This window comes from Streptomyces sp. CB02959, assembly GCF_002803155.1.
GTDB lineage: Bacteria > Actinomycetota > Actinomycetes > Streptomycetales > Streptomycetaceae > Streptomyces.
Genome location: NZ_NNBP01000011.1, coordinates 1 through 57,032 on the forward strand (window position 1 = coordinate 1; position 57,032 = coordinate 57,032).

The 57,032-nt window shown below is 74.3% G+C and carries 51 protein-coding genes and 1 pseudogene (1 of these 52 running past the window's edge); 30 read left to right on the plus strand and 22 right to left on the minus strand.

Annotated features, from left to right (window positions below; translation table 11 throughout):
- Positions 1–340 precede the first annotated feature (340 nt).
- The 6 genes from CG747_RS18860 to CG747_RS18885 all read left to right on the plus strand — a co-directional run bounded on the left by CG747_RS18860 (position 341) and on the right by CG747_RS18885 (position 5,641).
- Positions 341–1,123 carry a 2-keto-4-pentenoate hydratase gene (locus CG747_RS18860; RefSeq protein ID WP_100602939.1) on the plus strand — a complete coding sequence of 261 codons (783 nt, stop codon included), beginning with the start codon at positions 341–343 and terminating at the stop codon, positions 1,121–1,123.
- An 84-nt stretch (positions 1,124–1,207) separates the two neighbouring features.
- Positions 1,208–2,110, plus strand: a complete 903-nt coding sequence (locus tag CG747_RS18865) for an acetaldehyde dehydrogenase (acetylating) (protein ID WP_100603133.1) — start codon at positions 1,208–1,210, stop codon at positions 2,108–2,110.
- Positions 2,107–3,132: a 4-hydroxy-2-oxovalerate aldolase gene (gene dmpG, locus CG747_RS18870; RefSeq protein ID WP_100602940.1), complete on the plus strand. Its 1,026-nt coding sequence runs from the start codon at positions 2,107–2,109 to the stop codon at positions 3,130–3,132. Before CG747_RS18865 ends, dmpG begins: the two co-directional genes overlap by 4 nt.
- A 13-nt stretch (positions 3,133–3,145) precedes the next feature.
- Positions 3,146–4,282, plus strand: a complete 1,137-nt coding sequence (locus CG747_RS18875) for a Rieske 2Fe-2S domain-containing protein (RefSeq protein ID WP_100602941.1) — start codon at positions 3,146–3,148, stop codon at positions 4,280–4,282.
- Positions 4,283–4,293: 11 nt separating this feature from the next.
- The gene (locus CG747_RS18880; protein ID WP_219621484.1) at positions 4,294–4,563 is read left to right on the plus strand and encodes a hypothetical protein; all 270 of its coding nucleotides are present in this window, start codon (positions 4,294–4,296) and stop codon (positions 4,561–4,563) included.
- Positions 4,556–5,641 carry a ferredoxin--NADP reductase gene (locus CG747_RS18885; protein WP_100602943.1) on the plus strand — a complete coding sequence of 362 codons (1,086 nt, stop codon included), beginning with the start codon at positions 4,556–4,558 and terminating at the stop codon, positions 5,639–5,641. The genes CG747_RS18880 and CG747_RS18885 overlap by 8 nt, the downstream gene beginning before the upstream one ends.
- Positions 5,642–5,761: 120 nt before the next feature.
- On the opposite strand, the gene CG747_RS18890 is transcribed toward CG747_RS18885, so the two are convergent.
- The gene (locus CG747_RS18890; protein WP_100602944.1) at positions 5,762–6,637 is read right to left on the minus strand and encodes an IclR family transcriptional regulator; all 876 of its coding nucleotides are present in this window, start codon (positions 6,635–6,637) and stop codon (positions 5,762–5,764) included.
- Positions 6,638–6,846: 209 nt separating this feature from the next.
- On the opposite strand from CG747_RS18890, the gene hsaA reads away from it, so the two are divergent.
- The 6 genes from hsaA to CG747_RS18920 are packed head-to-tail and all read left to right on the plus strand — an operon-like array spanning position 6,847 to position 12,881.
- Positions 6,847–8,022 carry a 3-hydroxy-9,10-secoandrosta-1,3,5(10)-triene-9,17-dione monooxygenase oxygenase subunit gene (gene hsaA, locus CG747_RS18895; RefSeq protein ID WP_100602945.1) on the plus strand — a complete coding sequence of 392 codons (1,176 nt, stop codon included), beginning with the start codon at positions 6,847–6,849 and terminating at the stop codon, positions 8,020–8,022.
- Entirely contained in the window at positions 8,019–8,882 is an 864-nt protein-coding gene (gene hsaD, locus CG747_RS18900) for a 4,5:9,10-diseco-3-hydroxy-5,9,17-trioxoandrosta-1(10),2-diene-4-oate hydrolase (RefSeq protein ID WP_100602946.1), read from the plus strand. The genes hsaA and hsaD overlap by 4 nt, the downstream gene beginning before the upstream one ends.
- A gap of 27 nt (positions 8,883–8,909) precedes the next feature.
- Positions 8,910–9,806 carry a VOC family protein gene (locus CG747_RS18905; protein ID WP_100602947.1) on the plus strand — a complete coding sequence of 299 codons (897 nt, stop codon included), beginning with the start codon at positions 8,910–8,912 and terminating at the stop codon, positions 9,804–9,806.
- Positions 9,794–10,285: a flavin reductase family protein gene (locus tag CG747_RS18910; protein WP_100602948.1), complete on the plus strand. Its 492-nt coding sequence runs from the start codon at positions 9,794–9,796 to the stop codon at positions 10,283–10,285. Before CG747_RS18905 ends, CG747_RS18910 begins: the two co-directional genes overlap by 13 nt.
- The gene (locus tag CG747_RS18915) at positions 10,282–11,190 is read left to right on the plus strand and encodes a MaoC/PaaZ C-terminal domain-containing protein (protein ID WP_100602949.1); all 909 of its coding nucleotides are present in this window, start codon (positions 10,282–10,284) and stop codon (positions 11,188–11,190) included. The genes CG747_RS18910 and CG747_RS18915 overlap by 4 nt, the downstream gene beginning before the upstream one ends.
- Before the next feature lie 26 nt (positions 11,191–11,216).
- Positions 11,217–12,881: an FAD-dependent oxidoreductase gene (locus CG747_RS18920; RefSeq protein ID WP_100602950.1), complete on the plus strand. Its 1,665-nt coding sequence runs from the start codon at positions 11,217–11,219 to the stop codon at positions 12,879–12,881.
- 568 nt (positions 12,882–13,449) lie between these two features.
- Here the strand turns inward: CG747_RS18920 and CG747_RS18925 are convergent.
- Positions 13,450–13,662: a hypothetical protein gene (locus CG747_RS18925; protein WP_100602951.1), complete on the minus strand. Its 213-nt coding sequence runs from the start codon at positions 13,660–13,662 to the stop codon at positions 13,450–13,452.
- Between the two features lie 160 nt (positions 13,663–13,822).
- Between CG747_RS18925 and CG747_RS18930 the strand changes: the two genes are divergently transcribed.
- Complete coding sequence (locus tag CG747_RS18930) at positions 13,823–14,743, plus strand: DMT family transporter (protein ID WP_100602952.1); 921 nt, start codon at positions 13,823–13,825, stop codon at positions 14,741–14,743.
- Between the two features lie 44 nt (positions 14,744–14,787).
- Here the strand turns inward: CG747_RS18930 and CG747_RS18935 are convergent, their stop codons facing one another.
- The 5 genes from CG747_RS18935 to CG747_RS18955 all read right to left on the minus strand — a co-directional run bounded on the left by CG747_RS18935 (position 14,788) and on the right by CG747_RS18955 (position 20,482).
- On the minus strand, positions 14,788–15,810 hold the full coding sequence (locus tag CG747_RS18935; RefSeq protein ID WP_100602953.1) for a TolB-like translocation protein: 1,023 nt from the start codon (positions 15,808–15,810) through the stop codon (positions 14,788–14,790).
- Positions 15,807–17,144 (minus strand): MFS transporter, encoded by a 1,338-nt coding sequence (locus CG747_RS18940; protein WP_100602954.1) that lies wholly within the window; start codon positions 17,142–17,144, stop codon positions 15,807–15,809. The genes CG747_RS18935 and CG747_RS18940 overlap by 4 nt, the downstream gene beginning before the upstream one ends.
- Positions 17,145–17,149: 5 nt before the next feature.
- Positions 17,150–18,043, minus strand: coding sequence for an alkaline phosphatase family protein (locus CG747_RS18945; RefSeq protein WP_100602955.1), 894 nt, complete (start codon positions 18,041–18,043; stop codon positions 17,150–17,152).
- 247 nt (positions 18,044–18,290) lie between these two features.
- Entirely contained in the window at positions 18,291–19,247 is a 957-nt protein-coding gene (locus CG747_RS18950; protein WP_100602956.1) for a serine protease, read from the minus strand.
- A 71-nt stretch (positions 19,248–19,318) separates the two neighbouring features.
- Positions 19,319–20,482, minus strand: coding sequence for a CaiB/BaiF CoA-transferase family protein (locus CG747_RS18955; RefSeq protein WP_100602957.1), 1,164 nt, complete (start codon positions 20,480–20,482; stop codon positions 19,319–19,321).
- 130 nt (positions 20,483–20,612) lie between these two features.
- On the opposite strand from CG747_RS18955, the gene CG747_RS18960 reads away from it, so the two are divergent.
- Positions 20,613–22,052, plus strand: coding sequence for a tetratricopeptide repeat protein (locus CG747_RS18960; RefSeq protein WP_100602958.1), 1,440 nt, complete (start codon positions 20,613–20,615; stop codon positions 22,050–22,052).
- Between the two features lie 126 nt (positions 22,053–22,178).
- On the opposite strand, the gene CG747_RS18965 is transcribed toward CG747_RS18960, so the two are convergent.
- A complete protein-coding gene (locus tag CG747_RS18965) occupies positions 22,179–23,153 on the minus strand; it encodes a DMT family transporter (protein ID WP_257980548.1) in 975 nt (324 codons plus the stop codon).
- Between the two features lie 52 nt (positions 23,154–23,205).
- Here CG747_RS18965 and CG747_RS18970 point away from each other — a divergent pair, with 52 nt between their 5' ends.
- Positions 23,206–23,730: a MarR family winged helix-turn-helix transcriptional regulator gene (locus tag CG747_RS18970; RefSeq protein ID WP_100603134.1), complete on the plus strand. Its 525-nt coding sequence runs from the start codon at positions 23,206–23,208 to the stop codon at positions 23,728–23,730.
- A 189-nt stretch (positions 23,731–23,919) separates the two neighbouring features.
- Complete coding sequence (locus CG747_RS18975) at positions 23,920–24,303, plus strand: hypothetical protein (protein WP_146022103.1); 384 nt, start codon at positions 23,920–23,922, stop codon at positions 24,301–24,303.
- 37 nt (positions 24,304–24,340) lie between these two features.
- On the opposite strand, the gene CG747_RS18980 is transcribed toward CG747_RS18975, so the two are convergent.
- The 5 genes from CG747_RS18980 to CG747_RS19000 form a co-directional block, all read right to left on the minus strand.
- The gene (locus tag CG747_RS18980; RefSeq protein WP_100602960.1) at positions 24,341–26,776 is read right to left on the minus strand and encodes a SpoIIE family protein phosphatase; all 2,436 of its coding nucleotides are present in this window, start codon (positions 26,774–26,776) and stop codon (positions 24,341–24,343) included.
- 121 nt (positions 26,777–26,897) lie between these two features.
- Positions 26,898–27,671, minus strand: a complete 774-nt coding sequence (locus CG747_RS18985; protein WP_100602961.1) for a uracil-DNA glycosylase — start codon at positions 27,669–27,671, stop codon at positions 26,898–26,900.
- A gap of 70 nt (positions 27,672–27,741) precedes the next feature.
- The gene (locus CG747_RS18990) at positions 27,742–29,841 is read right to left on the minus strand and encodes a PP2C family protein-serine/threonine phosphatase (protein WP_100602962.1); all 2,100 of its coding nucleotides are present in this window, start codon (positions 29,839–29,841) and stop codon (positions 27,742–27,744) included.
- A 112-nt stretch (positions 29,842–29,953) separates the two neighbouring features.
- A complete protein-coding gene (locus tag CG747_RS18995; protein ID WP_100602963.1) occupies positions 29,954–31,186 on the minus strand; it encodes an MFS transporter in 1,233 nt (410 codons plus the stop codon).
- Positions 31,183–31,461: a hypothetical protein gene (locus CG747_RS19000; RefSeq protein WP_146022104.1), complete on the minus strand. Its 279-nt coding sequence runs from the start codon at positions 31,459–31,461 to the stop codon at positions 31,183–31,185. The genes CG747_RS18995 and CG747_RS19000 overlap by 4 nt, the downstream gene beginning before the upstream one ends.
- A gap of 280 nt (positions 31,462–31,741) precedes the next feature.
- Here CG747_RS19000 and CG747_RS19005 point away from each other — a divergent pair, with 280 nt between their 5' ends.
- From CG747_RS19005 to CG747_RS19020, 4 genes are all read left to right on the plus strand, one after another.
- Positions 31,742–32,089 (plus strand): hypothetical protein, encoded by a 348-nt coding sequence (locus CG747_RS19005; protein ID WP_100602965.1) that lies wholly within the window; start codon positions 31,742–31,744, stop codon positions 32,087–32,089.
- Between the two features lie 29 nt (positions 32,090–32,118).
- On the plus strand, positions 32,119–33,255 hold the full coding sequence (locus CG747_RS50720) for an acyl carrier protein (protein WP_100602966.1): 1,137 nt from the start codon (positions 32,119–32,121) through the stop codon (positions 33,253–33,255).
- Positions 33,256–33,492: 237 nt separating this feature from the next.
- A complete protein-coding gene (locus CG747_RS19015; RefSeq protein ID WP_100602967.1) occupies positions 33,493–34,467 on the plus strand; it encodes a nucleoside hydrolase in 975 nt (324 codons plus the stop codon).
- Positions 34,468–34,672: 205 nt separating this feature from the next.
- Positions 34,673–36,121, plus strand: coding sequence for an oxygenase MpaB family protein (locus CG747_RS19020; protein ID WP_100602968.1), 1,449 nt, complete (start codon positions 34,673–34,675; stop codon positions 36,119–36,121).
- Between the two features lie 36 nt (positions 36,122–36,157).
- Here CG747_RS19020 and CG747_RS19025 read toward each other — a convergent pair whose 3' ends face one another.
- On the minus strand, positions 36,158–36,556 hold the full coding sequence (locus CG747_RS19025; protein WP_374701786.1) for a CU044_2847 family protein: 399 nt from the start codon (positions 36,554–36,556) through the stop codon (positions 36,158–36,160).
- 441 nt (positions 36,557–36,997) lie between these two features.
- On the opposite strand from CG747_RS19025, the gene CG747_RS19030 reads away from it, so the two are divergent.
- Together CG747_RS19030 and CG747_RS19035 are read left to right on the plus strand one after the other, a co-directional pair.
- Positions 36,998–38,458, plus strand: coding sequence for an SDR family NAD(P)-dependent oxidoreductase (locus CG747_RS19030; protein WP_100602969.1), 1,461 nt, complete (start codon positions 36,998–37,000; stop codon positions 38,456–38,458).
- An 81-nt stretch (positions 38,459–38,539) separates the two neighbouring features.
- Positions 38,540–38,914, plus strand: a complete 375-nt coding sequence (locus tag CG747_RS19035; RefSeq protein WP_374701787.1) for an MmcQ/YjbR family DNA-binding protein — start codon at positions 38,540–38,542, stop codon at positions 38,912–38,914.
- Here CG747_RS19035 and CG747_RS19040 read toward each other — a convergent pair.
- A complete protein-coding gene (locus CG747_RS19040; protein ID WP_100602970.1) occupies positions 38,901–39,947 on the minus strand; it encodes a zinc-binding alcohol dehydrogenase family protein in 1,047 nt (348 codons plus the stop codon). The two genes, CG747_RS19035 and CG747_RS19040, sit on opposite strands and share 14 nt — an antisense overlap.
- A gap of 136 nt (positions 39,948–40,083) precedes the next feature.
- Between CG747_RS19040 and CG747_RS19045 the strand changes: the two genes are divergently transcribed.
- Positions 40,084–40,350, plus strand: coding sequence for a GlsB/YeaQ/YmgE family stress response membrane protein (locus tag CG747_RS19045; RefSeq protein ID WP_100602971.1), 267 nt, complete (start codon positions 40,084–40,086; stop codon positions 40,348–40,350).
- A gap of 146 nt (positions 40,351–40,496) precedes the next feature.
- Entirely contained in the window at positions 40,497–41,078 is a 582-nt protein-coding gene (locus tag CG747_RS19050) for a TerD family protein (RefSeq protein ID WP_100602972.1), read from the plus strand.
- Between the two features lie 122 nt (positions 41,079–41,200).
- Here CG747_RS19050 and CG747_RS19055 read toward each other — a convergent pair whose 3' ends face one another.
- A complete protein-coding gene (locus CG747_RS19055) occupies positions 41,201–42,019 on the minus strand; it encodes a hypothetical protein (protein ID WP_100602973.1) in 819 nt (272 codons plus the stop codon).
- A gap of 156 nt (positions 42,020–42,175) precedes the next feature.
- Between CG747_RS19055 and CG747_RS19060 the strand changes: the two genes are divergently transcribed.
- Positions 42,176–42,430, plus strand: coding sequence for a hypothetical protein (locus tag CG747_RS19060; protein WP_100602974.1), 255 nt, complete (start codon positions 42,176–42,178; stop codon positions 42,428–42,430).
- Positions 42,431–42,551: 121 nt separating this feature from the next.
- On the opposite strand, the gene tatA is transcribed toward CG747_RS19060, so the two are convergent.
- The gene (tatA, locus tag CG747_RS19065; protein WP_100602975.1) at positions 42,552–42,911 is read right to left on the minus strand and encodes a Sec-independent protein translocase subunit TatA; all 360 of its coding nucleotides are present in this window, start codon (positions 42,909–42,911) and stop codon (positions 42,552–42,554) included.
- A 157-nt stretch (positions 42,912–43,068) separates the two neighbouring features.
- Between tatA and CG747_RS19070 the strand changes: the two genes are divergently transcribed.
- Positions 43,069–44,595, plus strand: coding sequence for an LCP family protein (locus CG747_RS19070; RefSeq protein ID WP_100602976.1), 1,527 nt, complete (start codon positions 43,069–43,071; stop codon positions 44,593–44,595).
- Positions 44,596–44,689: 94 nt separating this feature from the next.
- Positions 44,690–46,075: a hypothetical protein gene (locus CG747_RS19075; protein WP_100602977.1), complete on the plus strand. Its 1,386-nt coding sequence runs from the start codon at positions 44,690–44,692 to the stop codon at positions 46,073–46,075.
- 50 nt (positions 46,076–46,125) lie between these two features.
- On the opposite strand, the gene mgtA is transcribed toward CG747_RS19075, so the two are convergent.
- Together mgtA and CG747_RS19085 are read right to left on the minus strand one after the other, a co-directional pair.
- Positions 46,126–48,837 (minus strand): magnesium-translocating P-type ATPase, encoded by a 2,712-nt coding sequence (gene mgtA / locus CG747_RS19080; RefSeq protein ID WP_374701788.1) that lies wholly within the window; start codon positions 48,835–48,837, stop codon positions 46,126–46,128.
- A complete protein-coding gene (locus CG747_RS19085) occupies positions 48,830–49,195 on the minus strand; it encodes a metalloregulator ArsR/SmtB family transcription factor (RefSeq protein WP_100602978.1) in 366 nt (121 codons plus the stop codon). Before CG747_RS19085 ends, mgtA begins: the two co-directional genes overlap by 8 nt.
- Before the next feature lie 194 nt (positions 49,196–49,389).
- Here CG747_RS19085 and CG747_RS19090 point away from each other — a divergent pair, with 194 nt between their 5' ends.
- Positions 49,390–50,928: a hypothetical protein gene (locus CG747_RS19090; protein WP_100602979.1), complete on the plus strand. Its 1,539-nt coding sequence runs from the start codon at positions 49,390–49,392 to the stop codon at positions 50,926–50,928.
- A 168-nt stretch (positions 50,929–51,096) separates the two neighbouring features.
- On the plus strand, positions 51,097–52,269 hold the full coding sequence (locus CG747_RS19095) for a PP2C family protein-serine/threonine phosphatase (RefSeq protein ID WP_100602980.1): 1,173 nt from the start codon (positions 51,097–51,099) through the stop codon (positions 52,267–52,269).
- Positions 52,270–52,309: 40 nt separating this feature from the next.
- Here CG747_RS19095 and CG747_RS19100 read toward each other — a convergent pair whose 3' ends face one another.
- From CG747_RS19100 to CG747_RS19110, 3 genes are all read right to left on the minus strand, one after another.
- Positions 52,310–53,422: a PP2C family protein-serine/threonine phosphatase gene (locus CG747_RS19100; RefSeq protein WP_100602981.1), complete on the minus strand. Its 1,113-nt coding sequence runs from the start codon at positions 53,420–53,422 to the stop codon at positions 52,310–52,312.
- 90 nt (positions 53,423–53,512) lie between these two features.
- The gene (locus CG747_RS19105; protein ID WP_100602982.1) at positions 53,513–54,379 is read right to left on the minus strand and encodes a hypothetical protein; all 867 of its coding nucleotides are present in this window, start codon (positions 54,377–54,379) and stop codon (positions 53,513–53,515) included.
- Positions 54,379–55,689, minus strand: a complete 1,311-nt coding sequence (locus tag CG747_RS19110) for a VWA domain-containing protein (RefSeq protein WP_100602983.1) — start codon at positions 55,687–55,689, stop codon at positions 54,379–54,381. The genes CG747_RS19105 and CG747_RS19110 overlap by 1 nt, the downstream gene beginning before the upstream one ends.
- A gap of 905 nt (positions 55,690–56,594) precedes the next feature.
- On the opposite strand from CG747_RS19110, the pseudogene CG747_RS19115 reads away from it, so the two are divergent.
- A pseudogene (locus CG747_RS19115) lies at positions 56,595–57,032 on the plus strand (alpha-hydroxy-acid oxidizing protein); it runs 725 nt beyond the window's last position.

Below are 57,032 nucleotides of genomic sequence, written 5' to 3' on the forward strand. Positions count from 1 at the left end.
CCCACTACGGGCACTCCAACTCACCTGAATTCCACCCATCAACGGGAGGGGACGGGTCTGTGGGGTGGGGGTGTGCCGGACGTAAAGCGCAGCAGTCCGGCACACCCCCACCCCACAGACCCGGCACCGCGGCCGAACAGCCCCGCGCAGCGGCAACGCCCCGCGCCGCAGGCGCAAAACGCGAACCCCCACGGCGGGCCAGCCGGCAACGTGCGGGCAAAACCAACGGCCCCGTTATTTCGGATCGAAATAATCCCGCTCAGCGGGAACCCACCCTCCCCGGCCGCCCGCCGCCCCGCTTAGCCTCCCGGCACAGACCGACCGCCCCGTGGAGGACCATATGCTCACGGACCGCCAACGGCAGCTCGCGGCACGGCAGTTGCGTGATGCCGAGCGCACCGGCCGGCCCATCGCCCCGCTCACCGGGGAGTTCCCCGGCCTCGATGCCGACGACGCCTACGAGATCCAGCTGCTCAACATCCAGGAGCGGCGACGGGAGGGCGCCACCGTCACCGGGCACAAGGTCGGGCTCTCGTCCGAGGTCATGCAGCGGATGATGGGTGTCGACGAGCCCGACTACGGCCACCTGCTGGACGATATGGAGCTGCGCCCCGGCACGCCCGTCCCGCTCGCCCGCTACTGCGCGCCGCGCGTCGAGGTCGAGGTCGGCTTCGTGCTCGGTGACGATCTGCCGGGCGAGGGCTGCACCCCCGCCGACGTGCTCGCCGCGACCGAACGGGTCGTTCCCGCGCTGGAGTTGATCGACAGCCGGATCCGCGACTGGCGGATCACCCTGCCCGACACCGTCGCCGACAACGCCTCCTCCGCCGGATACGCCATCGGCGACGGCCGGGACCCGCGCGGGCTGGACCTCAAGGCCGTCGACGCGGTACTGCATCGCGGAGCCGAGCGGATCGCGGAGGGCCGCAGCGACGCCGTGCTCGGCGACCCCACCCTCGCCGTCGCCTGGCTCGCCCGGACCGTCGCCCGCTTCGGCGTGCCCCTGAAGAAGGGGCACCTGGTCCTGCCCGGCTCCTGCACCCGGGCCGTCGACGTCGCCCCCAGGGCGACCTTCACCGCCGACTTCACCGGGCTCGGCCCGGTCTCGCTCTCCTTCGTCTGAGGGCCCGTCGGCCGGGAGGCCCACGCGGGCCGCCCCGGCCACGGGTCCGCAGCTCCCCTCAGCCCGTTCACCCGAGAGGTGATGATGACCCGCACGACCAAGGCCACCGCGGCCATCGTCGGTTCCGGCAACATCGGCACCGACCTGCTGTACAAGCTCCAGCGCTCCCCGCTGATCGAACCCCGCTGGATGATCGGCGTCGACCCGGACAGCGAAGGACTCGCCCGGGCCCGCCGCGCCGGCATCGAGGCCAGTCACGAGGGCGTGGACTGGCTCCTCGCCCAGGACGAGACCCCGGACCTGGTCTTCGAGGCCACCTCCGCCGCCGTCCACCGTGCCAACGCCCCGCGCTACGCCGAACGCGGCATCAAGGCGATCGACCTGACCCCGGCCGCGGTCGGCCCCGCCGTCGTCCCGCCCGCCAACCTCACCGCGCACCTCGACGCCGACAACGTCAACATGATCACCTGCGGCGGACAGGCCACCATCCCGATGGTGTACGCGGTCTCCCGGGTGGTCCCGGTCCCCTACGCGGAGATCGTCGCCTCGGTCGCCTCCGTGTCGGCCGGGCCCGGAACCCGCGCCAACATCGACGAGTTCACCCGCACCACCGCCCGCGGCATCGAGCGGATCGGCGGCGCCGGGCGGGGCAAGGCGATCATCATCCTCAACCCCGCCGAGCCGCCGGTCATCATGCGCGACACGGTCTTCTGCTCGATCCCCGAGGACGCCGACCGGGACGCCATAGCCCAGTCCGTCAAGGAGGTCGCCGAGCAGGTCGCCACCTATGTCCCCGGTTACCGGCTGCGGGCCGAGCCGCAGTTCGACGACCCCTCGGTGGTCAACGGCGGGATGGCCCGGGTCGCCGTCTTCCTGGAGGTCGAGGGCGCCGGCGACTTCCTGCCGCCGTACGCCGGCAACCTCGACATCATGACCGCCGCCGCCACCAAGGTCGGCGAGGAGTTCGCGAAGGGCATGCAGGCATGAAGAGCTACTCCGACACTCTCGACATCCGCATCACCGACTCCTCACTGCGCGACGGTTCGCACGCCAAGCGGCACCAGTTCACCGTCGAGGACGTACGGTCCGTGGTCGCGGCGCTGGACGGCGCGGGCGTGCCGGTCATCGAGGTCACCCACGGCGACGGGCTCGGCGGCTCCTCGTTCACCTACGGCTTCTCCAAGACGCCCGAGCAGGAGCTCATCAGGACCGCGGTGGAGACCGCCCGGCAGGCGAAGATCGCCTTCCTGATGCTGCCCGGACTCGGCGTCAAGGACGACATCCGGGCCGCGCACGGCAACGGCGCCACCGTCTGCCGGATCGCCACCCACTGCACCGAGGCCGACATCTCCGTCCAACACTTCGGGCTGGCGCGGGAGATGGGCCTGGAGACCGTCGGCTTCCTGATGATGGCGCACTCCACCACCCCAGAGGCGCTCGCCCGCCAGGGCCGCATCATGGCGGACGCCGGCTGCCAGTGCGTCTACGTCGTCGACTCGGCCGGCGCGATGGTGATGGACGACGTCACCGCGCGGGTCCGGGCGCTGGTCGCCGAGCTGGGCGAGGACGCCCAGGTCGGATTCCACGGCCACGAGAACCTCGCGCTGGGCACCGGCAACTCCATCGCCGCGATCCAGGCCGGCGCCCGCCAGATCGACGGCTCCACCCGCCGGCTGGGCGCCGGCGCCGGCAACACCGCCGTCGAGGCGCTGGTCGCGGTCTGCGCCAAGATGGGCATCCGCACCGGCATCGACGTCCTGAAGATCATCGACGCGGCGGAGGACGCGGTCCGCCCGGTCATGGACGACGAGTGCCAACTCGACCGGCTGGCCCTGCTCATGGGCCACGCCGGCGTCTACTCCAGTTTCCTCAAGCACGCCTTCCGGCAGGGCGAGCGGTACGGCGTGTCCGCCGCGCAGATCCTGCTGCGCGCCGGCGAACGCCGGCTCGTCGGCGGCCAGGAGGACCAGCTCATCGACATCGCCGTCGAACTCGCGGCGCAGAAGTAGCAGGGAGAGAACGATGACCGCACTCAACGACGAGGCCCGTGTCATCGAGGCGGCCGCGCCGCCCACCCGGTTCGCCCGGGGTTGGCACTGCCTGGGCCTGGCCGACACCTTCAAGGACGGCCGGCCGCACGAGATCGAGGCGTTCGGCACCAAGCTCGTGGTCTTCCAGGGCGCGGACGACGGTGAACTGCACGTCCTCAACGCCTACTGTCCCCACATGGGCGGCAACCTCGCCCGGGGCAGCGTCAAGGGCGACACCGTGGCCTGTCCGTTCCACGACTGGCGCTGGTCCGGGAACGGCCGCTGCGCCGGCATCCCGTACGCCCGCCGGGTCCCGCCGCGCGCCCGCACCCGGGCCTGGACCGTCCTGGAGCGCAACCAGCAGCTCTACGTCTGGCACGACCCCGAGGGCAACCCGCCGCCGCCCGAGGCCGTCATCCCCGAGATCGCGGGCGCCGGCCACCCCGACTGGTCCGCCTGGTCCTGGAACACGCTGCGGGTCGACGGCTCCAACTGCCGGGAGATCGTCGACAACGTCGTGGACATGGCGCACTTCTACTACATCCACTACTCGTTCCCGACGTACTTCAAGAACGTCTTCGACGGGCACATCGCCACCCAGTACATGGAGTCCTCCCCGCGCGGCGACATCGAGGTGACCACCCCGTCCTCGATCGGCGACCTCCGCTCCGACGCCTCGTACTACGGCCCGTCCTACATGATCGACAAGCTGTGGACGGACGTCGGCGCCGAGGTCGAGATGGAGTCCGTCCTCATCAACTGCCACTACCCGGTCGACGCCGACAGCTTCGTGCTGATGTACGGCGCCATCGTCAAGAAGCTCCCCGGCATGACCGACGAGGAGGCCGCCGAGGCCGCCCGGCTGGCGTCCGAGGGACTGAAGGTCGGCTTCGAGCAGGACGTGGAGATCTGGCAGAACAAGACCCGCATCGACAACCCCCTGCTGACCGAGGAAGACGGCCCGGTCTACCAGCTCCGCCGCTGGTACGAGCAGTTCTACGTGGACGCCGCCGACGTCAAGGACGAGATGGTGCGCCGGTTCGAGTTCGAGATCGACACCGAACGGGCCAACACGGCCTGGCGCGCCGAGGTCGCCGACAACCTCGCCCGCCGCGCGGCCGGGGCCTGACGGTGCGGCCCGTGATCTGCGGGACCTGCGGGAACCAGGTCCTGTGCGAGAAGTTCAGCCCCGCCCACACCCAGGTGCAGTGGACCGGTGACGCCGCCGAGAGCTGCCCGCGGATCGGTGCGCGGGTGACGACCGGAGAGGCGAGCGCCCGGGTCCGCTCCTGCGACGCGCTGCGCGCCAGCATCGCCCGTGCGGTCGCCGACGGCAGCCTGGTGGTGGCCGACAAGGACGGCAACCCGGTGCCGGCCGCGGCCGCGGAACCGGCGGTGGCCGATGCCTGAACCGCGCATCCACCGGCTGCGGATCGCCGAGGTGATCGACGAGACCGCCGACGCCCGCTCGCTGGTCTTCGAGCCGCACCCTCAACTCCCTTACGTTCCAGGGCAGTTCCTCACGTTCAAACTGCCGGGCCGGGAGGGTGGGGCGGCGGCCCGCTGCTACTCCCTCGCCAGTTCCCCGCACACCGGCGAACCGATGAAGGTCACCGTCAAACGGGTCCCCGGCGGCCACGGCTCCAACTGGCTGTGCGACCACGCCCGCCCCGGCACGGAACTGGAGGTGCTGCCGCCGGCCGGCACCTTCACCCCCGCCGGCCTCGACACCGACCTGCTGCTGATCGCCGGCGGCAGCGGCATCACCCCCGTGATGTCGGTCCTGAAGTCGGCGCTCACCCAAGGCACCGCCCGGCACGTCCTGCTCTACGCCAACCGCTCCGAGTCCGCCGTCATCTTCCGTGGCGAACTGCGCGAACTGGCCGAGGACTACCCGGACCGGCTGGTGGTCCTGCACTGGCTGGAGAGCCTCCAGGGGATGCCCGACCCGGGGCGGTTGGCCGCCGTCCTCGCCCCGCACGTCGGGCGCGAGGCGTACCTGTGCGGACCGCAGCCGCTCATGGACGCCGCCGAACAGGCCCTGCGCGGCCTGGGCGCGCCCCGCGGGCGGCTGCACCGGGAGCGGTTCTTCTCGCTGAGCGGCGCCGCGGCGTTCGAGGCGGTCGGACCGGTCGAGCCGCCCGAGGCGGTCGAGGCGGTCGAGGCGAACGGTGCGGACCGGCCGGGCGGCCCGGCCCGGCCCGACGCGGGGGCCGCCACCACTCTCACCGTCGAGCTCGACGGTGAGACCCACCAGGTCCGCTGGCCGGTCGGCACCCCGCTGCTGGACGCCCTGCTGGCCGCCGGGGTCGACGCGCCGTACTCCTGCCGCGAGGGCGCCTGCGCGGCCTGCACCTGCCGGGTGGTCAGCGGCGAGGTGGCCATGGCGCACAACGAGGTGCTGGACGCGGAGGACCTGGCCGAGGGCTACGTCCTGGCCTGCCAGGCGGTCGCGACCGGCGGCGAGGTGGAGATCAGCTACAGCTGAGCGGCGGGGGCGGCGGGGGCGGCGGGGGCGGCGGGGGCGGCGGGGGCGGCGGGAGATCTTCGCGCCGCCCCCGCCGCATGTCCGTGCGCCGCCGCCCCCGCACCTCCCGTCACTGCCCCCTCACACCCATTCGCTGTCCCGCAGCCAGGCCAGGGTGTTCGCCATCGCCGCCGGTGACAGCACCGGCCCCGGCGGCGGCACCTCCGCGGTCCGGTGCGGCCGGACGGTGCGCCGCCCGGGCCCGAACAGCGACCGCCACACCGTCCGCGCGCAGTCCGCCACGGCCGGGGCGAGCCGGTCCAGTTCCCGGTGCGCGCCGTTGCCGGAGAGCGAGATCGCGGCGATCGCCCGGCCCGAACCGCGCAGCGGCACGGCCACGCACGACACCCCCCGGTACGCCTCCTCGTGGTCGTAGGCGATCCCGCGGGCCCGCGCCGTCGCGAGTTCGGTGCGCAGCGCCTCCGGCCGGCAGATGGTCCGCGGCGTACGCGGCCGCAGCCCGCGCCGCACCACCTGCTCCACCACCGCGTCGTCGCTGAAGGCCAGGATCGCCTTGCCGGAGGCCGTGCAGTACGCCGGCTGCCGACCGCCGACCCGTGAGGGCACCACGGTGTCCGCCGCGCCGCCGATCCGCTCCACGTGCACCACCTCGGCCTCGTCCAGCACCGCCAGATGCACCAGGTGCCCGGTCGCCTCGTGGAGTTCGTGCAGGTGGGGCAGGGCTGCCCGGCGCAGCCGGTGGTGGTGGGAGGCGAGCGCGCCGAGTTCCAGCACCCCCATGCCCAGCCGGTAGCCGCGGCCCTCCCGCTCCAGCCAGCGCAGCCCCAGCAACTGGTCCAGGATCCGGTGCGCCGACGAGCGGGGCACGCCCGAGCGCTGCACCACCTCGGTGAGGGTGAGCCGGGACTCGGTATTGCTGAATGCGTTCATCACCCGCGCCGCCTTCTCCAGCAGCGACAGCGGCCCGCAGTCGCCCCCGGCAGTCTGCTCCGGCATCGGCACACCTCCCACGCAACGGCGAAACCCCAGGTCCAGGCCGAATCGGAGGCCGCCCACCGGGTTCTCGCGGATTGCCGGGAACGTTGCCAGCCCTCCCGCTGAGTGGGAAGAGGGTATTTCGTTTCGGAATAGTAAAGCGTAGGTTCCTGCCACCCCTGCCGCGGGACGGCGCGGCAGGGCCCTACCTCAGATCGAATCGAGAGGGGATGCGCATGCGCGACGAAGACGTCCTCGCAGCGGTCCGCGAACTCGCCCCCACCCTGCGTGAACGCGCCGCCGAGGCGGAGGAGCTGCGCCGGGTGCCGGACGCCTCCATCAAGGACCTCGCCGAGACCGGTTTCTTCCAGCTCCTCCAACCGCGGGCGTACGGCGGACTCGCCGCCGACCCGCTGGTGTTCTACCGGGCCGTCAAGGAGATCGCCCGGGCCTGCGGTTCCACCGGCTGGGTCGCCTCGGTCGTCGGCGTCCACCCCTGGCACGTGGCGCTCTTCGACCGGCGGGCCCAGGACGAGGTCTGGGGCGACGACCCGCACACCCGCGTCAGCTCCTCCTACGCACCCACCAGCCAGGTCACCCCGGTCCCCGGCGGCTTCAAGATCTCCGGCCGCTGGCACTTCTCGTCCGGCTGCGACCACGCCGACTGGGCGCTGCTCGGCGGACTGGTCACCGACACCGGCGGCAAGCCCGTCGAGGTCTACACCTTCCTCGTGCCGCGCAGCGACTTCCGCATCATCGACGTCTGGGACACCGTCGGCCTGCGCGGCACCGGCAGCAACGACATCGCCATCGACGAGGTCTTCGTCCCCGAGCACCGCGCACTCGGCTTCGGCCCGGTCAGCGCGCGGGACTGCCCCGGCCACGCGGTCAACCCCGAACCGCTCTACCGGCTGCCCTACGCCTCGGTGTTCACCACCACCATCTCCACCCCCCTCGTCGGCATCGCCGAAGGCGCCTACGAGGGATACGTCGCCGCCACCCGGGAACGCTTCCGGGTCTCCTACGGCCAGAAGGTCGTCGAGGACCCCTTCGCCCAGGTCCGGATCGCCCGCGCGGCCAGCGACATCGACGCCGCCTGGCTCCAACTCACCCGCAACATAGGCGAGTTGTACGACCTCGCAGTGCGCGGCGAGGACCTGCCGATGGCCCTGCGCACCCGCGCCCGCCGCGACCAGGTGCTCGCCACCGAACGCGCGGTGGCCGCCGTGGACCTGCTGATGGAGAACTCCGGCGGCAAGGCCATGCGCACCGGCCCCAACCTCGTCCAGCGCGCCTGGCGCGACGCACACACCGGCCGCGGCCACGCGGCCAACGACCCGGAGCGCGCCCTCGTCCTCTTCGGCCAGGGAGCCCTCGGCCTCGACATCCAGGACACGATGCTGTGACCACCCACGCGAACGTCACCTACGAGAGCACCTCGAAGACCGCCAAGGCCGGGGAGCCCACCCTCCACTACAACGAGGCCGGCGACCCCGCCGCGCCCGCCGTGATCATGCTGCACGGCGGCGGCCCCGGCGCCTCCGGCTGGTCCAACTTCGGCCGCAACCTGCCGGCCTTCGCCGAGCACTTCCGCACCCTGCTGGTCGACATGCCCTGCTACGGCGCCTCCGACAAGCCCGAGCCGACCAAGGACTACTTCTCCTTCGCGGCCGACGCCGTCGCCGCCCTCATGGACCGGATCGGCCTGGAGAAGGCCCACTTCGTCGGCAACTCGCTCGGCGGCGGCACCTCCACCCGGATGGCGCTGGACCACCCCGAGAAGGTCGACAAGCTCCTCCTCATGGGCCCCGGCGGCATCTCGGTCAACCTCTTCGCGCCCGACCCCACCGAAGGCGTCAAGAAGCTCTTCGCGTTCAACCGCATCGCCGAGCCCACCCGCGAGATGATGCGCGACTTCCTCACCACCCTCGCCTACGACCCGGCGATCGTCACCGACGAGTTCGTCGAGGAGCGGTTCGCCCGCGCCACCGACCCCGAGGCCAAGCTCGGCAACGACCGGATGGCCGCCGCCTTCGCCAAGTGGCCCGCCGACACCGCCCTTTGGCGCGAGGCCCACCGCATCACCCACCCCACCCTGCTCACCTGGGGCCGCGAGGACCGGGTCAACCCGATCGACGGGGCGCTGGTCGCCCTCAAGGTCATCCCCGACGCCCGGCTGCACGTCTTCCCGCACTGCGGCCACTGGGCGCAGACCGAGAAGTTCGACGAGTTCAACCGCCTCGCCCTCGACTTCTTCCGCCACTGACGCCACCCGGCACCGAAAGGCACGGCCATGGACATCCGCTCTCTGGGCTACCTGCGCATCGAGACCGCCCGGCTCGCCGAGTGGCGCACCTACACCCTCGACATCCTCGGCATGGTCGAGGCCGAGGGCAGCACCGACGCGGTGCTGCACGTCCGCATCGACGACCGGATCCGCCGCTTCTCCTTCGAAGCCGGCGAACAGGACCGGCTGCTGGCCGCCGGATTCGAGGTCGCAGGCAGAGCGGCGCTCGCCGAAGCCGCCGCCGAACTGGAGGCCGCCGGCGTCCCCGTGAAGCACGCCGACGAGGCCACCCTCGCCGACCGCCGCGTACAGGGCCTCATCCACTGCACGGACCCGTCCGGCAACCCCCTGGAGATCTACTGGGGCCAGGCCCAGGACCACACCCCGCTCGGTACCCCCTACGGCAACCGCTTCGTCACCGGCGACCACCTCGGCCTCGGCCACGTCGTCCTGCCGGCCCCCGACATGGACGCCGCCGTCGCCTTCTACGAGGACCTGCTCGGCTTCCAACCGCGCGACCGGATGAAGCTCCCCCCGGCCGCCGTCCCGACCGGCGAACCCGGCCGCGACCACTACTGGATGAACTTCCTCAGCCCCAACTCCCGCCACCACAGCCTCGGCCTCTACCCCGGAGCCCTGCCGCCCGGCATCGTCCACTTCATGGTCGAACTGGAGACCCTCGACGACGTCGGCTTCTGCCTGGACCGGATGCACAAGGCCGGCATCCCCATCGCCTCCTCCCTGGGCCGGCACTCCAACGACCACATGGTCTCCTTCTACGCCCAGGCCCCCGGCGGCTTCCAGGTCGAATACGGCTGGGACGGCCTCCTCGTCGACCCCGCCACCTGGGTCACCAAGGAGATCACCGCCGACAGCTTCTGGGGCCACCAGTGGAACGGCTGATCGACCCCGCGGCGTTCCGGGACGTCCTCGGCCGGTTCGCCAGCGGCATCACCATGGTCGCCACCCTCGGCCCCGACGGCGCCCCCGCCGGACTCGCCTGCCAGTCCTTCGCGTCGCTCTCCCTCGACCCGCCGCTGATCCTGCTCTGCGTCGGCAAGCACTCCACCAGCTGGCCGCGGATCGCGGCCGCCGGCCGCTTCGCCGTCAGCGTCCTCGCCGAGGAGCACCGGGAGGCGTGCGCCGCCCTCGCCGCGTCCGGCACCGACAAGTTCGCCCGACTGGCCTGGCGCCCCGGCCCGCACGGCACCGTCCACCTGGACGGCGCACTGGCCACCGTGGACTGCGAGCTGGACGCGGTCCACGAGGCCGGCGACCACCTCCTCGTCACCGGCCGGGTCCTGGACCTGACCGCCCGCGAGGACGGGGCGCCGCTGCTGTACTTCCGCGGCGGCTACGCAACGGGAGCCTTCGCGTCATGACCGACTCCCTCTTCCGGAAGATGGGGGCACCGCCGATCGACGTGGCCCGGGTGACCTCCGCGGCACCCGTGCGCACCGAGGTCACCTGGGACGACCGCGACGTGCGGCTCTACCACCTCGCGCTCGGCGCGGGCGTCCCCGAGACCGACGACGACGAACTGGCCTACGTCTACGAGCGGCACGCCCGCGGCCTGGCGGTGCTCCCCACCTTCGGCACCGTCGCCGGCGGCACCGGCGGCATCGGCTTCCAGGTCTTCGACCTGCCCGGCGTCCACCTCGACCTGGCCCAGGCACTGCACGGCGGCCAGGAGATCACCGTGCACCGCCCGCTGCCCGCCGCCGCCCGGGCCACCGCCGTCACCCACGTCCCCGCCGTGTACGACAAGGGCCGGGCCGCCGTCCTCGTCCAGGAGTCCACCCTCCTCGACGAGGACGAACGCCCCCTCCTCACCCAGCGCAACCACATCTTCGTGCACGGCGCCGGCGGCTTCGGCGGCGACCGCGGCCCGACCGACCCCACCCCCGTCCCCGACCGGGCCCCCGACCACCTCTTCGACCTCCCGACGATGCGTCAACAGGCCCTCCTCTACCGCCTGACCGGCGACTGGAACCCGCTGCACGCCGACCCCGCCACCGCCCGCGCCGCCGGCTACGACCGCCCGATCCTGCACGGCCTGTGCACCTTCGGCATGGCCGTCAAGGCCGTCACCGACCGGCTGCTGCGGTCCGACCCGACCCGGGTCACCGGCTGCCGCACCCGCTTCGCCGGCGTCTTCCTCCCCGGCGAGACCCTGCGGCTGCACCTGTGGCACCATCCCGACGGCGACGGCTACCTGCTCCGCGCCACCGCCCCGGACCGCGACGACGCGGTGGTCCTCAGCCACGCCGCCGTCACCGTCCGCTGACCGCCCACCGCACCAACGGAGCTGCGATGAAAGACAGTTGGGACCACACCTACGACGTCGTGATCGCCGGATCCGGCGCGGCCGGCTTCGCCGCCGCACTCACCGCCCGGCTGCGCGGCCTGCGCGCCCTGATCATCGAGAAGACCGACCGCTACGGCGGTTCCACCACCCTGTCCGGCGGCGCGATCTGGGTACCCACCAACTTCCACCTGGACGCCGCCGGCCTCGGCGACACCCGCGAGAAGGCCCGCGCCTACCTGGACGCCACCGTCGGCGACCGGGTCCCGGACGCCCTCAAGGACGCCTACCTCACCAACGGGCCGCGCATGGTGCGGGAGTTCCACGACCGCACCGCCGTCCGCTTCGTCTACACCCCCGGCTACTCCGACTACTTCCCCGAGCGCCTCGGCGGCTACCCGCAGGGCCGCTCCGTCGAACCCGCCGTCTTCGACTTCACCAACCTCACCGCCGAACAACGCCGCACCATGCGCCGGGCCGGCCTGCCCACCTACGGGCTCACCATCACCAGCTACGACTTCCGCTACCTCAACATGGTCGCCCGCACCTGGGCCGGCCGCCGCACCTCCGTCAAGGTCGGACTGCGCGCCGCCAAGGCCCTCGCCACCGGCGCCAAACCGCTCTCCCTCGGCGAGGCCCTGATCGCCCGGATGCGGCACTCCCTCGCCTCGCTCGGCGGCGACCTGTGGCTGTCCACCGCCCTCACCGGCCTGATCGAGGAGAACGGCCGGATCACCGGCGTCCGCGCCCTCCGCAACGGCCGCGAGGTCACCATCCAGGCCACCGGCGGCGTCATCCTGGCCTCCGGCGGCTTCTCCCACAACCAGCAACTCCGCGAGAAGCACCTCCCCGCCCCCACCTCCACCGCCTGGTCCTCGGCGTCCGAAGGCCAGACCGGCGACGCCCTCCAACTCGGCATCGAGGCCGGCGCCGCCACCGACCTGCTCGACAAGGTCTGGGGCGCCCCTTCGGTCTGCCCGCCCGGCGAGCGCCCCTTCTTTCTCGTCGCCGACCGCGGCATCCCCGGCATGGTCATCGTCAACCAGGCCGGCGAACGCTACGCCAACGAGGCGGCCCCGTACCACCAGTTCGTCGACGCGATGTACGCCGCGCACACCCCCGAGGCGTCCACCGTCCCGTCCTGGCTGATCCTCGACGCCCGCGCCAAGTCCCGGTACCTCTTCATGGGCCTCTTCCCCGGCCAGCCGTTCCCTCGGAAGTGGCTCGCCGACGGCTTCATCAAGAAGGCCGACTCGGTCGCCGACCTGGCACGCGCGACCGGCACCCCCGCCGACCGCCTCGCCGCCACCCTCGACCGCTTCAACGCCTTCGCCCGCGCCGGCCGCGACGAGGACCACCACCGCGGCGACAGCGTCTACGACCGCTACTACGGCGACCCCACCCTGCCCAACCCCAACCTCGCCCCGCTCACCAAACCGCCCTACTACGCGATCCCCGTCCACCCCGGCGACATCGGCACCAAGGGCGGCCTGGTCACCGACGCGGACGCCCGCGTACTACGCGAGGACGGCACCCCCATCGACGGCCTCTACGCCTCCGGCAACGCCTCGGCCGCCCCCATGGGCGAAACGTACCCGGGCCCCGGCGCGACCATCGGCCCCGCGATGACGTTCAGTTGGGCGGCGGTGAACCGGGTCGCGGCGCTTGGCTGAGCCCGCACGTTGTCGGCCTCCCCGCCGTGGGGGTTGCTGTTTTTGCGCCTGGCGGCGCGGGCCCGCTCGTACGTTGCCGCTGTGCGGCGTCGTTGCGCCTGCGGCGAGCCGGTCCGCTGCGCGGGGCTGGTCGGGTGCGGTGCCGGGTCTGTGGGGTGGGGGTGTGCCGGACTGCTTCGCTTTACGTCCGGCACACCCCCACCCCACAGACCCGTCCCCTCCCGTTGATGGGTGGGAAAAAGAAAGGGGGGATGGTGGTACGCGTGAGTGGGACGGTGCGGGTCCGCTGTTGAGTCGTGACCGGGTCGATCAGCGACCGGCAGGCGACCACTCAACAACGAGCCCCACCCACCGTTTCTCCTCACCACCACCGGGAGGGGTCGGGTCGGAGGGGTCGGTGTGCAGGACGTAAAGCGCAGCAGTCCTGCACACCGACCCCTCCGACCCGACACCGCACCCAACAGCCCCGCGCAGCGGACAATGGCTCGCGCCGCAGGCGCAAGAACAGCAACCCCCACGGCGGGACAGCCAAAAACGTGCGGGGCCAAAAAAGGGGGCCGCGGGCCGATTAGCCGCTGGCCACCTGCATCCGTTCCGGCCCGGCCTGGCCCTCCGCTGCCACCGGCCACGGCATCAGGACGGGTGAGGGCCGCCCCGGTGCGACCGTGCGTCGGGCGGAGCCGGCGGGGCCAGGGCCGGAGGGTGGTGCGGAGGTGCAGCCGGCCGCGGCGAGGGAGGCGGCGGTCAGCGCGGTGGCGAGGAGGGGAGAGATGCGGCGCACGGTCTCACGGTGCGGGAGGGGCGCCGGGGGGCCAAGCGACGCGCCGGGGTGTCACGCGGACGAACGACAGTGACGGACCCTCCTGCACGACCGTGCCGGGCGGGTCGGCCGGGCTGCGGTTAGCGTCGGGGGCGGGGGCCGACGAGGGAAAGGTGGGCGTGTGGCGGTGTGGCTGCCCGTCGTCTTCGCGGTGCTCGCGGCGGCGTGCAACGCGCTGTCCACGGTGCTCCAGCGCCGCGCGGCGCGCACCGTGCCGGTCTCCGACCGGCTCCGGCTCGGCCTCTTCGCCGATCTGCTGCACCGGGCGGCGTGGCTCGGCGGGATGCTGATGGTGCTGCCGGCCGCCTGCTTCCAGGCGTTGGCGCTGTCGCTGGGCGCGCTGTCGGTGGTGCAGCCGATCTTCGTGTTGGAGCTTCCGCTGGCCCTGCTCATCGGCCGGGTGCTGCTCGGCGGGCCGGTGCCGGTGCGGATCTCGGGGCGCGGCTGGGCCGGTGTGGGCCTGCTGGTCGTGGGGCTGGGCACCGGGCTGGCGGCGGCCGCACCCACCGTCGGCCGGGACTACGCCCCGTTGAGCCGCTGGGTGCCCGCCCTGGTCGTCTGCGCGTCGGTGATCGCCGTGACGGTCGGGGCGGGGCTGCGCCGCGGGGCCGGCAGCGTGCGCGCGGCCTGCTTCGGTGCGGCGACCGCGGTGGGGTACGCGCTCACCGCCGCGCTCCTCAAGGACGCCACGCATGTGTGGGAGCGCGGCGGTGCGGCCGAGTTCTTCGTGTCCTGGCAGACCTACGCTTTCGCGGTCACCGGTGCGCTGGCCCTGTTCATGATGGAGAACGCGATGCAGTCCGGCCCGCTGACGGCCTCGCAGCCGGTGCTGACCCTCGGCGACGCGCTGATCAGCCTGTCGCTGGGGGTGACGCTGTTCGACGAGCGGGTCCGCATCGGGTGGTGGCTGGTCCCGGAGGCGCTGGGCGTCGGCCTGATCCTGTGGGGCGCGGTCCTGCTGTCCCAGGTCTCGCTCGCCCGGGACCTGGTGACCGGTCAGACCGGGGAGCGGTTGGAACGGCCGCCGCGGGGGCGGGGGTAGCCGGGCGGCCGGCGGTCGGTACGCGTCCGTATCTGCCGTCGTGCTCACCCGAGGTACGCGGGGGCGACCGCCGACGTCATCATCCGGCGGGCGGTGCCCGAGCCGTCGGCCGGGACCGTCCACAGGTCCGAGCCGTAGTCGCCGGGCAGGGCGTAGACCAGGGTGCCGTTGCCGGACCAGAGTGCCTGGTCGTCGATGTTGCGGTGCTCGGCGGTGGCGGTCTCCTTCATGGTGGCGAGGTCCAGGACGTAGAGCCGCCAGGGGGCGTCGGGGGAGGCGCCGGGGACGCGTTTCTTGTAGGCGATCCGGGTGCCGTCGGGGGAGAGCGAGGGGCACTCGACGTTGGCGTGCAGGGTGGTCAGGGTGCGGGCGGTGCGGTCGCCGCGGACGAGGTAGGTCCGGCCGCCGGTGGCGAGGGTCGCGTAGAAGCGGTTGTCGTCGGCGAAGGTGACGCCCCAGATGTTGGTGTCGGAGGCGTGGTACGGCCGGCCGTCCTTGACGACGGCGTACTGCTCCAGGTTGTCGTCCAGCGCCCAGGTGCGGGTGTCGGCGATGGCCGTGCGGGTGGAGAAGGCGGTGCCCGCGTAGGAGTCGCCGCTGACGAAGACGGTCCAGGCGACCGTGTGGCCGGTGGGGGAGACCCGGGCCCGGGTCGGGATGCCGGGGGCCGGGAAGCGGTGCCGTACCCGGAGGTGGGAGTCGAGGACCACCGCCTGGTAGGTGTCCTGCAGGGCGCCGCGTTCGGCCTGGAGGCAGATGCCGGTGCCGGCGGTGGCGTGGAAGCGCAGGCATTTCACGCCGGAGGCGGTGCGCGGGCCCTGCGGCTGCCCGGCCGGCACCGCGGCGATCTCGTCCCGGTGCGGGCCCCAGGCCAGGTTGCGCACCAGCAACCGCCGTTCCCCGGCCGGGTCGAGGGTGACGGCGCCGCTGCGGACGGCCGGGCCGCCGGCCTGCTGCCGGTCGCGGACGGCGGACCGGTCGGCGGCCCGCAGCACCGCGGCGGTGCCGACCGTCCCCAGCAGGACCACCGCGAACAGCAGCACGGCCAGGCGGGTCTTCCGGTTCATCGGGGCGCTCCCTGGGGGGTACGGCGGTCGTCGTCGGGGCTCGGGTCCAGGTCCGGCGCGTCGGTGGTGCGGAGCAGTCGCGCGGCGATCAGGGCGGCGACGGCGAGTGCGCCGGCGGCCACCGCCAGCGCGGCCCGCCCGTCCCACAGGCTCCAGGCCGCGCCGAACGCCAGCGAGCAGACGAACCGGGCCAGTGCCTGGCCGGTCCCCACCAGGGCCTGTCCGGCGCCCAGATGCTTCTCCGGGACCGCGCCCGCGGTGGCGGCGGCCAGTACCCCGTCGGTGGCCGCGTAGAACGCACCGTGCAGCACCAGCACCGCGAGCACGGTGGCCGGGCCGCGCAGCGGGGAGAGCACCAGCCCGTACGCGAGGAGCAGCGCGGCGTGTCCGGCGAGGAAGAGCCGGCGGCGCCCGGCCCGGTCGGCGAGCGCGCCCAGCGGCACGGCGAGCAGCAGGAAGGTCGCGGCGGTGCCCAGCGGCAGCAGCGGGAACAGGTCGGCGGGCACGCCCAGTTCGCGCTGGAGGAGGAGGTAGAGGAAGGCGTCGCTGACGGTGGTGAGCCCGAGCAGTGCGGCGCACAGCGTCAGCCGGCGCAGTCCGGGGCGGCGGAGCAGGGCCAGTGAGTCGCGCAGGGCGGGGCGGGCGGGAGCGGGGGCGGTACCGGCTGCCGGGGCGGCGACCGCGGGCCGGGCGGGCACGAACAGCACCAGCACCAGCACGCCCAGCGCCGCCACGCAGGCGCTCACGGTGAACACCGCGTCGTAGCCGTCGACCGCGATCCGCAGCACCGCGAACGCCGCCAGCGGTCCGAACAGCGCACCGGCGGTGTCCATCGCGCGGTGCACGCCGAACGCCCGGCCGCGGTGTTCGGGCCGGGTGGCCAGCGAGATCATCGCGTCCCGGGGCGCGGTGCGCAGTCCCTTGCCGGCGCGGTCCACGGCCAGCACGGCGCCGATCGCCGGCAGCCCCTGGGCGATCAGCAGCAGCGGTTTGCAGACCGCGGACAGGCCGTAGCCGATACCGGCCACCACCTTGTGCCGGCGGCCGCCGCCGTCCGCGAGGTGGCCGCCGGCGAGCCGGACCAGCGCCCCCACCCCGTTGTTGATGCCGTCCAGCAGGCCGAAGCCCAGCGGCGACAGCCCGAGGGCGGTGACGACGTACAGCGGCAGCACCGCGGTGATCATCTCCGCGGAGACATCGGTGATCAGGCTGACCGCGCCGAGCGCGAGCACCGTGCCGGGCACCGCGGGCCGCCGCCCCGGGCGGGTGCTGCCCGGGGCGGCGGCGGAACCGGCGGGGCCGGTCGCGTTGTTGCGGGAGTCCGCGAGGTACACGGGCCTCAGTTCCAGATGCCGGTGACGTCGGAGGCCGCGGCGGCGTTGCCGGCGTGGCTGCTCAGACCGGCCAGGTCCTCCAGGGTGCGGAGGATGTTGTAGTGGTTGTACGTGGTGCCGCTGGAGCTGCCGGGCGTGACGTGCGCGCCGTAGAACAGCGTCGGGATGCGGTTGCCGGACAGCCGGTTGTCCTCGTCGAAGGTGACGACCAGCATGCTGTTGTGGGTCTTGGCCCACTCCGCGTAGCCGCTGAGCTTGTTCTTGACCCAGGTGTCGCCGGTGCCCACCGAGCAGTCGTGCATGTCGTTGCAGAGGTCGGGGATGACGAAGGAGACCTTCGGGAGGGTGCTGTAGTCGGACGGGAACTGGGCCATGGTCCTGGCGGTGTCCGTCGGCACGTTGGAGAAGCCGAACCACGGGTTGTGCTTCTGCGCGTACTTCCCGCTGCTGCACGTCGTCGAACCCTGGGTCGGCAGGCCCTCGTTGTAGCTCGCCCAGGTCTGGCCGGCGGCGATCAGCTCGGAGGCGAGGTTGGGCGCGGACATCGAGCCGACCGGGACGCAACTGTCGTCGGTGCGGCCCTGGTTGGAGCCGGAGAACAGCATGTAGTAGTTCGGCTCGCTGGGGTGGGTCAGGCCGAACGACTGGGTGAGGTCGGCGCCGCCGGCCTTGAGGGAGTTCAGGTAGGGCGCGCCGGAACTGCCGACCACCTGGCTGTAGGCGTGGTTCTCCAGCATCACCACGACCACGTGGTCGGGGGCGGGGAGCCCGGCGGTCTGCGCGGTGGCGGCGGCGCCGGTGGCGGCCCACAGCCCGAGCGAGGCGGCGGCGAGGGCCGCCGCGCCGGCGAGCGCGGTGAGGGAACGCCGGGTGCGCTTGCGCGCCTTGACTGGGGTCATGACTGTCCTCCGGACAGGAGTGACGGGCGTACGGGGGAGGGAGCGCGGTAACCCTAGAAGCGGCCGGATGGACTCGGCCGCGTCCACCGGATGAAGAACAAACGAACGAATGCCCTTCACAGTCGAACGATGGTGGCGGCCAACCGGCCACGGGCACAGGGGAATTCCGGCCACCCGGGCACGGGCCCGCCCGGACACCGGAGCGTTCCGGCGCCCGGGCGGGCCGGTGCGTGCCGCCCCGGGTGCGTCAGGTCGCGGTGCGCGGCGCCGCCGGGGTGTCACCCCGTACGGCGTGCAGGTACAGCAGCGCCGTGTCGAGGGTGAAGTACGAGCTGTAGGAGATGTCGGGGGTGTCCCCGCCGGTGTGGTAGCCGCCGATCACGCCGATCAGGGCGTAGCCGCCGAAGTCCCGCACCAGGAACGGCCCTCCGGAGGTGCCGCCGATGTAGCCGGCGCAGGGGATCTCCAGGAAGTCGCCCGGGGCGGCCGGGTCGGTGCTGGTGTAGCGGTGGGTGGACGAGGCGCAGTCCAGCGGCTGGGGGTAGCGGGTGTCGCTACTGCCGGGGTAGCCGATGAGGCGGACGTCGGGGTGGTCGTACCCGGGGTAGGGGAGGAGGTCGAAGCCGCCGGTCACCTGCTGAACCCGGGCGCCGTCCTCGCGCGGGCCGACCCGGACCACCGCGTAGTCCCAGCGGGCGCCGCCGTCCGTGCCCAGGTCGTAGTAGCGCTGGTCGAGGTAGATCCGCTCGACGGGGTAGATGCCGTGCGGTTTGCGGCCGTCGTGGTACTGCGGCACGAACGACAGGTACTTCTTCGGGTCGGGGGAGCGCAGGCAGTGCCCGGCGGTGACCACGAGGTTGCGGTGCGGGCTGCGGACCACCGTTCCGCCGCAGAACCGGCCGGTGTTGGTGCCGTCGGTCCAGAAGAAGGTGCCCACCTGCGGCAGCCCCTCGAAGGGGTGGCTGGGCGGTACCGGCGCGGCGGACGGCCGCGGTGGCGACGGCTCCTGCCCCTTGACCACCACGGGTTCGGCGGCCTCCATGCGCCCCGCGGTCCAGTACGCGTCGACGGAGGAGGCCGGGCCACCGGGGGCGGCGGCGTGCGCGGGCGGTGCGGGCACCGCGAGCAGTGCCAGGACGAGCGCCAGCAGGACGGCGAGCGGCGCGGGGACGGAGCGGCCGCGGGCGGCGAGGGGTCTGCCCATGGACGGGTTCCTTTCGGGCGGAGGGTAGGCCGACATGGTCGTACGGCGGCAGGCGGCTGGCCAGAGGCGCGTCACCGGTTGCCGGGCGTTTCCCGTTCCGTACCGTCGAGTTCCGCCAGAATGCGCTCCCGGTCCTCGTCCAGCGCCGGGATCCGGTCCATCCGCGGCTCCCGGCCGGCGACGGTGACCGGCGGCAGCAGCGCGTCCAGCGGGCCGACCGGGGAGTCCACGGTGCGCCACCGGTCCCGGGCGGCGAGCTGCGGATGCCGTATGAACTCTCCGACGTCCCGCAGCCGTCCGTGGGCGATCCGGGCGTCGGACAGCCGCCGCTCGATCTCCTCCGCCGCCAGGTGGGCGAACCGCTCCTCGATCCGCTCCCGCAGCGCCGCCCGGTGGGTGACCCGGGCGGAGTTCCGGTCGAACCGCGGATCGGCCGCCAGCTCCGGGAGTTCCAGCACCCGCGTGCAGAACGCCGCCCACTCCCGTTCGTTCTGCACGCCGAGGAAGACCCGGGTCCCGCCCGCCGCGCGGTACGGGCCGTACGGGGCGATCGCGGCGTGCTCGGCACCGGAGCGGGGCGGGGTGGTGCCGCCGTAGCGGGTGAAGTAGGCCGGGTAGCCCATCCATTCGCCCAGCGCCTCCAGCATCGACACCTCGAAGGCGCCGCCCCGGCCGGTGCGCTCGCGCTCGTAGAGGGCCGTCAGGATCCCGCTGTAGGCGTACATGCCGGCGGCGATGTCGGCAACCGGGATCCCGATCTTGGCCGGTTCCTGCTCCGTGCCGGTCAGCGACATCGCCCCGGCCTCGCACTGCACCAGCAGGTCGTACGCCTTCGCGTGCGCGTACGGTCCGCCGGTGCCGTAGCCGGAGATGCCGCACACCACGAGCCGCGGATGGGCCGCCTGCAGCGCCGCGGCGGTCAGGCCCAGCCGCTCGGCGGCCCCCGGTGCGAGGTTCTGCACGAACACGTCGGCCCGGGCCAGCAGCCGTCGCAGCACCGCGGCGTCCCCGGGGCTCTTCACGTCGAGGGCGATCGACTCCTTGTTGCGGTTGAGCCAGACGAAGTGGCTGGACATCCCGCGCACCGTCTCGTCGTAGCCGCGGGCGAAGTCGCCGGTCCCGGGGCGCTCCACCTTGATGACCCGGGCGCCGAGGTCGGCGAGTTGGCGGGTGGCGAAGGGCCCCGCGACCGCCTGTTCGAGCGCGACCACGGTGATGCCGTCCAGAGGGAGCATAAGTGGACCTTTCCTGAGGAGACGGGGCGGAGCTGGGCGAGAGGGGTACCTATCTGCCCGTGGATCCGGACCGACGGATCCGCGGATCCGACGGGATCCGGCGGCACCCCACCCACCCGCAGGAGTCACCATGACAGCCGACCGGCACGGGCACGTCCTCACCGACACCGGCCCAGAGGCCCGCGACCACTACGAACGGGCCCTGGACGACCTGTTGTTCTTCCGCCCGGCCGTCGAGGAGCGGGTCCGGGCGGTGCTGGCCGCCGCGCCCCGCTCGCCGATGGGCCATGCCCTCGCCGTCCATCTGGGTGTGCTGGCCACCGAGGAGCGGGCCGTCGAGGCCGCTCGCGCCACCTTCACCGCCTTCCGCGCGGGGCTCGCCTCGGACCGGCTCACCGCACGCGAGCGGCGGCATCTCGCCGCGGCGGAGGCCGGGTTGGACGGCGACTTCCGCACCGCGGCCCGGATCCTCGGCGAGATCGGCATCGCCCACCCCCGCGACGAGCTGGCCCTCTTCGCCGGCCACCACTTCGACTTCCTGACCGGCGACGCCCCGCGGCTGCGCGACCGGATCGGCGGTGCGCTCGACGCCTGGGACGAGGACGATCCGCACTACGGACCGCTGCTCGGCATGTACGCCTTCGGACTGGAGGAGAACGGCCACTACGAACACGCCGAACAGACCGGACTGGCGGCCCTGGAGCGGCAGCCGCACGACGTCTGGGGCATCCACGGCGTGGTGCACACCTACGAGATGCGCGGCCGGTTCACCGACGGCATCCGCTTCCTGGACGCCCGGACCGACGCCTGGGCCGGCGACACCCTGCTCACCGGCCACAACTGGTGGCACTACGCCCTCTTCTCCCTGGAGCGCGGGGACACCGGCCGGGTCCTGGACATCTACGACTCCGCGCTGCACGACGTGGCCGCGGACGGCGGAGCCCTGGAACTCGTCAACGCCGCCGCCCTGCTGTGGCGCCTGCACCTCGCGGGCGACGACCAGAGCACCCGCTGGGCGGCCCTCGCCGACGCCTGGGAGCAGCGCGGCGACGGCCCGCACTACGCCTTCAACGATGCCCACGCGGTGATGGCGTACGTCGGCGCGGGCCGCCTGGACCGCGCCGAACTGCTCGTCCGGGACCGCGAGCGCTGGCTGGCCGGGACTCCGGCCGGCCCGGTGCCCGCCAACCGCGCCATGACCGCCGACGTCGGCCTGCCGGTCTGCCGGGCCCTGATCGCCTACGGCCGCAAGGACTACGCCGGCGCCACCGACCTGCTCCTGCCCGTCCGGTACCGCCTGCACGAGTTCGGCGGCAGCCACGCCCAGCGCGACGCCGTCCAGCGCACCCTGGTCGAGGCCGCGCTCGCGGCCGGCCGCCACGACCTGGCCCGCACCCTGCTCAGCGAACGCAGCCGGCTCCGTCCGGTCTGCCCCTACAACTGGTCGGCCAAGGCCCGCCTGGAGGAGCGGCTGGGCGCACCGGAGCGGGCGGCGGCGGCCCGGCAACGGGCGGCGGCACAGGCGGCCGGTGCCGGGCTTGAGGACCATCGGAACGAAAACCGGCGCTGAGGATCCGACGGCCCTGGTGGGCGGCTGACGGTGTGCCGGGGGCCGGACCCGTCCGAAGCCGTCCCACCGGCAACGCCCACCGACAACGCCCACCGGTCTCTGACGGCGGCACCCCACCCCGTCTGCTCACTCGTCCCGGCAGGCTGTCGGCGCCGCTCCCTGCTCCCGTGTCCCCTGGTCCTCATGGGGGATTGCGGTGGAGGACTCGCGGGTGGGGTGCTTGTCGGGTGCGGGCTGGAGCGGAGTCCGACTGCCGCCGCGTCGTCCTGTGCGTGTGGGCCGTCCCAGGACGACTCCGACCAGGACGAGTGCCAGCCCGCACAACTGCTGGACTGTCAGCACCTCTCCGGCCACTGCGGTGCCGAGCAGCACGCCGGTGACGGGGTTGAGCAGTCCGACCAGGCCCACGGTCCCCACGGGCAGGTGCCGTAGCCCGGTGAACCAGACGGCGAAGGCCAGCGCGGTGGCGACGAGGGTGACGTAGCCGAACGCGAGGAGCGCCGGCGTGGAGAGTGCGGGCGGAGGGCCCTCCACGGCTGCGGCGACCGGCAGCAGGAACAGTCCTCCGGCGGTGAGCTGCCAGGCCGTCGAGGCGAGCACGTCGGTACCGGTGTTCCACCGCTTGGTCAGGATGTATCCGAAGGACGACACGAGCATGGCCGCGGCCGAGGCGAGGACTCCCGGCACGCTCACTTCTCCTGTTCCCGTGAGCAGCATGAGGCAGACCCCGCCGAGCCCGATCGCGGCGCCGGCCAGGTGCGCGATGCCGGGCCGCTCGGAGACGAGGACCCAGGCGATGAGCATCATCGCCAGCGGGGACACCGCCATGACGGTCGAGGCGATGCTCGTCGGCAGTAGCTGGGAGGCGGCGTAGACGAGTACGAAGAACACGCTCACGTTGAGCAGTCCGAGCACCGCGGACCGCCACCACCACACACCGCGCGGTCGCTGCCTGCACAGGCCCAGCAGGACGAGACCGGCGGGCAGCGCTCGCAGAGCCGCCCCGTAGAGGGGGCTGTCGGGCGGCAGGAATTCATGGGTGACGTAGTAGTTGGCGCCCCAGGCCGCCGGTGCGACCGCGGTCAGGGCCACCCACCGCATATTAGCTTCCATGGAAGACAATATAGCTTCCCGGGAAGCTACCATGGTGTGCATGGACGATCCGCAACCACTGGACCGCGTGGCCCGCATCCAGGCCGACTGGCGCCGCGAGCGGCCCGACCTCGACATCTCCCCGCTGGGCGTGATCGGCCGGCTGCACCGCCTGGCCGGCCATCTCACCGAGGAACTCTGCCTCGTCTACGGGCGCTACGGACTCAGCGAGGGAGAGTTCGACGTCCTGTGCGCACTGCGCCGCGCCGGTGAGCCCTGTGAGCGCGCGCCCGGCGAACTCGCCGCGCACACCATGGTCACCACCGGCGCGATGACGAAGCGCATCGACCGCCTGGAGCGGGCCGGACTCGTCACCCGCCGGCGTGCAGACGACGACCAGCGCGGCCGGATCGTGGCCCTCACCCAGCCCGGTCGCGAACTGATCGACCAGGCATTCGCCGACCACATGCGCAACGAACGCCGCCTGCTGAGCCGGCTGACGCCCGCCGAGAACACGGCACTTGAAGGGCTGCTCACCACCTGGCTCTCACACGTGGAGGACACGCGTCCGTCCGACAGCAAGTGACCCGACCGGCGCCGGGAGGCCGACTCCGTACGGGACGGCGCCCCGTCGTACGCCGCGTACGCGGCAGCGGCATGCGGCGTCAGCGGGTCGGCGCCGGGGGCGGCGAGGCTGCGTCCGGTCATGGGCGCGACCGGCCCCGAGACGAGAGACACTTGAGGGCTGCAACTGCTCGACGCGTTCACCGGGGTCGTGGACTCCTCGCACCCGCCCACGCTCGTGGTGCCCTCGCGCACCCTCGTGGCGCCGCCCACCGAGGACGGTCCTGGAATGGCCCGGGAGGTCCCTTCCGAGGACGTCGAGTTCTACGCCGAGGACGGCGAACGTGCCGTACTCATCGATGCCCGCGGGGTCGAGATCAGGCTGGTCGGACCCAACGGCATCAGTATCGACTTCCCCTGGGACGATATCGCGAGCATCAGCCACACCCTCAGGGAGGCCGGCCTGCAGTGCACGCTGTTCATCGAGTTCACCGACGACGTTCCGTACGACTGCGCGCTGACCGCACCCGACGACGTGACGTACGGCAGATGGGCGCGGCACCTGCCGGACGTCCTGGATCACTACTGCGAGTAGGAGCATGCCTCGCCGGCGACCCGCTGCGCCGCGCGGGTCAGGCCAGCAGCTGTTCCGCCCAGATCACCTTGCCGTCGGTGGTGTAGCGGGTGCCCCACCGGTGGGTGAACTGCGAGATGAGGAACAGCCCGCGGCCGCCCTCGTCGGTCGTCCGCGGATGCCGCAGGTACGGCGAGGTGCTGGAGCCGTCGCACACCTCGCAGATCAGGGTGTGCTCCATGATCAGCCGCAGCCGGATCGGCCCCGACCCGTACCGGATCGCGTTGGTGACCAGTTCGCTGACCACCAGCTCGGTGGTGAACGTCAGCGTGGGCAGGTCCCATTCGGTCAGCTGCCGGGCGGCCATCTCCCGGGCCCGGCCCACCACGGCCGGATCGGAGGTCAGTTCCCACGAGGCGAACCGGTCCGGGGCCAGCCCGCGGGTCCTGGCCAGCAGCAGCGTGACGTCGTCGTGCTGCCGGCGCGGCGCCAGCGCGCCGATGACCGACTCGCCCAGTGCGTCGAGGGACTCGTCCGGGGCGGCGAGGGCGTGCAGCAGCCGCTCCTGGGCCGGTTCGCCCGGCCCGGGGGCCGCGCCGGCCAGCAGCCCGTCGGTGTACAGCGCGAGCACGCTGTCCTCCTTGACGGTCACCTCGACGGCCTCGAACGGCAGCCCGCTGACGCCGAGTTGGGGGCCGACCGGAAGTTCGGCGAACGCGGCGGTGCCGTCCGGCCCGACGATGACCGGCGGGGGGTGCCCGGCGCTGGCCATGGTGAAGCGGCGGCCGACCGGGTCGTAGACCGCGTAGAGGCAACTGGTGCCCGTCGCACCGGCGTCCGCGCCCTGGCCGCCCTCCTCGGACACCCGGCCGACCAGGTCGTCGAGGTGGGCGAGGAGCTCCTCGGGCCGGAGGTCCAGGGCGGCGAGCGTCTGCACCGCGGTGCGCAGCCGCCCCATCGTGGCGATCGCGCCGATGCCGTGCCCGCGGACCTCGCCCACCACCAGCGCCAGCCGCGCCCCGGACAGCGGGATCACGTCGAACCAGTCGCCGCCCACCCCGGCCAGCTCGTCCGCGGGCCGGTAACAGGTCGCCAGGGTCAGCGCACTGTGTTCCAGGACGCCCTGCGGCAGCAGACTGCGCTGGAGGGTGAGCGCCGCCTCGCGCTCCCGGGTGTAGCGGCGGGCGTTGTCCAGGCACACCGCGGCCCGGGCCACGAACTCCTCGGCCAGCCGCTGGTCGTCCGGGCCGAACGGTTCACCGTGCTCGCGGCGGAAGAAGCTGGTGACGCCCATCGTCGTGCCGCGCGCCCGGATCGGCACCACCATCGCGGTGTGCAGGCCCTCTTCCCGCAGCTGCCGGCGCCGGCCGCCGGGGACGTCCGCGGCCCACTCCGCGCCGTGCGGGTCCAGCCACTCCACCCGCCAGGACTTGCCGTCGGCCAGCGCCCGGATGGGCGGTGACCAGGAGTGGTACGACGCCAGGTCCCCGACGCCGATGACCGCTTCGGGGATGCCCGGCCGGGCGGACTGCTGGCCGCCGCGGCGCAGCGCGACCCGGTCCGCTTCACCGGGCGGCCCGGTGAGCGGGTCCCCGCCCCGGATCACCGAGTCGAGCAGGTCCACGGTGACGAAGTCGGCGAGGTCCGGCACCGCGACGTCGGCGAGTTCCTGGGCGGTGCGGAGCACGTCGAGGGACTGGCCGATGGCGGTGCCGGCCCGGTCCAGCAGGGTCAGCCGCTGGCGGTTGCGGTACCGCTCGGTGATGTCGAGGACGGTGTAACACACGCCGATGGGGCGGCCGTTGCGGCCGTCGAGCCGGACGAACGACATGGCGTGGGCGCGTTCGTGGCGCGGTTCGGACTGCGGGCGGCCGATGTGTTCGTAGCCCAGGACCGGTTCGCCGCTCTCCAGGACGCGCCGCATCTGGGTCTCCAGTGCCGCGGCGTCGAGGCCCGGTTGGATCTCGGCCAGCCGCCGCCCGATCCGCTCCCCGGCGGGGCCGCCGCCGAACCGCTCCAGGGCGAGGTTGGACCAGACGAACCGCAGGTCGGTGTCGACCACGGCCATCCCGACCGGTGCCTGCATCAGGAGCTTCTCCAGCACCGCCCGGCTCAGCTCCCAGCCCGGGAACGACGACGCCTCGGCGGCCACCGCCAGCCAGTGCGGGGTGCCGTCGCCGTCGGTCACCCGGGCCAGCTGCACCATGACATCGACCAGTGCGCCGTCCTTGCGCCGGGCGGCGAGCGTCCCGCTCCAGCCGCCGTGCGCCCGGCACTGCGCGGCCAACTCGGGCAGCCGGGCCGCGTCGTCCGGTGCGAGCAGCGCCGCGGCGGCCCGCCCCACCACGTCCGCGGCCGCGTGGCCGAACAGCCGCTCGGCGCCGTCCGGCCAGCTCTCCACGCGGCCGCGGGCGTCGCACAGCACCAGGGCGGCGTCGGCGACGTCGAGCGGCGCCTGCCGCCCGTCGTGGCCGTGCTCCTCGAAGTCCACCATCAGAGCCGTTCCGTCTCTGCCGGACGAGCCGGACGAATGCGGTATAGACGAAAGAGACTAATCCCTCATATGGGAGGTTTACCCCGTCTGAGGGTACTGGCCCCGGGACTTTCGGACCGTCTCACAGCCCGGCGAGTTCCCGGGCCCGGGTGAGCAGGGCGACCAGCATGTCCGCGGTGAGCGTGCCGGTGAAGGTGTTCCGCTGGCTCGGGTGGTAGCAGCCGAGCACCCGCAGCTCCCCGCGCCGCCGGCCCGCCGGCAGGTCCACCTCCACGCCGTGGCCGAACACCGGCCGGGGCCGCGGCACCGGCCACCCCGCCGCACCGAGCGCCGGCCACAGCGCCTGCCAGCCGAACCCGCCCAGCGCCACCACCGCCCGCAGACCCGGCGCCAGCAGGCCCAGCTCCGCCGCCAGCCAGGGGCGGCAGGTGTCCCGTTCGGCCCCGGTCGGGCGGTTCTGCGGCGGAGCGCAGCGCACCGGCGCGGTGACCCGGACGCCGTACAGCTCCAGCCCGTCGCCCCGGTGTGTGGCGGTCGGCTGCGAGGCCAGGCCCACCGCGTGCAGCGCCGCGAACAGGAAGTCCCCGGAGGCGTCGCCGGTGAACATCCGGCCGGTGCGGTTGCCGCCGTGCGCGGCCGGGGCCAGTCCCACCACCGCCAGCGCCGCGTCCGGCGGACCGAACCCCGGCACCGGCCGCGCCCAGTACTCCCAGTCCCGGAACGCCGCCCGGCGCTCCGCCCCCACCCGTTCCCGCCAGGCCACCAGCCGGGGGCAGGCCCGGCACCGGACCACCGCGGCGTCCAACGCCGGCAGCCCGCCGCAGCGCGCCGCCCGGTGGGCCGGATACCCGTGGTCCTCCGGGCCGGGCGGGGCCCCGCTCGGCTCCCCGCTCATCCGCGGCCCTCCTCTCCGCGCGCCGCCTCCGCACGCCGCCTCCGTGGGCACCGCCCCCGGGTGTACCCGGTCATGCCCCGCCGCCGGGTCCGCCGCCCTCCGTCGGGGCGAGCAGCAGCAGCGCCACGTCGTCCATCCGCTCCGTGTGGGCACCGCGGCGGGTCAGGATCGCGTCGGCGAGGCCGCCGGGGTCCGGGGTGCGCGCCCCGGCGAGATCGGCGGCCAGCGCCGCCACCCCCTCGTCGAGGTCCCGGCCGGGCCGTTCCACCAGCCCGTCGGTGTAGAGCGCGAGCACCGCCCCGGGCGGCAGGGCGACGGTGGTGGAGGTGTAGCAGGTGCCGGGTGCGACACCCAGCAGCAACCCGGGCGGCACCCGCAGCACGGCGGTGCGCCCGTCGGGGTGGCGCAGCACCGGCGGCGGATGGCCGGCGCTGGCCAGGCAGGCCCGGTGCGTGCGCAGGTCGAGGTGGACGTAGAGGCAGCTGGTGAACAGGTCCGGGTCCAGGTCGGTGAGCAGCCGGTTGGTGCGGGCCAGCACCTCGTCCGGGGCCGCGCCGGCCGAGGCGTGGGCGTGCACCGCGGTACGGGCCTGCCCCATGAGCGCGGCGGCCGCCGCGTTGTGGCCCTGCACGTCGCCGATCACCGCGGCCACCTGGTGCTCGTCGAGCCGGATCAGGTCGTAGAAGTCGCCGCCGATGTCCATCCCGCGGGTCGCCGGCAGATAGCGGGCGGCGACCGACAGCCCCGGGACCGGTGGCAGCCGGTGCGGCAGCAGTCCGGCCTGCAGGTCGTGCGCCAGCTGCTGCTTGGTGTCGTAGAGGAACGCCCGGTCCAGGGCCTGGGCCATCAGCCCGGCCAGTGAGGTCAGGACCTGGCGTTCCTCCGGTGCGAAGGTCCGCGAGTGCCGGTAGGCCAGTACGCAGCAGCCGACGGGGCGGCCGGAGACGATCAGCGGCAGCACCGCCCGGGCCGCCATCCCGGTCAGCCGCACCAGCCCCGGGAAGAGGCGCTCGGTCTCCTCGGCGGAGGGGAGGAAGCTCGGCTCGCCGGTGGCCAGGGCGCGCACGGTGGGGCTGTTCGCGGTGCTCAGCGGGAGCCCCTCGTACGCCTCCACGGCCTCCCGCGGGTAGCCGCGCTGCCCGACGGTCCGCAGCCGGCCCGCCTCCGCGACGTACATCAGCATGCCCTGGGCGCCGAAGGCCGGCACGATCTGCTCGGCGAACAGCTCGGTGACGTCCTTGACGCCCACCGCCTCGGTCAGCGCGGCCGCGAGGTGCAATACGTGGTACATCTGCCCGGCCCGCAGCGGCATGACCTCCGCCGGCCAGCGCGCCTCCGGATCCGGCTGCTCGGCCCCGGCGCTGATCCACACGCTCACCCCCCGGCCGTCCGGGAACAGCCGGAACGTCAGCCACTGCGCCGGCGGACGGCAGGCGGTGAACGACGCCGGCTGCCGGCTGATCACCGCGGCCCGGCAGCGGTCCTCGAAGACCGGCCCGGCCAGCCAGGGCAGCGCCTCCCACGGCCGCGCGCCGTGCAGCCGGGCCGTGCCCAGCAGCGCCGCCGCACCGGTGCTCAGCATGGTGACGCGCCCCTCCAGGTCGAGCGCGCAGCCGCCGCCCGGCAGCCGCTCCACGTAGTCGACCGAGGCCAGCGCCTCGTCGGGGCCGGCGGTGCGGGCCGGGGGCATCGGGACCACCAGCGGCCCGTCGGGGTTGCGGCCCGCGGGCAGCAGTCCGGCCAGGCGCCGGCAGGCGGACTCGAACGCGGTGCGTTCGGCGTCCGACAGCTCCGGCGCGTGGCCGGCCGGCCACAGCAGCACCATCGCGCCCCGGCAGTCCGTGCCGTCGTCCAGGGGCGCCGCGCCCAGCGCGAAGTCGTACGGCAGCGCCACCGCCGTCCGCGGGAAGTCCCGGGCCAGCTGCTGGTGGCCGGCGGCCCACACCAGGCGCCGCCGGCGCGCGGCCACCGCGACCGGGATGGGCGCCGCCAGCGCGATCCGCCGCCAGGGGTCCAGCACCGGACGGGGGATGCCGCTCAGTGCGGTCAGCCGCAGTACCGGCGCGTCGGGTGCCAGCTCGTAGACCATGGCGGACGAGGCCCCGGTCTCCGCCATCGTCCGGAGCAGTTCCCGGCCCAGCGGGGCCCGGGAGGTCCCGCCGGTCGTCATGGTCCACCTACCCACCGCCGCGGCACAGTGCTGACGTTACGCCGCCGGGCGGTCGGCGGCAGTCCTGGTGGTGGCGGGCCGCCGGCGGGTGGTCGGTTCGACGGCGGCGGGCTCAGCGGGACGCCCGGCGGCGCAGCGCGGGGGCCAGGGCCAGCTGGCCCAGCCCCGCCAGCAGGCTCAGCGCCGCGCAGCTCAGCCAGAGGGGGGTGGGGCCGATGACCAGCAGGCGGGTGCCGACGAGCGGGGCGATCAGGAAGCCGGTGCCCCAGGCCATGCCGATCAGGCCGTTGTAGCGGTCGCGCAGTGCGGGCGGTGCGAGGTCGGCGACGACGGCCGCGGTGAGGGCGAAGACCAGGGTTTCGCCGAGGGTGGCGACCGCGACCGCCAGGCCGTAGCCGGTGGCCGACCCGGCGGTGGCGGCCAGCGCGTGGCCGGCCGCGGTGACGGTGAGGCCGAAGGCCAGTACGCGGCTCTTGTCGCGGCCGTCCAGCCGGTGGCCGATCAGCGGCCGGGTCGCGATGACGACGATGCCGTTGAGCGCCAGCACCGTGCCGTAGGCGCCGGTGGACATGCCGGCGGCCCGCATGGCCAACGGCAGGGTGGTGAAGGTCTGTTGGAAGACCACGGCGTAGAGCACGACGATCCCGGCGAACGCCACCATCACCCGGTCCCGCAGCACGGTGCGGAAGCCGTCGGCGGCCCGCTCCCGGGTGGTCGGCCGGGTCTCGGGGGCGGCGAGCCACACCAGCAGTCCGAAGGCCGCGCAGGCCCCGGCGTCGATCTGGAACAGCGGCCCGAAGCCGTCCGCGGCGAGGTGGCCGCCGAGGAGCACGGCGACCGAGAAGCGCAGGTTGATCGCCCACAGCAGCAGGCCGTAGGCGCGGGTCCGGTCGGTGGTCGGCACCGCGTCGGCGACCAGTGCCCGGGCGGTCGGCCGGAACAGGTCGAGGGTGATGCCGAGGGTGAAGCACGCCGCGGCCAGCACCGGGAGGCTGTGCGCGTGGCCGAGGGCGAGCAGTGTCGCGCTGTTGGCCAGCGTCCCGCCGATGAGTGCGGCCCGGCGCCCGAACCGGTCGCCGAGGTAGCCGCCGAGCGGCCGTGAGATCACCGTGCCGGCGCCGCCGGCGGCCAGGACGACGCCCGCGGTGGTGACCGGGACGTGCCGGGCGCCGGTGAGGTAGAGGCTGAGGAACGGATTGGCCATCGCGCCCAGCCGGTTGACCAGGGAGCCGCTCCACAGCACCCAGAACGCGCCGGGCAGTCCGCCGGCCCGTTCCCGGACGAAGGCGCGCAGTCGGCCCTCCCCGGTGATCCCGGCGGGGGCGGGTTCGCCGAGTCCGGTCACCGGGTGTTCCCGGCGGCCGCGGCCGGCGCGGCCCGGTCGGCCTTGCCGTGGGCGGCCGTGGGCGGCCGGTCCGGCAGCCGGGTCTCGCGGGGGGCCCAGGGGTGCGGTGTCCCGGCGCGGGAGGTGCGCAGGTCGCCGGTGTCGGTGGGGGAGTCCGCCGCCAGGACGACCCGGGCGCCGGGGGAGTGGCGTGCCGGGTCGAAGAGGAAGTCGTCCGGTAAGTCCTGGCGGAGGTCCGCGGCGGCTTCGGCGGGCGGGTGCGGCGGCTGGCTCACGGTGCTGAAGCCCCCTGTGGCGTTCACACACTTTGATGCGGAGTAAAACCAGGGCAAATCATGGGATATCGCCTGGAAAAGCTGTGGCTGAATTCTGGGATCCGGAAAGGGTATTTCGGCAGGTGGCAGTTAGGTTCTCACGGCTTCATGGGCGCCAGCGTGTGAGGTGGGTCACTTCGCGGCGTCGGCCGCTCCTTGCTGCGTTCGACGGATTGTGGCAGCGTCGATTCCGAATGGAAGTCATCTTCCGTATAACGAAAATGAGGCATGGGGGATCCGTATGTCCGAGGCAGGACCGCTGCCGCTGGGGCAGCTCTCGGTGTGGCACGACATCCGAGACCTTCCGGCAGCCCGGTGGCACGAGCCGAACAACGCCGCCGCCCGGCCCCTGCCCTCGGGCACGACCGCCGCACAGGCCCGCACCGCACCGCACGCCGTCGTCACCAGGCGCCCGTCCCTGCGCACCCGGTACGACGTCCACGACGCCGCCGCACCACGGCAGTTGCCGCCCGAAGCGGACTTCGACGACGACCTGCCGGCCCTCGACACGCCACCGGACGACCCCCACCGCCGCGCCGCCCGCCCGGCCGCCGAACCCTTCGACCTCGGCCGGCCGCGGTGGCTGTGACCGGAAGAACCGGACGAAGGAGAGCGGACATGGCCCACCTCGACCCCGGCCCGGTCCACACCGGCCTGCTGGACTGCATCCAGGTCAACCTCGCGGTGCTCGCCGACCACCACCACGGCCCCGGCACCCACCTGCGGCTCGGCACGCCCCTGGACCTGCGTGCCTGGGAGCGCCCCGCGGACGGACTGCCCACCGTCGCCCCGCCGCCGACCGAGCAACTGGCCACCCTCCCGGCCCTCGTCGGACTGCGCGTCGTCGACCACGCCCGGCTGACCCGCGCGGAACTGCTCGCCGACCGCGCCGCCGACGACGTCCCCCGCTACGTCGTCGCCGACGCCTACCACCTGCCCTGGCTGCCGTACCACGGGCGGGCCCACCAGCCGCACAGCTTCCTGCTGGCCGCGGGCCCGGACGGCTGGCACATCACCGACGCCTACCGCGACGAGACCGAGTGGGGACCGGCCGCTCCCGGCCACTGGGTACTGCCCGCGGCGGACCTCGCCGCACTCACCACGGCCGACGTCGTCGAACTGGCGCCGGCCGACCTCCCGCCGCTGTCCGCGCAGCCGCCCGCCGCCACCCTGGACCCGGCCGCCGCCGACGCGTACCTCGCCCCCTACGACGCCTGCCCCGACCGGGCTCGGGCGCTCGCGCACCTCACCGCCGAGACCCGGCTGTTGGCCCGCACCCGCAAACTGCACGCGACCTACCGGGCGCTGTACGCCGGCCGCGCCGACGGGCCGGAACCCGGCCCCGAGGCCGACCACCTGCGCGCCTGGGACAAGGTCGTGGAGCAGACCCGCCTCGCCCACCGCCGGGTCGCCGGCGGCGGCTCCGAACCGCCCGGTGCGGTCGACCGCCTGCGCGGCGTCCTCGCCGCCGACCGCAGGGTCTTCGGCACGGTCCCCGCCCCGGCCGGACCGCCCGCCCCGGACGGCGCGGAACTGCGCCGCCGGGTGGCCGCGGTGGCCGCCGACGTCCTCGGCGTCCCCGCGTCCGACCTGCTCGGCGGGGCACCGTTCGACTCCTTCCCGGCGTTCAGCTCGTTCCGCCTGGTCGAGATCATCGAACGCCTGGAGCGCGCCCTGGGCCGCGAACTCGACGCCGACGAACTCATCCCGGAGAACCTCCGCCGGGTCGACGACCTCTGCCGCATCGCCCGCTGACCGCCCCGCACCCCCGCAAGAGGCCCCGATGGACGCCCGCTCCACCGACCCGCCCCGACCGTTCCGCGAGTGCCGCGGCACGGTCCCGACCCGCGCCGACCCACGCCGACCCGCGAGCCGCGACCGCTCGACGCCCGGCTGTGGAAACGGACTTACCCCTCGGCGGAGCGTGCTCCGCCGTACGCTGACGACTCCCCGCCCGACCCCGCACCACCGCCTGCCGAAAGGGGCACGGCCATGCCCGCACTCCCACTGATCATCGACACCGACACCGGTTCCGACGACGCCGTCGCCCTGCTCCTGGCCGCCGCCAGCGGGCTCGGGGACATCCGGGCGGTGACGACGGTGGCCGGCAACGTGCCGGTCACCGTCGCCGCCCGCAACGCCCTGATCTCCCTGGAGACCGCCGGCCGCACGGACATCCCCGTCCACCTGGGCTGCGCCGGGCCGATGCTGCGCGAGGCGTCCGGCGCGCAGGACGTGCACGGCGAGGACGGGATGGGGAACACCGGCCTGCCCGACCCCGGCGCCGCGCCCCGGGACGGGCACGCGGTCGAGGCGCTGCTGTCCTACCCCCGCCGGCACCCCGGGGAGCTGACGCTGGTCACCCTCGCCCCGCTGACCAACATCGCCGCCGCCCTGCTGATCGATCCGGAGTTGTTCACCCGCTACCGGCACGTGTACTGCATGGCAGGCGCCGCCGACCTGGCGGGCAACGTCTCCCCGACGGCGGAGTTCAACGTGTGGGCCGACCCCGAGGCGGCCCGGATCGTCACCCGGGCCGCCGACGCGGACAAGGTCACCTGGATCGGCTGGGACGTCTCCCGCAAGGACGCCGTCATGACCCCCGCCGACCAGCGGCGCCTCCAGGAACTCGGCACCCCCATGGCGACGTTCACCCACCGCATCAACCGCACCGTCGCGGACTTCGCCCGCAACGTGACCGGCCTGGCCGGCTACGACCTGCCCGACCCCATCGCCATGGCCGTCGCCCTCGACCCCGCCCTGATCACCGAGCAGGAGCGGGCCCACGTGCAGATCTCCGTCGCCGACGAGACCCGCGGACAGCTGATCATCGACCGGCGGGTCTCCGCACCGGCCCCCAACCTCACCCTCGTACGACGCGTCGACGAGGCCGGATTCAAAAAGCTCCTCTTCGACACCGTCGCCGCCCCCGGCGCGCCGCTCCCCGGCGACGCCCCCGCCGGCTGAGGCGGATCGCCCGGCCCGGCGGCGCCACCGCGCCGCGGGGCCGGGCCGGTTGCCGCAAACGTGCCGGGCCGGGGGATCGCCCGGACGTGTGGTTTCTGAACTGAAAGCCTGTCAAAAACCACCTGGCGAAGGCTACTTGTACGGCTGAGCGGGCGTTCGGCGCCCGCCGAACCGACGCCGTACCGCCGCCCGTGGGGAGACGCCCGTGTCCACTGTCCTGCCCGGCTCCGACCGCCTGCTGCGCCGCACCCTCGGCGAGCGCCGCATCGCCCTGGTGGCATGGCGCCTCCTGGTGCTGCAGAGCGCCGACCCGACGGTCGCCGCGGGACTCGCGGAGTTCTCGACCTACCGCGCCCACCCCTGGCGCCGGGTGGAACACACCATGGACAGCGGCAAGCGGTTGTTCTTCTCCGACCGCGAGGGACTCGACCGGGAAATCGCCCGCCTGGAGCGGACGCACCGCCGGATCCACGGCACCGACCGGGAGGGCCGGTCGTTCACGGCGCTGGAGCCCGCGGTACGGGTGTGGGTACTGGTGACGCTGTACGAGTCGATGACGGCGATGGCCGAACTGTCCGGCGCCCCCCTGAGCCCGGCCCAACGCGACCAGCTGTACGCCGAGTTCCGCTCCGTCTGCGATGCCTTCGGGCTGCCGGCGGAGCTCTTCCCGCCGACCGCCGCGGACGTCCCCGCCTACATGGACCGCACCGTCCGCGAACGCCTGGAGTACACCGAGGCCGCGCACGACCTGCTGTTCGAGATGCTGCGCCAGGCACCGGCCCCGCGCCGCCTGGGACGCCTCCGTCCCGCCTGGCCGCTGCTGCGCCCGGTGATCGCCCGGATGCTGACCGCCCTGACCCTCGCGGACCTGCCACCGGCCTTCCGTGAGCGGTTCGGCCTGCGCCGCAGCCGCGGCGCCGCCGTCCTCTCCTGGACGCTGCACCGCGGCGGGCGCCACGTCATGACGCGCCTGCCCGACCGGCTGCGCTACCGCCGGCGGATGACCGGTGACGACCCCGCCCGGCAGGAGGCCGCCGCCGCGGACCATGGCACCCGTGGCACCGGTGGCACCGCACGGGCCGGATGGATGCCGCGGCCGCGCCGATCCGACCCCGGCACCGCCCGCCGGGCACGGGTGGAGACGTTCTTCCGGCAGGTGCTGGACCAGACCGGCGACGGGTACCTCGCCGCCGCCGACCTTCAGGCCATGGCACACAACGTCTGCTGGCAGCTGGAACTGCCCGAGGACCGGGAAGCCCTGGTGTACGCGGGCTTCGACGCCTGGTGGCAGCAGATCCGCACCTCCATGGACACCGACGGCGACGGCCGGGTCTCCCTGGCGGAGTTCACCACGGGCGTGCTCGCCGGCATCGACCAGGACCCCGCATACCTCCACAAGGGCCTGCACCCCGCGCTGCGGGCGCTGTTCCGCGCGGCGGACACCGACGGCAGCGGGTACCTGGGCGCCGACGAATACCGTGTCCTGTTCGGCGGCTCCCGCGTCCACCCGGCCGAACTCAACCACGGCTTCCGCCAACTCGACGCCGACGGCGACGGGCAGATCACCGAGGACGAGTTCGTCGCGGCGTTCACCGCCTACTTCACCGCCCGCGGCGACACCGCGGCCGGCGCCCAACTGCTCGGCCGCCCCTGACCCCGGCCCCTGACCCCGGCCACCGTCACCGGCCCGTCACGGCGTCCGCCGCGGTCGCCAGGTCGCGGTGATCGACAGGGACGCCCGCCCGTCGCCCGCGACGATGCCGAGCTTGAGGTCCTGCCCGACCTGCACGCCGAACTGCACCGATAGCTCGTCCGGGGGCTGCTCGGCGGAGGCGACCGCATCGTGGATCTCCTGGAGCAGCGGGCCCAGCGGCCGGAGGGTGGTGCGCAGCGCCGCCACCGCGGCCGCGGCGACCCGTTCGCCGCCGCGGGCCGCCGGCATCCCCGGTCCGGTCCCCTCCGGCAGGGCCGCCGCCGCCCCGCCGGGCATGCTGTCCGGCCGGGACGCGCCCGGCACCGGAGCGAGTTCCAGGCGGATGGACGTCCCGTCGGCGAGGGTGAGTTCAGCGTCGGGCGGCACGTCCTTCATTGTGCCGATCACGGGTGGTGGCGGCAGTGGAACGGCCGGATCGGCGGTGGCCGCCGGGTTTGGTGGAGGTGCCGTGGGCCCGGCCGACGGCGGACGGGAGTCCCATGGGCTCCCCGGGAGGCCGAGGGGCTCAGCCGGTGCCGGGCCGGATCGACCGGGCGGGCCGGAAGATCGGCTTCGCTGTGTGGTCAACTCGCCACCACGCGTGAGAATTCCCATGGGAGGCGGGAGCGCGGCGGCCCCGGGCGGTGCGCCCCTGCCGACCGCCGTGCGCCCCCTCGGCCGCCCGCGCCCCGTAACGCCGAAGTCGCCGGTTTGGCGCAGTCGCGCACCGCTGACGTAAAGTTCCGCCGAAGCTCGAACAGGCAATCCCATGGGCCCAAGGCCGGCCTGCAGAGACCGAACGAACCCAGGGAAAACCCAGTGAAAGCCGCAGCGGCGATGACGGTGACCGAAGCAGACCGGGCCGAGAGCACGGGAATCGACGCCGAGCGGATGGCGATCTGCCTGAGCGTCCTCGAAGAGCTGGACGCCCTGCCGGTGGACCATCCGGACGCGATCACCATACGACGGGCCACCGCCGGCATCTTCCGCGAGGTCAAGCGGCGCCGCCGGCAGGACCGCCGGGCCGCCAAGACCGCCCACGACAAGGCCGTCACCGAGGCCACCGCCACCGGTGCCGCCGACCGGATCGACGACGAGACCATGGGCCGCGCCCTCGCCAGCTCGGTGAGCACGGACGTCGCCGGCGTCCTGCAGCGGCCCCGCAGCTGCTACGTCTGCAAGTCCCGGTACGTCCGGGTCGACGCCTTCTACCACCAGCTGTGCCCGTCCTGCGCCCAGGAGAACCGGGCCCGCCGGGAGGCCCGCGCCGACCTCACGGGGCGGCGTGCGCTGCTCACCGGCGGCCGCGCCAAGATCGGCATGTACATCGCGCTCCGGTTGCTGCGGGACGGCGCCCACACCACCATCACCACGCGTTTCCCCAACGACGCGGTCCGGCGCTTCACGGCGATGCCGGACAGTGCGGAGTGGCTGCACCGGCTGAAGATCGTCGGGATCGACCTCCGCGACCCGTCCCAGGTCCTCTCGCTCGCCGAGACGGTGAGCGCCGAGGGCCCGCTGGACATCCTGATCAACAACGCCGCGCAGACCGTCCGCCGCTCGCCCGAGGCGTACCGCCAGCTGGTGGAGGCCGAGTCCGCGCCGCTGCCCGCCGGGGAACTGCCCGCCTCCGTCGTCCTGGGCCACTTCGGCAGCGGCGCCCCCGCCCTGCCCGCCGTGGCGCCCGGCGGCCCGGCCGCGCTGACCGCCGAGAACCTCACCGCCCTCGCGCTGACCCGGGGCTCCGCCTCGCCGGCCCGGATCGAGGCGGGCACCGCGATCGACGCCGGTGGGCTGGTGCCCGACCTGCACCCGACCAACAGCTGGATCCACAAGGTGGACGAGGTCGACCCGCTCGAACTGCTGGAAGTCCAGCTCTGCAATATGACCGCGCCGTTCCTCCTGGTCAGCAAGTTGCGTCCGGCGCTCGCGGCGGCCCCGGCCCGGCGCAAGTACGTGGTGAACGTCTCCGCGATGGAGGGCCAGTTCAGCCGCGGCTACAAGGGTGCCGGCCACCCGCACACCAACATGGCCAAGGCCGCGCTCAACATGCTCACCCGCACCAGCGCCAGCGAGATGCTGGAGACCGACGGCATCCTGATGACCGCGGTCGACACCGGCTGGATCACCGACGAGCGCCCGCACCCGGACAAGATGCGGCTGGCCGACGAGGGCTTCCACGCCCCGCTGGACCTGGTGGACGGTGCGGCCCGGGTCTACGACCCGATCGTCCGCGGCGAACAGGGCGAGGACCTGCACGGCTGCTTCCTCAAGGACTACGCCCCGTCTCCCTGGTGAGCCCGCGGGACGCCGGCGCGGTGCCGCCCTCCGGCGGCACCGGCCGCTCGTACGGAGATCACCGCGCCGTACCCTGGTGACGTGACCACGACCACATCCGGCTCCGCTCCCGTGCCCGATTCCGACGACGTCCGCCGTATCGCGCTCTCGCTCCCGCAGACCGCGGAGAAGCAGGCCTGGGGCATGCCCACCTTCCGGGTCGCCGGGAAGATGTTCATCACCGTGCCCGACGACGAGACCTCCTTCGCCGTGCGGTGTCCCGCGCACGAGCGCGGTGAGCTGATCGCGGCGGAGCCGGAGAAGTTCTGGGTGCCGCCGCACGAGGCCGGCTCGAACTGGGTGCGGGTGCGGCTGGCCGCCCTCGACGACCTGGACGAACTCCGCGACATCCTCGTCGACTCGTGGCGGCAGGCGGCCCCCGACGACCTCGTCGCGGCCTACCTCACCACCGGCTGAACTCCTCGTCGGGTACCAGCACGGCCGCCCCCTGGACCCGGTCGCCGGCCAGGTCGGCGAGCGCCTCGGGCGCCCGGCCGAGCGGATACGGGCTGGTGGTGACCTTGATCCCGATCCGTTCCGCGGTCTTGAGGAACTCCCGCCCGTCGCGCCGGGTGTTCGCCGTCACGCTGCACAGGTTCCGCTCGTAGAAGAGGTGTTCCTGATAGGTGAGCGGGGGGATGTCGGTGAGGTGGATCCCGGCGACGGCGAGCGTTCCCGACCGGTCGAGCGCCGCCAGCGCCACCGGTACCAGATCGCCCACCGGCGCGAAGAGGATCGCGGAGTCCAGCGGTTCGGGCGGGCGGTCGTAGGCGCCACCGGTGGACACCGCGCCCAGCTCGCGCGCCAGATCCCGGGCCCGCGCGGACCGGGTGAGCACGTGCACCCGGGCCCCTTCGGCCACCGCGACCTGCGCCGCCAGGTGTGCCGAGCCGCCGAAGCCGTAGATGCCGAGCCGCCCGCCCGGTGGCAGTGCGCACCGCCGCAGCGCCCGGTAGCCGATGATGCCCGCGCACAGCAGCGGGGCCAGCGTCGTCGCGGGCACGGACTCCGGCAGCGGGTACGCGTAGTCCGCCGGCAGCAGCGTCCGGTCCGCGAAGCCGCCGTCCGCGTCCCAGCCGGTGTACCGCGAGGCCGGGCAGAGGTTCTCGGCGCCGGCCCGGCAGTACCGGCACTCCCCGCAGGTGGCACGCAGCCAGGCCCCGCCGACCCGGTCGCCGGTCCGGAACCGCGTCACCGCCGCACCCGCGGCAGCCACCCGGCCCACGATCTCGTGTCCCGGTACGGTGGCCGGCCGGTGCGGCGGAAGATCACCCTCAGCGAGATGCAGATCCGTACGACAGACACCGCAGGCCTCCACCGTCACCAGTAGGTCCCCGGGGCCCGGCTCCGGGACGGGGCGGCGCACCCGCGCCAGCGGCCCGGAGCCGGCCGGTCCCGGTCGCTCCACGGCCCACCCGGTCAGCGTCTCCGGGTGCACGGCGCACGCCATACCCTCAGCGTCCCGCCCGCCCGCCGCCCGGGCAAACGCTGTGCCGCCCGGCCTGGCTCGATCGTGCGCAGGCAACTTCTACAGTGATGTAGATTTTCGGTCCGCACCTACCCAACGACCAAGGAGAGGATGTCCCGTGGGCATCGTCAGCTGGATCGTGCTCGGGCTCCTGGCCGGGGCGATAGCCAAGTTCCTGCTCCCCGGACGTGATCCGGGCGGACTGGTGGGCACCACGCTCATCGGCATCGCCGGTTCGTTCATCGGCGGTTGGCTGTCGGCGAAGTTCCTGCACCGCCCGATCGCGCACAACTTCTTCGACCTCGCGACCTGGATCGCGGCCGTCGCCGGCGCCCTGGTTCTGCTTGTCGCCTACCGGTTGCTGTTCGGGAACTCCCGGAACTGAGCGGATGCCCGGCGCGGCGGCGGTGTCGATTTCCGTCCCGGAATGTCGGCTTCTACTGTGAGGTGGATCCTGGATTCGTCGGTGGAAGCCGGAACTGCCGTGCCGGCGCGTCCGTTTCCAGTTGAGACCGACATATGGGGAATCAGATGAGTGTGAACTTGAGCAAGGGCCAGAAGGTCAGCCTGAGCAAGTCCGACGGCGGCGCGCTGAGCGTGGTCCGGATGGGGCTGGGCTGGCAGGCGGCACGCCGCAAGGGCTTCCTCGCCCGGCTCACCGCCCGCGAGATCGACCTCGACGCCTCGGCCGTGCTCTTCGCCGGCCAGCAGCCCGTGGACGTCGTCTTCTTCAACCACCTGGTCAGCGACGACGGCTCGGTGCGGCACACCGGCGACAACCTCGTCGGCGGCGCCGGCCAGGGGGGCGACGACGAGTCGATCCTGGTCGACCTGCAGCGGGTGCCGGTCCACGTCGACCAGATCGTCTTCACCGTCAACTCCTTCACCGGACAGACCTTCCAGGAGGTGGAGAACGCCTTCTGCCGTCTGCTCGACGACGCCACCGGCCAGGAGCTGGCCCGCTACTCCCTCTCCGGCGGCGGCTCGCACACCGCCCAGATCATGGCCAAGGTCTTCCGGTCGGACGGCGGTTGGGAGATGGCGGCGCTCGGCACGGCCGCCCAGGGCCGCACGTTCGAGGACCTGATGCCCGCCATCGCCGCGCATCTGTGAGTCCCCGGTCCGCGCGCTCCCGGCCCGGATCTCCGGGCTCCCGGGGTGCCGTGGACCGGCGGCCGCGGGCGCAAGGGGACGGTGCCGGCGCCGCCGAGGGGTGACACCCTCGGCGGCGCGGGTCAGGGCGCCCCGGGCGAGCTCGGCCCCGAGAAGCCCGGGCTGCCGAAGTCGGGTCCGGCGAAGTCCGGGCTGGCGTACTCCGGGGAGCTGAAGCCGGGGCCGTCGGCCCGTGCCGGGCGGGCCTCGCCCCCACCGCCGGCCACCCCGGCGGTGGCCGGGCGGGGGAGTGCGGGCCGTCCGCCGGGTCCCCCGCCGCCCGTCGCGCGATCGATCCGGCCGAGCAGGAACGGCATGATCCCCCGTTCCAGCAGGGCGAGTTGCCAGGCGTCGTGCGCCCGGGCGGCCGCCGGATCGGCCTCGTCGGACATCTGGGCGTCGGCCGCCGCGCGGTTGCGCGAGGCCGTCACCAGCATCCAGGTCAGCCCCGTCAGGGTCGCCACCCCGGCGACCCCGGCGGACGTCCAGCCGGCGGCGATCAGCTCGTCGGCGAGCCGGGACGGTGCGGCCACGGCGCGCAGACCGAAGCCGAACAGCAGGAAGACGGCAGCGGCGGTGGCGGCCAGACCGGGCACCAGCACCCCCAGCGCCGGGAGCACCCCGCCGCTCCGGGACGTCGTCCCGGGGGCGGGCGGCGGCGGGACCGGGCCGGTGTCACCGGCCGCGTCGGCGCGCAGCCGGACGAGCTCGCGGTATTCGGCGGCCGCCGTGGCGGTCAGGGCGTCGCGCGCTCCGAGTGCCGCGCTGCGCAGCTGCTCGGCGTTGAGCGAACCGACCGTGTGCGACAGCGCCGCCCTGATCTCCGGGGAGTTCAGGGCCTGGTCCACGGTGTGCTCGAACGCGGCGGTGTCCGGTGCCTGTAAGCGGTCGTTCTGGTGCACGTGTATTCCCCGATGGGTTGAGAGCCAAGATTGCCCGACGGTCCGGCCCGGTGCTCGGCCGCGTCGTCCGGACGGTGGCGTGGTGCGGCCACTGTCCGGACAACGCGGTGCACCCCTTGATGGTTCCCTGCTTGCGCAATCCCTAAAGTGTTGCTCATGGACGAAATGGACGCGGTGACGGATGTGCGGGCGGACGCGGTGCGGTGGGAGGTCGCCGTGCTGTCCGGCGGTCCCGCCGACGGGGCGCGGGTGCGGCTGACCGGCCGGCCGAGCGTGCTTCAGGTGAGCCACCCCTGCCGGATCGAGAACGCCCCGGACGGCATGCAGATCGCGGCGCTGCACATCTACCGCCGCGACCTGAAGGTGAAGAGCGAGCCCCTGCGGTACGGCTTCGACGGGGTGAGCCCGTGAGGCGGGCCGGGCCCCGTGGGCGGCTAGGCCCCTGATGGGCAGTCCTTGACGAGCGGTCTTCGATGAGCGGCCCCTGAAGGGCGGTTGTGCGGTGTGCGGTCCCGGGGCGGCCGGCCCCGCCTCAGTGCGCGGGGTTCGGGCCGGCCTCCCGGTCCGCGTGGGCGCCGACGCCGCCGGGTGCCGCGCCAGTGGTGGTCGTGCCGGTGGTGGTCGTGCCGGTGTGGGTGGTGCTGGTGGCGGCCGCGCCGGGCGCCGCGTGGATCGTGCGCGGCGTCTCCGCCGGCTCCTGCGGACCGGGCGCGTAGGCGGCGGTGGGCGGTGTGCCGTCGTCCTCCTTCATCGCCTTGGTCTCGCTCTTGAGGATGCGCAGGGACTTGCCCAGCGCGCGGGCGGTGTCCGGCAGCTTCTTGGAACCGAAGAGGAGAATCACCACGAGCGCCACGATCAGCAGATGCCAGGGTTCCAGTCCATTGCGCAGCATCGCTGCCACCCTTCTCTCGTTGTCACCACGGTCGGTCTTCGCGGCCGCGGTCGTGCGGACCGGGCCGGAATTTCACTTGCTACATTGCGCAACTGTATAACCCTGGGCAGGGGGGATCCGTCTGCCGGCAGGAAAACGCACGGACGAGGGTGTACACGTGACACGCAGCCACGCGGCTCGGGCCGCACACGGGGGCGGCCGGGGGGCCGGCGACGGGCTCGGCCGGGGGGCGGGGCGCGGGGTCCGGACGGCCGCCGCGCTGACCCTCTCGGTCCTCGTGCTGCTGGTCGCCGGATCCGGCTGGCTCTACCTCCAGCTCAACGGGGACATCACCACCTTCGGCGCGGACGGCTTCAGCCGGGACCGGCCCGCCGCCGGCGCCGGCGGCAGCAACGTCCTGGTCATCGGCTCCGACTCGCGAGCCGGCGGCAACCGCCGGCTCGGCGGCGGGGAGGGCGACGTGGGGCGCTCCGACACCGCGTTCCTGCTGCACGTCTACGGCGACGGCCGGCACGCGCTCGCGGTCTCCTTCCCCCGCGACGCCCTCGTGGAGATCCCGTCGTGCCGGCTGCCGGACGGCAGCTGGACCCCGCCGCGGTCCGGCGCGATGTTCAACTCCGCGTTCACCGTGGGCAGCACCGTCAAGGGCAACCCCGCCTGCACCCAGAACACCGTGGAGCAGCTGACCGGGCTGCGGGTGGACCACACCGTCGTCGTCGACTTCGCCGGCTTCGCCGCGCTGACCACCGCGGTGGGCGGGGTACCCGTCTGCCTGCCCCAGGACGTCTACCAGGGCGACCTCAACCCGAACCTGGGGTCGCGCGGCACGCTGGTCTTCGCCCGGGGGCCGCAGACCGTCTCCGGCCAGCGGGCACTGGACTACGTACGGCTCCGGCACGGCCTCGGGGACGGCTCCGACATCGGCCGGATCAAACGCCAGCAGGCGTTCACCGCGGCGCTGGTCAAGAAGGTCAGGGCCCGGGGCATGAACCCGTCCGCGCTGCTCCCGCTGGCCCGGGCGGCCACCGCGGCCCTGACCGTCGACCCCGGGCTGGGCACCGCGGACCGGCTGCTGGCCTTCGCCCTGGCGATGAAGGACATCGACCTGCACAACACCAAGTTCCTCACCCTGCCCTGGCGTTACCAGGGCGCCCGGGTCGCCGTCGTCCACCCGGACGCCGACGCGCTCTGGGCCGATCTGCGCGCCGACCGCACCGTGGACGGCCAGGACGCCGGCGGCACCGCCCGCCCCGGCGCGACGGACGACGGCAAGGCCGCCGCGCCCGCCCCCGCGACGCCGACCGCCGCACCGCCCGGGACCGGCATCGGCGTCGCGGTCTACAACGGGACGACCGTCCCGGGGCTCGCCGCGCACGCCGCCGCCGAGCTGCGGGCGGCCGGTTTCACCGTCCTCGGTACCGCCACCGCCGCCTCCCAGCAGCACGCCGTCACCGTCGTCGCGTACGGCCCCGGCCGGGACGTCCAGGCGCGGACGGTGGCCCGGTACTTCCCCGGCGCGGTCCTCCAGCAGGGCGCCGCTCCCGGCGTCGGCGTCACCCTCGGCCGGGACTACGCCGACCGGCCCGCGGGCGGCGGCGGGGCCCCGGCCGCGCCGCCGGAGCGCGGGGGCGGTGCCGCGCGCTCCGCCGACGACGACCCCTGTTCCGATCTCTCGTACGGTTAGCCGGAGCGCACCTCGCGGCGGTCACCGGCACCGGTACGTCACTTGTCGCCCATGTCCCCTATGTCGCCATGACGTTGAGGAGAAGATCAGCCCCATGACAGCCCTTCGCCGGCCCACGCCCGGCGTTCTGCCCAGAGCCCTGCCCAGGGTTCTCACCGGTTTCCTGCTGGCGGCCCTGCTGCTGCTCGCCGGGGCGGCCTTCCTGCCGCAGCCGGCCCACGCGGCCGGCACCGGCCTGGACGCCGTGGCCGAGGCCCTCAAGAAGAGCCCGGTCTACGTCGATCCGCGCGTCCGCGACCAGCTCCCGGACGCCGACCGCAACGCGCTCGCGCAGAAGATACGGGACGCCGACAAGCCGGTCTTCGTCGCCGTCCTGCCGGACGCCCCGGAGTTCCCCCCGGCGACCCTGCTGCAGGACCTGCGCACCAAGGTCGGCATCACCGGCGTCTACGCCATCCACCGCGGTGCCAACGGCTTCAACGCCGGCGCCGACCCGCAGGTGCTCTCCCACAACGCAGCCCACAACCTCACCGGCGCCGTGCGGCGGTCCCACCAGCACGACGCCAAGGGCATGGTCACCGACTTCGCCCAGCAGGCCGTCGCACAGGCCCGCGGCAAGGCACCGTCCTCCTGGAACGAGGGCGACGGGGCCGGCGGCTCCGCCACCGGGCTGCTCATCGGCGGCGCCGTGGTGGTGGCCGGCGGCGTCGGCGGCTACGCCCTCTTCCGCCGGGCCAAGAAGCAGCGCGAGGAGCGGGAACGCGCCGAACTGGAAGCGCTGCGGGTCGTCGTCGACGAGGACATCACCGCCTTCGGCGAGGAACTGGACCGCCTCGACTTCAACCCGTCCGAGCCCGGCGCCACCGACGCCATGCGCACCGACTACACCAGCGCCCTGGACGCCTACGACCTCGCCAAGTCCAAGATGGCCGAGGCCCGCCGCCCCGAGGACGTCCGCCCGGTGACCGTGGCCCTGGAGGACGGCCGGTTCGCGCTGGCCACCCTGGCCGCCCGCCGGACCGGCGCCCCGCTGCCCGAGCGCCGGCTGCCCTGCTTCTTCGACCCGCGGCACGGCCCCTCCACCACCGACGCCCAGTGGGCCCCGCCCGGCGGCGCCCCCCGCCCGGTCCCGGCCTGCGCCGCCGACGCGACCCGGCTGGCCGACGGCCTGGAGCCGATGGCCCGCACCGTCCAGACCCCGGGCGGCCCGCAGCCCTACTGGGACGCCGGACCGGCCTACTCCCCGTGGGCCGGCGGCTACTTCGGCGGCGGCAGTGTGCTCACCGCCATGGTGGCCGGCACCCTGCTCGGCTCGGTGCTCAGCGCCCCGAGCGCCTACGCCGACTCCGGGTCGTTCCTCGACGGTCCCGAGGGCGGCAGCCAGTCCGGCGCCGACTTCAACCCCGCGGACTTCGCGGGCGGCTTCGGCGACGGCGGCGGCTTCGACGGCGGAGGGTTCGACGGCGGCGGCGACTGGTGAGCGGCCCGACCCGATAGCGCTTCGGCACCCACGAGGGCGTGTCCCGCGGATCAGCTCGACGATCCGCCGGGCACGCCCGCGTCGCTCTCCCGGTGCGCGTACCGCATCCGTGCGAACGCCAGCGCCGCCCCGTAGAGCGTCAGCACCACCGAGAGCAGCAGGTAGTACAGCGGCGGCGGGGCCGACATGGCCAGCACCGGCGCCAGCGGTGACACCGGCAGCAGCAGACCGACCACCGCGAGCGCGGTCACCGCCAGGTGGACCGGGCCCACCGTCCGCCGCTCCGCGGCCCGCCGCCCGGTGCGCAGCAGCAGCATCACCATCCCCTGGGTGAGCAGGTTCTCGGTGAACCACCCGGCGTGGAACATCGTCGGGCTGTCCGTCCCGGCCGTGACCTTCGCGGCGAACGCCAGCACCCCGAAGGTCGCCAGGTCCGCCGTGGCGTTTATCAGGCCGAACACGGTGATGAAACGGAGGAACACCCGCGGCCGCAGCACCGCCGGCCGCCGCGCCGCACCCACCGCCGGCTGGTCGAAGGCGAGCGAGAGCTGCGCCGCGTCGAAGCACAGGTTCTGCACCAGGACCTGCGCCGGGAGCATCGGCAGGAACGGCAGCAGCAGCCCCGCCGCCAGCATCGCGATCACGTTGCCGAGGTTGGACGACAGGGTGATCCGCAGGTAGGCCGCGATGTTGCCGCTGGCGTGCCGACCGGCGGTGATCGCCCGGTCGATCGCGGTCAGGTCCTTCTCGGCCAGCACCACATCGGCGCCCTCCCGCGCCACCGGCACCGCCCCGCGGGGGCAGATCCCGACGTCGGCCGCGTGCAGCGCCGGCAGGTCGTTGACCCCGTCGCCGAGGAACCCGGTGGTGTGCCCGTCCGCCCGCAGCGCCGTCACGATCCGCGCCTTGTCCTGCGCCGTGCACCGCGCCACGACCGTGGCCCGCCCGACGGCCTCCGCCAGCGCCGGCCCCGCCAGCCCGGCGAGCCGGTCGGCGGTGAGCACCTCGCCCGGCTCCAGCCCCAGGTCCCGGCAGGCCCGGGCCGCGGTCCCGGGATGATCGCCGGTGAGCACCTTCACCGCCACCCCGCGCTCGGCCAGCACCCGCAGGGCGTCCGCCGCCGACGGCGCCAGCGCGTCGCTCAGCGCCACGAAGCCGACGAAGGTCAGCCCCCGCACGTCCCCGTCGGTGTACCCGCCGAGCCGGGGCCGGCGGTCGCCGCGGGCCACCGCCAGCAGCCGCAGGCCGCCGGCCGCCTCCTCGGCGGCGCGGCGCAGCAGCCGTTCCCTGGCCGCCTCGTCCAGCTCGGTCTCCGCCCCGCCGGTCCGCACCCGCCCGCACCGGGCCAGTACGTCCTCCACCGCGCCCTTGACGACCAGGGTGTGGGTGCCGTGCTGCCCCGGGCGGCGGATCACCGCCGTGGACATCCGCACCATCGGGTCGAACGGCAGCGCCGCGATCCCGTCGTACTCCAGCGGATCCGCGCCGTGCTCCTCCGCGGCCGCCAGCACCGCCTCGTCCAGCGCGTCCGGCACCGGCAGCTCGGCCAGCTCGATCGTCCAGAAGCTGTTCACCGCGGCCCAGTGCAGGACCTCCGGATCGGGCGCGCCGTCCGGCCCGGCGGACCGCATCACGACCGGCCGGTCCTGGGTGAGGGTGCCCGTCTTGTCCAGGCACAGCACGTCGATCGCGCCGAGGTCGTGCAGCGCGGGCAGCCGCTTGACGATCACCCCGCTGGTCCGGGCCAGCAGGGCGGCCCCCCGGGCCAGCGCGGTGGTCACGATCACCGGCAGCATCTCCGGCGTCAGCCCCACCGCCACGGCCACCGCGAACGGCAGCGTCTCCAGCCCCCGTCCGCGCAGCGCGGCATTGGCCATCAGCACCAGCGGCGGGGTCAGCAGCATGAAGCGGATCAGGGTCCAGGCGATGCCGTGCACCGACCGGTCGAAGGCGGTCTCGCCGCGCCGCCGGGCCCGCTCGCGGTACGCGGCGGCGAACCGGGTGTCCGCGCCCGTCGCCACCACCAGGGCGGTGCCGCTGCCGGTCGCCACGCTGCTCCCCTGGAAGCACATGTGCGGCGGCTCGGACCCGTCCCGGTCCGTGCCGGGCGGGGCGTCCAGGGCCTGCTTCGGCACCGGCGCCGACTCCCCGGTCAACGCCGCCTGATGGACCGTCAGCCCGCTGGCGCGCAGCAGCCGGACGTCCGCCGGCACCAGATCGCCGGGGCCCAGCCGCACCACGTCGCCGACCACCAACTGGTCGACGGGCACCTCCCGCAGCTGCGGCGCCGCGTCCTCGCGCGGCCGGCGCTGCACCGCCGAAGTGGTGGCGACCAGCTCCTGCAGCGCCGCCATCGCCCGGCCCGCCTGGTGCTCTCCGCCGGACCGCAGCGCGCAGCTGACCACCACCAGCGTCATGATCACGCAGGCCGTGCCCCAGGACGCGACGGCCGCCGAGACCAGCCCCAGACACAGCAGCACCGTGGTGAACGGATCCCGCAGCGCGCCCAGGAAACGCCGCGGCCAGGTCACCGGCCGCCACGAGGGCACGGTGTTCTCCCCGAACCGCGCCAGCCGCTCCTCGGCCTGCGCGTCGGTCAGCCCGCGCGGCCCGCTGTCCAGCCGCCGCATCAGCTGCAGCGCCGTCAGCGCCGCCGGCTCCACCGCCCCGGCCGTGCCCGGCGGCTCCGCCGCACCCGCGCGCACCGCATCCGCGTCCGGGGGCACCGGGCCGGCCCCGGGCGCCGCGGTGATCTCAGGCACCGAGGTGGCGCAGGCGGGCCGGTGACGCGCCCTTGTTGCGGGCGGCGAGTTGGACGACGAGGGTCCGGGTCACGGCGACTGTTTGGGGGTCGTCGACGAAGTAGACGACGCGTCGGCCTTCGCGGCGGGAGCGGACCAGGCCGGCCAGTTTGAGCTTGGAGAGGTGCTGGCTGATCGCGGGCAGTGCGCCGCCGACGCGTTCGGCGAGTCCGCTGACGTCGCTCTCGCCTTGGGCCAGTGCCCAGACGATGTGCAGTCGTGGGGGAGAGGCCAGCAGTCCGAACACCGCGGCCGCCTCGGCCAGTACCTCGGCGGACGGATCGGCCGGCGCTGTCTTCCCCTCGATGCTCCTCACCACTGCCGCACTCCGTCCCTTTGGGAGCCCCTTGCCCCGGAGCGCCCAGTGTAGGCGGCGCGCCGGATCCGCCGGGAGGCCGAAGCCCGGTGCCGAACAGGCGCATGCGGGGTGCCGGTCCGGCCCGCGACCCGCATTATGGCGCCAGTACCCGACCGGCCCCCACGGGCGCCCACCCCACCCCGCGAGGTCTGCCCATGGAAGAGAGCCGGTCCGTCCCGGACGACCGGACGGTGCGGACGGCACCGGCACCCGCCGCCCGCCCGCCCGCCGCGCCGCGCTCCCCGGCCCGCGCGCTGCCCTGGCTGGCCCTCACCGGCGCGGTGTTCACCCTCCTCCAACTCGTCCTGGTGGTCCCCGGCACCGGCCTGGGCTGGGACGAGACGGTCTACGTCAGCCAGGTCGCCCGGGACGTACCGGCCGCCTTCTTCAGCGCCCCCCGGGCCCGCGGCATCACCTACCTCATCGCCCCGGTCACCGCCCTGACCTCCTCCACCACCGCCCTACGGCTCACCCTCGCCGTCCTGGCCGGCGTCGGCCTCTGGGCCGCACTGCGGGTCTGGCGGCCGCTGCTGCCCACCCGGGTGCTGGCCCTGGGCGGCGCGCTCTTCGCCACCCTCTGGATCACCCTCTACTACGGCCCCCAGGCCATGCCCAACCTCTGGACCGCCTACGGGGTGCTCGCCGCCACCGGCTTCTTCCTCCGCGCCGTACAGGACCGCACCGACCGCCGGGCGCTCGTCGGGCTCCCGGTGGCCGTCGCGGTGGTCGCGCTGATGCGCCCGCCGGACGCCGGCTGGCTGGTGCTGGTACCGGCCGCGGCGGCCCTCGCGGTGCCCCGGTGGCGGCGCCCCGCACTGGTCCTGCTGATGGCCGGCGGGCTGCTGCTGGGCGCCGCGGACTGGGTCGTCGAGGCGTACACCCGCTACGGGGGCCTGCTCGCCCGGCTGGACCGCGCCGCCGAGATCCAGGGCGGCATCGGCTGGCACCTGGCCGTCGACGACCAGATCCGCAGCCTGGACGGACGGGGGCTGTGCCGGCCCTGCGACGTGCCGTGGACCCACCCCGTCACCGCCGTGTGGTTCTTCGCGCTGCCGCTCCTCACCGCCCTCGGCGTGCGGGCCGCGGTCCGGGCCCGGCGCCCGGCCACCGCCCTGCTGCCCGCCGCCGTCGCGCTGGCGACCGCGGTCCCGTACCTCTTCCTCATCGACTACGCCGCCCCCCGCTTCCTGCTGCCCGCCTACGCGCTGCTGGCCCTCCCCGTGGCCGACGGCCTGTGGCGGCTGGCCGCTCCCGGGGGCCGGTTCCGGCCGCGCGCCACCGCCCTCCTCGCGGCGGCGCTCGCCGCCCACCTGGCCGTCCAGCTCGCCGTGCTGACCGGCAACACCGCCCGCAACCGCCACATGCGGCAGGACTTCACGGCGGCCGCCGGCGCCCTGCACGCCATGGGGGTGCGGCCGCCCTGCGTCCTGTCCGGCGACCACGCCGTCCAGCTCGCCTACTACGCCGGCTGCGCCTCCCGGCAGACCGCCGGCCCGGACGCCGGCACCACCTGGCGGGAGCTGACCGCCGAGGCCGCCCACCGGCCCGTGGCGCTGCTCGTCCCGCCGTCCGCCGCCCCGCCCGCCGCGGCCCGCGGCTGGCGGCCCGTGACGCTGGCCGACACCGGCAGCTTCCGCGGCTACCGCGCCTACCTCCCGCCCGCCCCGCGGACCCCCGCGCCGACCACCCGGTGACGCCCCGGCGTACGCCCCGCGTACGGTCGTGCACCCAGAATTCATCCGCTCTCCGCCCGCAGGTACGGACCGGTGGCTTCCGCACCGTGTTTGATCGAAGGTGCGGGGGAGTGCCCCCACCACCCCACCGCGCCAGCCCCTCGCACCAGCAGTCCCGGAAGTGGGCCCATGAGCGCCAGCAGTACCGGCCACGCCGAACGGGCGCGGCTGCGTGCCGCCGAGGACGCCGCCGAGCGGATCGGCACCACGCTGGACGCCCGCACCACCTGCGCGGAACTCGCCCGGTTCGTCTGCCGGTCGCTGTGCGACGCCGCCGCGGTGGAACTGCTCCCCGACGACGCCGAGGGCGAGCGCTCCCCGAGCGCCCCGCACCCCGGCGCGCAGTCGGCCGACGGCGGGGCCCCGGCGGCGCTCCACCGGGTCGCGGCCGAGGGCCGCACCCGCCTCCTGGAAGGGGGCGGCCCCACCGCGCCGACCCCGGTGTCGGTCCCGCTCCTGGCCCACGGACACCTCTACGGCGTGCTGCGCGCCACCCGCTCCGGCGGCGGCTTCACCGCGCACGAGACCGCCACCCTCCACCACGCGGCGCGCCTGGCGGCCGTCCATCTCGCACACGCCCGCCGGCACGCCGCGGCCCGGCGCACCGCACTGGACCTCCAGCGCGCCCTCCTCGCCGACCCCGGCCGGCCGCACCCCAACCTGGAGCTCGCCACCCGCTACCTGCCGGCCGACAGCGGGGCGCTGGTCGGCGGCGACTGGTGCGAGACGGTACGGCTCCACTTCGGACGGACCCTGCTGGTCATGGGCGACGTCATGGGCCACGGCCTGGAGGCCGCCGTGGAGATGAGCGCCTACCGCTCCGCGCTGCGCTACGTCGCCTCGGCCGAGCTGCCGCCCCACCGGGTACTGCGCCAGCTCGACGCCGTGGTGGCCCGGGACGACCGCCGCCGCCCGGCGACCTGCCTGCTGGCCCAGCTCGACCCGGCCCGCGGGATCGCCGCGTTCGCCAGCGCCGGCCACCTCCCGCCGGCCGTCTTCGGCGCCGACGGCACCGCCCGGCTGCTGCCGGTGCCCGCCGGCCCGCCGCTGGGCACCGGCGCCGGCGGCTACGCACCCGTCACCCGCGCCCTCGGCCCGGCCGACACCCTGCTGATGTTCACCGACGGCCTGGTCGAGCGGCGCGGCGAGGACATCGACGTGTCCCTCGCCCGGCTCGCCGGGATGCGGCTGCCCGCCCGCGCCGGCCTGGCAGACGTCCTCGACGAGGTGCTGCTCCGCCTCGGCGGCCGGTTCGCGGAGGACGACGTCGCGGTGCTGGCCGCGCGGATCCGCCGCCGGTGACCGGGCCCGGCCCCCCCGGACGCGGGTCTCCGGGTCCCGGTCACCCCGACTCGGGCTCCGGTGGCCGGGTGATCGCGACCATCGCGACGTCGTCGCCCAGATTGCCGTCCGCGTACCGCAGCAGATCGTCGTGCAGGCGTCGGACCAGCGCGGCCGGGTCGGGTTCGTTCCACTGCGCCAACCGGTCGGTCAGCGGATAGAACGCCCCCGAGCGGTCCCGGGTCTCGATCACGCCGTCGGTGTAGAGCAGCAGCACCTCGTCCGGCCCGAACGTGAAGCTCTCGACCTTGTAGTCGCTCTCCGCCGGGGCCGTCAGCCCCAGCGGTACCGCAGGTTCGGCGACCTCCAGCGACCGGATCCGCCCGTCGCCCAGCAGGAGCGGCGGGGGGTGCCCGCAGTTCACCATCTCGATGGCCGGCTCGTCGTCGTGGACGTCCAGGACCAGGGCGGTGACGAAGGACTCCAGGTCCTCCTCGGGGGCGTGCGCCAAGTTCCAGTACACCGAGTTGCCCAGGTGCGCCGCCAGCGCGGTCAGGGGGAGGTGCCGGTAGGCCGAGCCCCGGAACGCCCCGACCAGCGCCGCGGCCTCCCCGATCGCGGCCAGTCCCTTGCCGCGGACGTCGCCGATCACCAACCGGGTCCCGCCGGGCACCGGCACCGCCCCGTAGAGGTCGCCGCCGATCTCGGCCTCGGCCTCCGCGGAGATGTACGCCGACTCGATGCGCAGCCCCCCGATCCGGTGCGGCAGCGGCCAGAGCAGCACCTGCTGGGCCGCCGCCGCCACCGACCGCACCTGGCTCAGCTGCCGTTGGTGCCGATCACGGGCGTAGCGGAAGACGGTGACCAGCACCGAGATCACGATGAGGGCGGCGATCTGCGCCTGGTGATTCGGGGTCGTCAGTCCGCCGTGCAGCCGGCCGATGAGGATCTGGGCGGCCACCGCCAGGGCTCCGATGGCGCCGGTGAGGCCGGGCCCGGCGAACGAGGCGGTGATCGCCGGCGCCGCCACCAGGAACGGGCCCAGGTGGATGCTGGAGGGTGTGCTGATGTCCAGCACGGTGATCGCGGCGATCAGTGCGAGCGGGATGGCGAGCAGCCCGTGGCTCAGCCACCAGGGCCGGCCGCTGCGGGGGAGCTCGCGCCGGACGCGCATACCTCCTCTTTACACCTGCGGCGGCGCCCGCGCCGGGCGGCCGGGGCGGGGAAACCCCACCGCGGCCGCCCGGCGCGACCGCCGGTCAGGTCAGGCGCCCGGCGGCAGATGCGCCGGCCGGCCCGCGCCGCGCGTCATGCGGTAGCCGCCGACGCCCGCGAGCGCCGCCAGCACGCCGCCCACTGCGGTCCACACCCAGCGGTCCGACCACCAGCCCGAGGACCAGCCGCCGTCGGGCGCACCGTCCGCGGTCGGCTGCTGCGCCGAGCTGCTCGGCTGCGGCTCGGGCGAGGCGGCACCGGCCCCCGGCACCAGGGGGGCGGACAGCTTGCCGTCCACCGCCTGCGCGCCGCCCGCGTCCGAACCGGACGCCTGGACCTCCACCTGGACCGGCTGCCCCGCGTCCTCCGCCGGGAGGCCGACGGCGGTCAGCCGCACGTAGTAGTTGCCCGGCAGCGGGTCGTTCGCCCACTGCTCAGACCAACCGCGCACGGTGCGCAGCGCGCAGGACAGCTCGACCGTCGAGGCGTCCTGGGACGCCGCCTTGGTCTGCACGCCGTACCGGCACGCCTGTCGGCGGCGCAGCCCGTCGTAGACGTCCAACTGCCAGGTGGCCGTGCCGTGCCGCGCGGACTCCGGCAGGCTCACCTTGGCCTTGACCGTGACCCGCTGCCCGGCGTCGGCCGGCAGCACCCAGTAGAGGTAGTCGCCGGTGGAGGCGCTGGCGGTGGCCCGCTGGTCCAGGGCGAGCGGGGTCGCGGTGCGGAAGGACGTGCCGGCCTCCGTGGGGCCCTTGGCGGCGTCCCCGCCATCGCTCGCGCTCGCACTCGGGCTCGGGCTGTCGGCGACCGCCGTGCCCGCCCCCGCCATGCCGCCGGCGAACGCCAGGGCGGCGGCGCTCGCGAGCAGTCCGGCCGCCCGCACCGCACGGCCCGTCACGCTACGTACGCTACGCATCAGTTGGTCCTCCAGACGGTGACGCGCCAACGGGAGATCCAGCCCCACACCAGGCCGCCGACGAACCCGGCGAGCAGCAGGGCGCCGAGCAGCCACCAGCCCCGGCCGAGGCCGAAGGAGGCCACGTCGGAGGCGTCGTGCGGCCCGTCGACGAGGTCCACGGCCAGCTCCACCGGCAGGCCCGGTTCGGTCTTGACCGAGGGGGCCGCCGAGAAGGAGTTGCTGACCTGGAGGCAGACCGTCTCGGCGGCGTCCTTGGTGGCACTGTCCGACGAGTCGACCTCGGACTTGGCGTAGCGCAGCCCGGTGGAGATGACGTCGGTCCGGCCGTCACCGGCCTCCGCGCCGCGGACGATCTCCCGGCCGTGCACGGTCGAGGCCCGCAGCAGCACTCCGTAGTCGTTGTCGACCGCGCGGTCCGCGCCGATGCTCACCGATGCGCGCAGCTCCTGGCCGGGCTTGACGTCGACCCGGTACCAGCGGTGCTCGGCGAACTTCTCCCGGTCGCTGTACAGGCCCGGCTTGAGCTCGGGGGCGGTGGCGCACTGCGCGGCGCCCTGGGTCGCCACCGGGGTGGCCGTGCGGCGGGCCGTTCGGTCCACCAACTGGTGGACGCGGTCCCGGAGCTGGTCGGTGTGCTGCACCGCGGTGTAGGTGCCGCCGGTGGCCTCGGCGATGCAGCTCAGCTGGCTGCGGGTCTTGGCGTCCGGCAGCAGTCCGAGGGTGTCGACGGTGAGGTGGATGCCCTGGGCGGCGATGTCCCGGGCCACCTGGCAGGGGTCGAGCGGCTGGCAGGTGTCCTCGCCGTCGGTGATCAGGACGATCCGGCGCTGCCCGTCGCCGCCCTTGAGGTCCTTGGCCGCGGCCTGCAGGGCCGGGCCGATCGGCGTCCAGCCGGTGGGCACGAGCGTGGCCACCGCGGTCTTCGCCTCGGTCCGGTCCAGCGGCCCGACCGGGTAGAGCAGCTTGGTGTCCGTGCAGCCGACCTGCCGGTCGTTGCCGGGGTAGGTGGCGCCGAGCGTCCGTATGCCGAGCTGGACGTCCTTCGGTACGGCGTCCAACACCTCGTTGAACGCCTGCTTCGCCGCGGCCATCCGGCTCTGCCCGTCGATGTCCCGGGCCCGCATCGAGCCGCTGACGTCGAGGGTCAGCTCCACTTTGGGGGCGGCCGCCGGGGTGGCCCCCGGGGTGGGTTCGCCGGCGCTGGCCGGCGTGGGCGACAGCGCCATCGCCATCGCGGCGAGCAGCCCGCACACCCCGGCCGCCAGCCTTCTCCTGGTGATCCGTTTGCTGATCGTTCTGGTGATCATCGCCGGATCGTATGGAGAAATCGGCCCGACTCCAAAACGACCCTGACGGAGGCCGCAAACACCCCATAGGCGGAGCGGCCGTGCGCAACTCCCCGGCCCCGTCCCCGGCCTGTCGCCGGGCGCGTGACCTGTGGGTCGTGTGCCCCGGACGGTGCGGCATGATGTCGCCGAACGGCCCGCGGGCAGCTCCCCGACGGATTCGCGCAGGCAGGCTGCCGCGCCCGACTCCGGGCGCCGCGCCGCCGTCCCCCGGGACGCGCCACTCGACGAGGAGACCCATGAGTACGCCCCCCGGAGGCCATGGCGGCTACGGCCCGTACGGAGCTCCCGGCGGCGGTCGGGGCACCTCTTCCAGCCAAGTCCCGCACGGCGGTGGCGGGATGAGCCCCGGTCATTCCTGGCCGGCCGGCCACCCGGTGCAGGCCGTCCCGCCGCGGGGCCCCGCGGCCCCCGGCTTCCCCGCGCCTCCCTCGCCGCGGCAGTCCGGCGACCGGCCGAAGCCGAAGCCAGACCCGGGCCCGGGGCCGCGTCGTTCGCGGACCGGGCTGGTGGCGCAATTCGTGCTGCCGGGTGTCTACATCCCGGTCTGGGCGCTCCTCGCGACCGGCTTCACCGTGCTGGCACTTCCGCGGCCGCCGGCGCCCACGGTGTGCTGCGGGTGGCCGCCGAGCAGGGCTGGCGGCTCGACCACTCCTACCCGGCCGACCCGAAGGGCGAGCTGCACCTGTGCCGCCCGGAGGACCCCGCCCGGCGCGGTTGACCGGTTCTTGGCGCGTCCACCCGTGTCGCCCGGCACCGTAACGCGATAGGAATCCCTGGGAACCCGCGAGTAACTTCGCGGGGGCCAGGGAATCGCGTGCCAGCGCGGAACCGGCGACCGAACGGAGACGCAGTCGATGCCGTCCATGCCCCAGCCCTTCGGCGACTACCAGCACGAGATCTACGCGGGCGGCCTGCGCGGTGAACTCCCCGGGCTGCCGATGGCCTTCGCCGACCTGGAGGCCCGCGCCGAGGCCGCGCTCCCCCCGTCCGTCTGGTCCTACGTGGTCGGCGGCGCCGGGGACGAGCAGACCCAGCGGGCCAACGTCGCCGCCTTCGCGCGCTGGGGGCTGATGCCGCGGATGATGGTGGGCGCCGCGCAGCGGGACCTGTCCGTCGAACTGTTCGGCCGGACGCTGCCGTCCCCGCTGCTGATGGCACCCATCGGGGTGCTCGGCATCTGCGCACAGGACGGGCACGGTGATCTGGCCACCGCGCGGGCCGCGGCCCGCACCGGCGTCCCGATGATCGCCTCGACCCTCTCCGCCGACCCGATGGAGGAGGTCGCCGCCCGGTACGGCGAC

Coding starts and splice junctions, on each gene's coding strand:
- CG747_RS18860 (WP_100602939.1), top strand. CDS start 341: ATGCTCACGGACCGCCAACGGCAGCTCGCGGCACGGCAGTTGCGTGAT.
- CG747_RS18865 (WP_100603133.1), top strand. CDS start 1,208: ATGACCCGCACGACCAAGGCCACCGCGGCCATCGTCGGTTCCGGCAAC.
- dmpG (WP_100602940.1), top strand. CDS start 2,107: ATGAAGAGCTACTCCGACACTCTCGACATCCGCATCACCGACTCCTCA.
- CG747_RS18875 (WP_100602941.1), top strand. CDS start 3,146: ATGACCGCACTCAACGACGAGGCCCGTGTCATCGAGGCGGCCGCGCCG.
- CG747_RS18885 (WP_100602943.1), top strand. CDS start 4,556: ATGCCTGAACCGCGCATCCACCGGCTGCGGATCGCCGAGGTGATCGAC.
- CG747_RS18890 (WP_100602944.1), bottom strand. CDS start 6,637: ATGCCGGAGCAGACTGCCGGGGGCGACTGCGGGCCGCTGTCGCTGCTG.
- hsaA (WP_100602945.1), top strand. CDS start 6,847: ATGCGCATGCGCGACGAAGACGTCCTCGCAGCGGTCCGCGAACTCGCC.
- CG747_RS18905 (WP_100602947.1), top strand. CDS start 8,910: ATGGACATCCGCTCTCTGGGCTACCTGCGCATCGAGACCGCCCGGCTC.
- CG747_RS18915 (WP_100602949.1), top strand. CDS start 10,282: ATGACCGACTCCCTCTTCCGGAAGATGGGGGCACCGCCGATCGACGTG.
- CG747_RS18920 (WP_100602950.1), top strand. CDS start 11,217: ATGAAAGACAGTTGGGACCACACCTACGACGTCGTGATCGCCGGATCC.
- CG747_RS18935 (WP_100602953.1), bottom strand. CDS start 15,810: ATGAACCGGAAGACCCGCCTGGCCGTGCTGCTGTTCGCGGTGGTCCTG.
- CG747_RS18945 (WP_100602955.1), bottom strand. CDS start 18,043: ATGACCCCAGTCAAGGCGCGCAAGCGCACCCGGCGTTCCCTCACCGCG.
- CG747_RS18950 (WP_100602956.1), bottom strand. CDS start 19,247: ATGGGCAGACCCCTCGCCGCCCGCGGCCGCTCCGTCCCCGCGCCGCTC.
- CG747_RS18955 (WP_100602957.1), bottom strand. CDS start 20,482: ATGCTCCCTCTGGACGGCATCACCGTGGTCGCGCTCGAACAGGCGGTC.
- CG747_RS18960 (WP_100602958.1), top strand. CDS start 20,613: ATGACAGCCGACCGGCACGGGCACGTCCTCACCGACACCGGCCCAGAG.
- CG747_RS18965 (WP_257980548.1), bottom strand. CDS start 23,153: ATGCGGTGGGTGGCCCTGACCGCGGTCGCACCGGCGGCCTGGGGCGCC.
- CG747_RS18970 (WP_100603134.1), top strand. CDS start 23,206: ATGGACGATCCGCAACCACTGGACCGCGTGGCCCGCATCCAGGCCGAC.
- CG747_RS18980 (WP_100602960.1), bottom strand. CDS start 26,776: ATGGTGGACTTCGAGGAGCACGGCCACGACGGGCGGCAGGCGCCGCTC.
- CG747_RS18985 (WP_100602961.1), bottom strand. CDS start 27,671: ATGAGCGGGGAGCCGAGCGGGGCCCCGCCCGGCCCGGAGGACCACGGG.
- CG747_RS18990 (WP_100602962.1), bottom strand. CDS start 29,841: ATGACGACCGGCGGGACCTCCCGGGCCCCGCTGGGCCGGGAACTGCTC.
- CG747_RS19005 (WP_100602965.1), top strand. CDS start 31,742: ATGTCCGAGGCAGGACCGCTGCCGCTGGGGCAGCTCTCGGTGTGGCAC.
- CG747_RS50720 (WP_100602966.1), top strand. CDS start 32,119: ATGGCCCACCTCGACCCCGGCCCGGTCCACACCGGCCTGCTGGACTGC.
- CG747_RS19015 (WP_100602967.1), top strand. CDS start 33,493: ATGCCCGCACTCCCACTGATCATCGACACCGACACCGGTTCCGACGAC.
- CG747_RS19025 (WP_374701786.1), bottom strand. CDS start 36,556: ATGAAGGACGTGCCGCCCGACGCTGAACTCACCCTCGCCGACGGGACG.
- CG747_RS19030 (WP_100602969.1), top strand. CDS start 36,998: ATGACGGTGACCGAAGCAGACCGGGCCGAGAGCACGGGAATCGACGCC.
- CG747_RS19040 (WP_100602970.1), bottom strand. CDS start 39,947: ATGGCGTGCGCCGTGCACCCGGAGACGCTGACCGGGTGGGCCGTGGAG.
- CG747_RS19050 (WP_100602972.1), top strand. CDS start 40,497: ATGAGTGTGAACTTGAGCAAGGGCCAGAAGGTCAGCCTGAGCAAGTCC.
- CG747_RS19060 (WP_100602974.1), top strand. CDS start 42,176: ATGGACGAAATGGACGCGGTGACGGATGTGCGGGCGGACGCGGTGCGG.
- tatA (WP_100602975.1), bottom strand. CDS start 42,911: ATGCTGCGCAATGGACTGGAACCCTGGCATCTGCTGATCGTGGCGCTC.
- CG747_RS19075 (WP_100602977.1), top strand. CDS start 44,690: ATGACAGCCCTTCGCCGGCCCACGCCCGGCGTTCTGCCCAGAGCCCTG.
- CG747_RS19090 (WP_100602979.1), top strand. CDS start 49,390: ATGGAAGAGAGCCGGTCCGTCCCGGACGACCGGACGGTGCGGACGGCA.
- CG747_RS19095 (WP_100602980.1), top strand. CDS start 51,097: ATGAGCGCCAGCAGTACCGGCCACGCCGAACGGGCGCGGCTGCGTGCC.
- CG747_RS19100 (WP_100602981.1), bottom strand. CDS start 53,422: ATGCGCGTCCGGCGCGAGCTCCCCCGCAGCGGCCGGCCCTGGTGGCTG.
- CG747_RS19105 (WP_100602982.1), bottom strand. CDS start 54,379: ATGCGTAGCGTACGTAGCGTGACGGGCCGTGCGGTGCGGGCGGCCGGA.
- CG747_RS19110 (WP_100602983.1), bottom strand. CDS start 55,689: ATGATCACCAGAACGATCAGCAAACGGATCACCAGGAGAAGGCTGGCG.